The organism is Fictibacillus sp. NRS-1165, assembly GCF_050468105.1.
In the GTDB taxonomy this organism is placed as follows: domain Bacteria; phylum Bacillota; class Bacilli; order Bacillales; family Fictibacillaceae; genus Fictibacillus_C; species Fictibacillus_C terrinigri.
This window is the reverse complement of sequence record NZ_JBDPNU010000019.1, coordinates 1-57,671: the sequence shown is the minus strand read 5'-3', so window position 1 is coordinate 57,671 and position 57,671 is coordinate 1. Positions and strand designations below refer to the sequence as shown.

Sequence of the window (57,671 nt, the reverse complement as noted above, 5' to 3'; positions counted from 1 at the left end):
CCTCCTCCAGGAGGAGCAACGTAAGAGATCAATCCAGGGAATCGCAGCCCGCGGGTATCCACGCCAAATTTGTGGTAGTAATAATCACAAAGCAGTTCACCGGACACTTTGTTGACTCCGTACATGGTCGTTGGGCGCTGGATTGTGTCCTGTGGAGTCTGGTCTTTCGGTGTTGAAGGACCGAACGCTCCAATGGAACTTGGTGTAAAGAACCGGCAGTTCAGCTCTCTTGCTACCTCCAGCGCGTTCACGAGGCCACCCATGTTCAAATTCCACGCCAATAAAGGCTTCGCTTCTGCGGTTGCAGAAAGAAGGGCAGCAAGATGGATCACCGTATCCGCATTATATTTTTTGGCGATGCCGGCCATCGACTGCGCATCGGTTACATCAAGAATTTCAAAAGGTCCTGATTGAACGACCGGGCTGTCTGCCTTACGGATATCGGTCGCAATGACATGATCCGCTCCATATATATCACGAGCTTTCATGACCAACTCTGAACCAATCTGCCCGAGCGCTCCAGTAATTAATATCTTTTTCATGCTACATCCTCCAAATCTATACCGGCTCCATTATTAAGAGATGATTCCCATTTCCTTGCCGACCTTCTCGTAGATGGCAAGAGCCTGATCAAGCATTTCCTTTGTATGGGCCGCTGTCGGCATGTTTCTCACACGGCCGGTGCCTCTTGGTACCGTTGGGAAGACGATGGATTTTGCATAAACGCCTTCTTCATTCAGCTTTTTGCTGAACTCCTGGGTTTTTACTTCATCACCTACGATAACAGGTGTAATTGGTGTTTCACTGTTTCCGATATCATAGCCCAGCTTCTCCAAGCCTTGTTTCAAATACTTGCTGTTGTCCCATAGTTTTTCCTGAAGCTCTGTGCTTGATGTTAAGATTTCAATGGCCTTCGTACAAGCCGCTACATCTCCTGGAGTCAGTGAAGTAGAGAACAAGAATGGACGGCTTCTGACTTTGAGCCAATCGATCAAGTCTTTTTTGCCGGCCACATAGCCGCCGACCACACCAATCGCTTTAGAAAGCGTACCGATTTGGAAATCCACTTTATCAGATAAACCAAAATGCTTCACAGTTCCAGCACCGTTGCCGAGTACGCCAGAGCCGTGTGCATCGTCAACGTAAGTGATAAGGTCGAACTCTTCTGCGATTTCTACGATCTCCGGAAGCTTGGCAATGTCTCCGTCCATGGAGAAAACACCATCTGTGATGACCATGATCTTGTTATAAAGTCCAGATTCCTTCGCTTCCTTCGCTTTTGCACGAAGGTCTTCCATGTCAGAGTGGTTGACACGGATAATTTTCGCTTTGGAAAGTCTGCAGCCGTCAATGATGGACGCATGGTTCAGCTCATCCGAAAGAATCGCATCGTTTTTATCCATGACAGCCGAGATGGCAGCCATGTTGCAGTTAAAACCAGATTGATAGGCGATTGCTGCCTCTGTATGTTTGAACTCCGCTAATTTTTCTTCAAGTCTTACATGGAGGTCAAGCGTTCCGTTTATGGTACGCACAGCCCCTGCACCAACACCATATTCATCAATCGCCTGTTTGGCAGCTTGCTTCAGGCGCTCATCTGTTGCTAGACCAAGATAGTTGTTGGAAGAAAGGTTGATCAATTCCTTGCCGCTTACTTTGATCTTCGGACCGTTCGCACTTTGCAGCGGGTCAATCACGTTATACAGACCTTTTTCTATTAAATCACCCAAATTTTCTTGCAAAAAGCGATCCAGTACATTACTTGACATACAAACTCTCCTTTCAATTTTCAAAATGTTATGTGAGTCTGAACAAATGTACGCGTGAAAAAAACACAAAAATTCAGAAATAATTCAATGTTAATAAGTATCTAGCACTAAAAATATTTTATCATATTTCTGATTTGTTTACATCATATGGACAAAATTCTTACTACTCTGTCTAGTATTTCTTTCCCGTTTCACAGTGATTTCATTCTAAAATAAAAAAGCCGCCCGTCATTGAGAGGGCGGCAGATCGGTTTCGGGATGCTACTTGACCAGTGAATGCTTAAAGGCATAGATAACGGCCTGGGTTCTATCCTGAACATCAAGCTTGTTTAAAATATTGCTCACATGTACTTTAACGGTTTTTTGTGCGATAAATAACTGGTCGGCAATCTCCTGATTGGATTTTCCTTCTGTCATTAAGAGGAGAACCTCCAGTTCGCGGCTCGTGAGCTCTTCATGGGGCTTCTGATGATTTTTTTGGCGCATACGGTTCATCATCTTGCCTGTCACCTCGGGTTCAAGAACAGACTGGCCGTGATATGTAGCTCTTACCGCTTCAGCGATCTCACTCGCTTTTGAAGTCTTGAGCATATAGCTTACTGCTCCTGCTTCAATCGCGGGGTACACTTTTTCATCATCGAGGAAACTGGTCACAATGATGATCTTCGCTTCCGGCCATTGCTCAATAATTTTTTTCGTCGCTTCTATTCCGTCCATTTCATTCATGACCAGGTCCATTAAAATAACATCAGGACGGAGCTCCAATGCCTGTTCAACCGCTTTCTTCCCATTCTCGGCCTCACCGACCACCTCAAGATCTGGCTGCGCTGAAAGATAGGATGAAACACCGATTCTTACCATTTCATGATCGTCCGCAAACAATACTTTAATCATTTTTACCATCCTCCACCGAAATCACTGGAACTTTTACTTCCAGCCGAGTCCCTTTGTCGGGCAGACTTACCACTTTCATCGCGCCGCCGATCTCCAGCGCTCTTTCCTGCATGTTTTGAAGCCCGTAGGACCCGGCTTTATCCTCATCCAAAGCAAATCCTACCCCATTGTCAGCCACGCGAAGAATGATTAATCCCTCACGTTCGATCAGGAGGATTTCAAGAGAGGTAGCTTTCGCATGCCTCAGTGTGTTCGAAACAGATTCCTGCAGAATTCTGAACAGGTGGTCCTCCACCCCCTTGTCGAGCGGCATTTCTTCTATTTTTGTATGAATCTCTATCGGCACTTTTTGAACGAGCTCCGCTAGCAGTTCTTTAATTCCTTCCTGCAATGACTTTCCTTTTAGAGCGGCAGGGCGGAGGTGGAGCAGCAGGGCTCTCATCTCGAGCTGTGACTGGTGGATCATTTGTTCCACCAGTTTCAGCTGTCTGTTCTCAGGGACTTCTTCAGATTCCCTTGGCTCGTTTATGGCTGACATCAGCATGGACGCGGCAAAAAGCTGCTGGCTTACGGAATCATGCAGTTCACGGGCTAAGCGATGCCTCTCCCTCGAGATCATCTCTTGAATGATTTTCTCCTGATCTTCAGCTTTTTCGTTCGCCAGCTTTTGTGAGGCTCTGGCCTGATCCGTAACCTGGCGCTGAACATTTTTCATTCTTTTCCACAGCGCATCCATTTCTGTCCCCTGTGCTTGCAGAGGAAGATGAAAGGACCTGCCGTTCTCCATCTCACGAAGGGCTTCTTCCACTTGTTTGAGCTGCCTGCGGACAGCAGACCCATGCAGCAAACCGAAAAACACCCCAAGAACCAAACTGGCAGCTGGCACGACCAGAACAAATGGGAGACCGAACAGCTGCCGATCCCATAGGTAAGCCCAATTCGGGAAAGGATTCACCCTATACACAGCAATGAAAACCAGTATGGCGGTCAACAGAGATACGGCGATGGACAGGAGGACACTTCTCAACAAGATACTCATGTCCGCTTCACCTCTAGATCTCCGACCACCATGGATGTAACAATCTTAATTCTTTGCTGGGCCTGATGGTAGTTCTCCGTTTGAAAATGAAAGAGCTGATTGAAAATTTTTGATTCATGAAGCTGAAAAACCGTTGTGCTGCCTGCCAGCACAGAATGATGAACACTTACAGCTGCTTCATAAGGCACAAGAATTTTAATGTTTCCGGCAACATTGCGTATAGCAATGACTGATTCTCCATCCGGCAAAACAGTATTGCTCAGGTCGATGATGCTGTCTCCGATCCCGCACTGAATGTTGATATCACTCCATTCGTACACATGGTCCGGGGTTTGCTGCCTGCCGTAAAGTATATTTTTAAACAGCGGCTGTTTCGTTAAAAGTGACTCGGACAGCCGGGAATCCTCCTCTTTTTGGACCACCGGTTCAATCACTGACGGACTTTTTTTAGACTGATAGAACTGGATGACCAGATAAACAAGGACCGCGACCATAACAAACTTGAAGGCGATCATGTTAAGCACTGTGATGATCAATCCAAACCATCCGCCCCAATACAGCACTTTCCCGAATGTCCGAGGCATTTTTTTTCTGCCAATATAGATGCAGCCAGCCATGAGAGCAAAGATGAAAATCAATTCGCCTCCACGAAATGAAAGTTCAAGCAGAACAAGCAGTACACCAATCAAACCAAGCCAGCTGATCATTTCTGTTTTTTTACCGTTAAACATGGCGCACCCCTTCTATCTCTCTCATTTTGACTGTTCATGGTACACGTCCTAAAAGGCGCAGTGCCCTACGCCTTTTAGAATACCATTTTCAAATTATGAAATCGTAGATTTTTCTTCTTTTTTCCATTGTTTTTCAAGCCGGGCAAACCGATCATCGATGGTATTGAAGTGATAATCCGTATTCACCTGATGCTCCAGCCGCTCTAAATAGCGTTCCATCCCGTCGAATCTGAGGCCTGGCTTCGAACCTGTTCCCGCATCCAGAATTTTGTTCATTCCTCGATGGGCACGGGCGATATTTTCACGTCCCATCAGCTCCATACGCTTTACATACATATCTTTCAGCTTATGCTTCATCTGTTCAAACTTTTGCTCCAGTGTTTCCAGTTCACGCTTCGCTTCTAATTTAGCTTCATGCAGTCGGGCTGCACGCTCATCATACCGCTGCTGTTCGTTCACTGCAAACTCATGCAGGTCGCTCTCTCCAGCCTGAAGAGCCAAATCCGCCTGCTTCTTTCTTTTCTCAGCATACACCTTAGCTTCTCTGTACTCTTTTGTAAATTCTTCGGTAAGTATAAATTGGCGTTCCACCAGTTTACGTACACGGTCCGTTTCTTGTTCACATTGGCGCAAATATTGGTTTAGCAGCGAGAGGGGATTCTTCTGCTCCTTCTGATCGAGCATCTCGTGAAAATCAGCCGCTATGGAATTTTTGATTCTAGTAAAAAGTGTACTCATGTTCATTCTCTCCTTTTATTGGTTTCTGTTCATTTCTGCCCATTGTTTTTCGAAGTTTACGAATGGGTCGTCAGTTGCCTCTGTTACACTTTTCTTGCTGTTCCATCCTTTATACACCAGGTACAGCACATAGAGGGCGAGGACACCTAAAAGGGCAGGCACATTGGAGATGGCTGCACATGCTGCAATCACGCTGACAGCCCCCCACAAAATTTTCTTGGACGTTGTTTCGGCCTTCATAAAGCCCTTAACCGCAAAATATAAAATCACCAATCCGATCGCGAGTCCAATCATGGGACCGATGTTCGCCAGCAGGGTGACCGCTGCAATTCCTCCGAGTACAAACAAACCAAATTTCTTCATTTGTTGTTACCTCCTTTCTTATCTCTAGCTTACCTGCGTTCCTGTTTTCCTATAATGTACCCCGGCTATATTTTCCACTACGACCAGAGGCGTATTTTAATAGGGAAGGCGGGAGATCGGGCATCAAATTGTTCTGTTGGGGCCACTTTTCTATGCCGCCAGCGCAAAAAAGCCGGCTCAGAGTAAATCTCTGAAACCGGCTTTCTTATATGGAATCTATTATCGGTTATGTCCAGGACTCGATATCCTCCTCATCGATCTCTTCTTCATCGATGACATCTTCATACTCTGGAGAATGTTTCGGTCCTTCCTGATAACTGTTGCCCTGTCCGCCTGCAGCATCCTCTAACGAGAATCCGCGGTCGGCGGGAACATGCTGCTGCAGATTACGGACTCCGTTCGCTTTGATCTCGTTCTCGACCAAATAACGGATCGAGTCCATCAGGTTCGTTTGCGAGTTGATCCAGTCAATAATGGCGGGGGATTCATTCTTCTTCGTCTTTAACGAAATATTGTCGCCTGGCTTTTTTTGTTTCTTCATCATCACACCCCCTTACCATTTAAATGAGAGACTTAAACTGGCTGTTTCGCACGATCCTTGATCGCACCGTAGATTTTTCCGCGTACGAATGCATTCAATCCGTTTGCATTCATCGTCACTGCGTATTTTGCAGGAATATACAGAAGCTGAATCTCGCGCTCATCACAAAGCTCCTTAAGCATTGGAGAAAGAATAGGGTTCATTAAGATGCTTCCGCCTCCATAAACACAAATCAAATCGATTTCATTTCTCGCTTTAGTAAGCTGCTTGCGGATGTTGTTAATAATTTGGCGAGCCTGCCCTTCAAGCGGTCTTTTCAATGTTTTCATCGCACGCGCATGGTATTTATGGTTCGGGTTCTTGATCACGTCACTGAAAAATTGACGCGGGCTGTCAGGAAGGTGAATCAGTCTGTTGAACTCACTGAGTGCTTCCTCGATCGCATACCCTGCACCATGGTTGGATCCATGAACGAACTGGCGCAAAAATTTGTTTCCTTCTGTGATCGGGTACTCAGTAGAACCGTCACCGATATCTGTATGAAGGATTTTTTTGTTTTTAAAGAAGCTGCCGTTGAAGTTCTTCGGCATATCGTATGCTTCAATAAATTGGTCAAAAATATCGCCTTTTCTCCAGTTTCCGTCTTCATCCTTTTGAAGAGAGAAGGTAACTGGCGTTGCTTCAGGAATAACTTTTACAAATTCAAATTCTACTTTTACTGCAACACGCTGTTTTCCAACATGGACCGTCACGTGGTGAGGGCCGTTCATGAAACGCTTCTCAAATTTTGCTGCGGATTCATCAGAATGCTGTGTGATGGGAAGTGCGGTCGCCATATCCACCATGACTTCAATCGATGCGGGAAGCTTTTTCTCTTCTGCAAAACCTTTTTGTACCGCTACTGCTGCGATTTGAGCGAGCGTGTTGACGATCGGCAGATCAATTTCATACTTGTAATCTACGCCGACCTGAATGTTTTCGATGAGCTCACCGCTTTCAAGCGCAAACTTTCCTACATAATACATACCCGCCCGTGCAGCCGGGGAATCAATGGTTACGATCAGGTTATCCTGAAGATTACGGACAATCGCTTCAGGGGCCTGTTCTTCACTCCATGGCAGCTGGTCCACTGCACAGTTTACGTTCGGCTGCTGAAACAAGCGGCCATCAATGTAAATATCATGCTCACTGTTTCCGTTATCGTTGCCTACTAAAAATTGATATTGCATAGTATCTATTCCTCCTATTATTTTATCTAAAACTACCTGGTGGCACAAGGTATTACTCAGCCATATACTGCTTTATGTATTGATATTTCCTGAAAAATAGTGGCACTGGAATATACATGGCTGAAGTTCTACTATATAGAACTTCGAACGATTTTGGTAGATTCCGACACTCCTATGCTTAATAATATTTGACAATTCTAGAATAACACCTCCTATTTTTTTAAGAAATTCCTCCAGACTGAACCTTTTGAATCTAATTTTGGAAAAACTTCCTGCAGCCGCCCGAGGCCGTTTTATGGTAAAGTAACTACGATCATCGCGACCGTCATCGGTACATTATGCATGGCTTTTTTCGCAAACTATCGGTTCCTCAGCTTCCTGAAGGAGTACTTGTCTCAAACCCTGTTCAATCGGTCGCCGATGTCATACATTTCGGACTGTACAGCGTTGTGTTCTCCTTCCTGCTTGTTATGCTTTGCTTGGTGCTGTAATCGCTGGTACAGAGGATACGGCGCTCACGAGCGGGCTGAAGAATGCCGTAATCAAGAACAAGACGACAACGGTGACCCCTGTTAATCCGGTCTTCCCTCCAGAACCAACTCCAGCGGATGATTCAACGGATGCTGCGCTCACTTCAAGTATCGCGAACGGGATCGCCCTTGGATTCATCTCCTACCCGATCATGAAATTTGCGAGAGGAAAGATCCGCGAGGTCCATCCGCTCGTCTACGTATTTGCGATTCTATTTTTATACCAGCTCGTCTTTTTGGCGTCGAAATAACGAAGCACCGGAAAACTCTGGTGCTTTTTTTCATATTAACGCTAAAAATGTTTAAATGCAGCTTCCTTTTTGCATTCTTTGAAAGATTCATGCCGGGTCATTTATATTATCGAAAATCGCGATTTTATTATCGAACTGGATAAGCTCCACTGAATTCGACCAAATCTGACACATTCATTTAATTTTATCAAGACTCGCAAGCTAAAAGTATACAATCCGGCGTTCCCGTTCATATTAAGGGCGAAAAGGAGGTTTTTACGATGAACAAACAACGTGCTCAGGAAATCGCATCATCCCCGGTGATGGCCAACGTTACATATGATGGCGTTCCGATTTATATCCAGCATGTCGACGAGCAGGGAGAAACGGCCAGGATCTATCCGCTCGGACAGCCAGAAAATGAACAGCAGGTTTCTCTCAACAGTTTAGTGGAAGAATAAATGCCCCTTTTACAGGGGTATTTTCTTTGTCAGAGAGAAACACGATTAAGCTGGGAATATGAACGGGAATAGTACATAATGTTGAAATAAAAACTATTTACCTTTGCTTGGGGTGATTGTCAGCATGCTTAGTTTAAATAAGGATCATAATCCGCTAACCAACAAAGAGCTCATTGGTTCATTTTCAGAGTATAAGGATGGTTTACAAAACCTGCTCGCCGAGACAGATACCCTTTTCCAGAAACTGAACCCTTTGCCTGAGCCGGCCCATACTTCTTCTTTTTCATTAAAAAACGTGCTCCATGGCCTGCCTAAATTTCTGCTGTCCACTTCATCCCATAAAAATCAAGACCCGCTGCCTCAAATAGAAGCAGATGAGGAGGGAGGCATTTATCCCGATTGGAAAAAGAAGCTCGATCAGGCACTGATCCACCTTGAGCAGGAGATCGAACAAGAGGTAAATGTTCGGGATTTCGGAGCAGCTGGAGACGGCATTACTGATGATACAGAAGCTTTCAGAAAGGCCATCGGGCACGGCAGAGCAAAGGTGCTTATTCCTGCAGGTGTGTATATCACACGTGGAATTCGGCTGCCGTCATGGACGATGTTGATCGGTGCCGGTAAAGGACTAACAACCATCAAGCTGCATGATAAGGCACCTAGAGGCCGGCAGCTCGTAACGAACTCCAGCCACTGGAGGGGCAACCATCATATTTATGTACAGGGGATGAGCCTGGATTGGAATGTCGAACGTTTGGATCCTTACAAAAAGACAGCATCAGGAAATAACCAGTCCAGCTGTCTGACGTATGCTCATGTTACATTCGGCTGGGTAAAAGAGGTAGAAGGCATCAATCCCGGTCTGCATTGTTTTGATGTTTCATCTGCCATATATACTTATTTCGGGGATGCGACCCGCGCCCGCAGGAGCAGCCGCTATATCTGGCTCGACCAGCTGAACGGCTATGGGTTTGGTGATGACGGAATCACGACTCATCACAGCGTTAATATTCTCATTTCAAACTGCCATCTGTGTGATCCAAGCGGACGATCCCATAAGGAAGGATTCTCGAATTCCAACGGCATCGAAGTGGACGATGGCTCCCGAAATGTGATGCTTCTTAACAATTCGACTACCCGGTGCTTCGGCGGTGTTGAAATTAAAGCGCACCATAACTCTGCAGCCGCCAGCAACACTCAGATCGTCGGGCATATCTCGATTAATGACAACCGTGCCTACAATTTTCGCCATATCGGCCATCACATTGAAACGGACCCCGAATCGAAGACAGCTTTTAATATTAAAGCGAGCCATATCGTGGCGGTTTCACCTATCCGGACTCCTTTATACAAGGACTCAACACCCCGGGCAATGGTGATCTCTGCTTATAAAAACGTGGCCATCAACCATTTTACCGTCATTGGCGACCCTGAGTATGATTACCGGGGGGAGCCAATCATCGCCGTCCAGTACCGATCGAGGAACATTATTTTGCATGATCTGAAGATCAGGGATTTTAAAACAGCCGGTGCGGATATTAAAGTATTTGGCGGCCCTCACGGAGCAGACTCGGTCGAAATCCGGAAGGTAAAGATACGAAACTCTGCACCAACTGCGGTTCATATCGGGCCTGATATACAGTCCATTAAAATCAGTGATGTTCAAGCGGTGTGCGAAAAGGGGAACAAGGGACTCGTCGTTGATCAGTCGAACGCTAAAATTGAAGATTTTCATTCACTCGGCTATAAAACTCCGATTTCTATCGCTAATACGCAACAGGCGTAAATACCATGCCAAAAGGGCATCGGGACCCTGCTAACACAGGGGTCTGGCATCTGAAAAAAAGAACGCCCCACCCCGCAAGCGGGATGGGGCGTTAGGTTTATTGTTAGGGACCCTGCTCTTCTATCATCTTTTTACAGACTTGATAGCATTCCTCGACATGAGAGTTGCCGAGGTATTTCATCGCCGCGAAGCTGATTCCCGCCGCTACAGCCTGTCCCACTAACGGCACAAACTTCGTGACTTGTTTAACGGCGATGCGTTTACCGGCCTTTTTTAATAAAAGAGAAATCATCCGTTTCGTTACGACTTTCCCCGCAAACTGGCTGCCCGCTGAAGTAAGAAGAACGATGATTTTTCCTTTTAACGTCGCATCCAACTTCTCAATCTGCCCGGGTGCCAATCCGAACTTTTCATTGATCGTCGGCAGCAGCTCCATCATGATGGTGATGTCCGCACCCACGTCCATTCCGGGAATGGGAATGACAGCGGCCGCTGCCGAAGCAGAAGCACGCTTATTCACCAACGCCTTGCATTCCGTACGGATCGCTTCCAGTTCTTCTATCGTTTTAGGAATCATGGTTATCTCCTTTAATAACCTTTGCTTAGATTATACCCAAAATGAAATGATGAATAACTAGTATTGTGTTCCAATAAAAAAGGAGATCAGAACGCTTCTGATCTCCTTTATCGTGTTTATTGCGCTTTTTCTTTTTTAATCTGCTTGCTTCTAAGCTGTCCGCATGCCGCGTCAATGTCTGTACCGTGCTCCTGGCGAATTTTGCAGTTGATGCCGCGTTTTTTCAGCGTGTCATAAAACGCCAGGACGGAATCCTGCTCACTTCTTTGGTACTGGGCATGTTCGTCCACCGGATTATACGGAATCAAGTTGACATAGACCCTCTGCTTTTTATCCTGGAATAGATCGGCCAGTTGTTCTGCTTCTTCCGTGTGATCGTTCACATCCCTTAACAGAATGTATTCGATCGTAATTCTGCGGTTTGTGGTCTCCACATAATAATCGACCGCTTCCATCAACGGTTCAAGCGGAATCGCCTTGTTAATCTTCATGATTCTTGTACGAAGTTCATTGTTCGGTGCATGAAGTGAAAGCGCCAGGTTGACGTTTAAGCCCGTATCCGCAAACTCACGGATCTTGCTGGCCAAACCGCTCGTAGAAACCGTGATGCGCCTTGATCCGATCGCAAGGCCTTTTTGATCGGTAACCACTTTAATGAAATCGATCATGTTCTCGAAGTTATCGAACGGTTCACCAATACCCATGACCACGATGTGGCTGACTCTCTCATCCTGGTGGCGTTGATCCAGATGAAGCTGGACGTTCATGATCTGCTCAACAATCTCGCCGCTCGACAAGTCACGGCTTTTTGCCAATAAACCGCTCGCGCAGAAACTGCAGCCGATATTGCATCCCACTTGGGTCGTTACACAGACCGACAAGCCGTATTTATGCTTCATTAAGACGGTTTCGATCAGGTTGCCATCCCGAAGCTTGAATAAGAACTTGATAGTGCCGTCTTCTGATTCTTGTTTGACGTGCTGCTGCATCGTCTGGAACTCGAAGCGATCTGACAGCAAACTGATGATTTCTTTTTTAACATCAGTCATTTCGGAAAAAGACGTGACGCGCTTTCTGTATAGATACTCCCAAACAAGGGAGGCATGATACGGTCTATGGCCGCGTTCCAATAGCCAGGCAGCCAGCTGTTCAAATGTCAATCCATAAATGGATTCCTTAACCATTTTGTTACCCTCTTTTCAACACATATATTGAACTGCCTCTCATGACAGTATACTTTTTCATAATCAACTGTTATCTTACCATAAAAAGTCCTTTGGAACATTTTGACCATCCACTATCCTTCTTAATCTTAAAATAGAATGAGAGTTATTCTTGTGTTTCCAATTTTATGTATACTAACATTAGGAACCGTGCTAGGAGGGATAGGATGGAATCCCCAAATTACGTTCTGCATGCTGAAAAAAGGGATCCAGTCTGTAAGCGAACCTCATCTGATCGCCAAAATGGATAAAACTGAAACGTGGATGGCTTTCTTTACCGATACAGAAGGAAATACACATCCCTTGATGAGTGAGGAAGAAGTTTAAAAAGAGGCAGGGATACTTTCCTTTCAAACAATAGAAAGCGAGAGGCCATGTTATAAGCCTCTCGCTTTTCTTGTTCCGCTCTCTTGTTAATCGATAAACGCCTCGTTCAGACGGTTTAGAAGCGTGCCAAACAGCTCCTTTTCTTCGCCTGTCCATTCTTTAAGCATGCTTTGATATCGTTCAAGCCTCATCCTCTTATCCTTTTTTAATTTCTGTTTCCCTAGTTCTGTAATGGAAAAAAGGCTTACTCGGCCATCAGCGGGATCAGAGGAACGGACGATAAGTCCTTTCTCTTCTAAAGCAGCCGCTTGCCTCGAGAGAGTAGAAATGTCTAGCTTAAACGACTCCGCCAACGCTTTTACACGAGCTGGCCCAAACTCATCCAGTTCTCTTAATAATAAATAAGTAGCTCTTTCCAAGTTCCCTATCTTATTTTCTGAGCTGTCTTTATAAGCTGCTCGCCTGATAAAAGTGGTAAGTTCATATTCAATCCGTTCAATGGCATCCTGCTTTTTCATCACCCATCACTCCTCGCTCAAAGGATCAGTTCCAATCGGTTGACATCCCTTAATATGCTTGTATAATACAAATATATAATTGTATCGTACAAGTAAATGTGCGCAATGTAAAGAGCAAGGAAGGGTGAAGTTGTGAAAGCCATCCGGATTATTTTGCAAATTGTTATTTTATCCGCTTTTTCAATGCTTGGAGAAGCGGTTCATCATTTTTTTCATCTGCCGATTCCAGGCAGTATCATCGGTTTAATTCTGCTGCTGACCGGTTTAAGCATTAAAATGGTTCCTGTCAAATTGATCGAAGACGGAGCCGGTTTTTTGTTATCGTTTCTCCCGCTGTTATTTATACCCGCCATGGCAGGAGTGATCAATTATCCCTCTCTTTTCTCCGGCAATGGGGCACTTTTAATGCTGATTGTGGTCCTGAGCACCATCGTAACGATGGTGGCTGCAGGGATCGCCAGCCAGTGGCTGGAGCAAAAAGCCGCAAAACGAAAGGAGAAAAAGAAGTGCAACAGCCATTTATCGCAATCCTTATAATTTTACTTACGATTGCCGCTTATTTAGCCATGGTGAAGGTATATCAGCGTTTTACTTATCCCATCTTAATCCCCGTTCTGACAACTACGGTAATCGTCATACTGGGGCTTTTGGCATTTCATATTTCCTATTCAGACTATATGGTCGGGGGAAAATGGATCAATGCACTGCTGGGGCCAGCTGTAGTAGCTTTAGCCTATCCGCTCTATAACCAGCGCCACATCATTATGAAATACAGCTTTCCCATCATCGGGGGTGTTTTCGCCGGCTTGTTTACAGGCATGATCAGCGGCCTTTTGTTCGCAGAGGTGTTTGGGATCAAACGGGACCTGATCCTTTCCATTCTTCCAAAGTCCATTACCACTCCCGTCGCCATTCAAATTGCCGCAGGACTGGGCGGTGTACCATCAATGACCGTTGTGTTTGTTATGATTGCAGGGTTTTCAGGAGTCATCCTCGGACCTCGGATCATGAAATGGGTTCGTATCCGCAGCCATCTGGGTAAAGGTATCGCCTTTGGCAGCGCCTCTCACGCTCTGGGCACCTCTAAAGCGTTCGAATATGGAGAATTAACGGTATCCATGAGTTCGGTATCCATGACGCTCTGTGCACTGCTTGGCTCCGTTTTCGGACCGGTTGTCGTATGGATTTTTCAAGTGTAGCCACAAAAAGCTCAGCAGTGTTCTGCTGAGCTTTTTCATACCCTTTTGTCTCTCTTTAATTATCCTTTTAATAAAAATTCATTATCATCCTCGTCATGAAACTGAGCATATGTACCCCATTGCATTGGGCTCTTCTTTAAATTCAACTCCATTAATCTTCATCATGTTATACGTTTCCATTACATTATCACATTCAAATACAATGGACGCTTTCATACTTTCTGAACCCTTCATCATAGCTTTGGGATAGAGCACTAGACGAGTTTGACTATTACTGGGGGCCACCTCAAGCCAAAACGCGTTTGGCCCCATTGGGTGTTCAGCAACTACTTCAAATCCAGCCTTTTTTGTCCAGAACTCCTTTGCTTTTTGCTGGTCTTCAACATAAACAGCGATTGTTCCTATATTGGTTATCATTTTAATTTTCCTATCTCCTTATTTGTGGTACGGTTCCCCGCGATTAATCCGAAACGCCCGATAGATCTGTTCCACCAATACAAGCTTCATCAGCTGGTGCGGATAGGTGATCCTGCCGAACGAAATCTTTTCATTTGCCCGCTTCATGACCTCTTCACTCAGCCCCAAAGACCCTCCAATGACAAAGGCCACTTTGCTTTTACCGTAGGTCGCGAGCTCGTCCAGGTTCTTCGCAAGATCCTCTGATGAGACCAGCTTCCCCTCAATTGCCATCGCAACCACATGTGCGTCCTGAGGAATTTTGGCAAGGATCCGATCGCCTTCTGCTTTTTTCACCATCTGCATCTCCTGATCACTCAAATTTTCAGGCGCTTTTTCGTCAGCTACTTCAATGATTTCTATTTTTGCATAGGGCCCCAGCCGCTTTACATATTCATCAATTCCCATTTTTAAATACTTTTCTTTCAGTTTGCCAACAGTTACTACCAAGATATTCACAAGGGAAAACTCCTTTTATAAACAACTTATTCACAAAAGTTATCCACATATACACAGAAACTATCCACATTTAGTATAGGATCACTCGTTCGATACTTTATATATGGCCTTTTTCTCGCAATAAGTGCATGTTGTTGATAACTTCTCTGATTCTGTTAATAACTCCAGATTCGGATAGATTTCCAATTCATCAACGATCTCATCGATCCCGATATCCACATGTTCATCACAGCAATATTTTTTCAACAGACATTCTCCTTTATTATCCACATGATGATCTCTTCGTATTTTAACACAAATCAAGGTCACACTATTCTGCTTGCAGACCTTTACTTATGTGGTTTGGCGTTTTACTTGCGAAACAGCTTCAATTACTTGCGGTTCGACATGATTTACTTGCAGAACACATTATTTTCATCACCTTAATCTCAATACAGCCACCGACAAACAAAAAAAATCAGGAGATTTCTCTCCTGATTCTCTTATGAAGACTTCTGAAGGCCGAGTTTTACGGTCGTTGTTTTCTTTTTGCCCTTGCTGTAATACGTAATCTCCATCTTATCGTTTACTCGTTTTTTAGAGTATAAGTGTTTGCGAAGGTCGAGCGGAGAAGCGATTTTCTTGCCATCAAGTGCGACGATAACGTCCATCTCCTTGATTCCTGCACGGTCCGCTGGTGATAACGGATCAACATCCATAACCACCACACCTGATTTAACACTTGGCGGCAGCTTTAACGTCGTTTGACGGTGATAGCTGCTGACTTGTGATAATGGAATAGGGCCGACACCCAGGAATGGGCGTTTTACTTCTCCATAGCGCTCAAGGTCAGCGATAATGGGCCTCGCTGTATCGGCAGGGATCGCAAATCCGATGCCTTCTACTTCCTCCTGAGCGATCTTACTGGAGTTGATCCCGATGACCTGTCCGCCGATGTTCAGAAGGGCGCCCCCGCTGTTACCAGGGTTGATCGCCGCATCTGTTTGGATAACTTCGGCCTGCCAGTCTGGATTGCCGTCTTCATCGCTGTCGACCGGCATCGTCCGGTCAGCACTTGATACAACACCCTCGGTTACGGAACCAGGGAACGTTCCAAGCGGGTTACCGATGGCGATCGCCGGTTCACCCGGTTTCAACGCACTAGAGGATCCGAATTGAGCCACCTTTTTCACCTTGCTCCCATTCACTTCAACGACTGCCAGGTCCATGAGTGGGTCCGTTCCGCGAAGAGTGCCTTTCAGCTTGGTGCCGTTGCTAAGCGTAATCTCAAGGCGGCTGGCCCCTTTGACGACGTGGTTGTTCGTCACGATGTAGGCTTTTCCGCCCTCTTTTTTATAGATGACGCCTGAACCCGATCCCGCTGCCTGCTGGCCCTGATTCCAGAACTCGCCTTGCTGGATGTTCAGCACTTCCACGACGGCAGGGCGCACCTTGCTTACCGCATCCGTGACGTTGCTTGTAACGTTCACATTCACGTTTTTATTGATGCCGTTTTCCTCATTAACACCGCCGTTATCTTCGTTGCTTGAGTAGTTGTCAGGCAAAAGCCCCATGCCTCCGAGGGCAGGAATTGAAAATAATATAAGCAGGCCGCCTAATATAGCGCCTACAAGAGCGGCCAGCAAAAATCCGCCGCGGTTGCCTTTTTGCCTTCTTGGACTAGATTCATAATCGTCATCATAATAGCCCATTTCCTGCTTCACCGTTCCTTTCGACAATAAAATAAATGCTGTGATGATTTTTTATTTATTATAAAAAATCAATCCCCCTACTTAAAAAATGTGGGTTATTTTTCACACTTTTTCACATTTATTGTTATTTCCTTAAACGGTGTCCGTTAAACAGTGAGCCGTCAAACAAGCACCAATTCCGTCGGTTCTGCCGCGTCCGTATGGTACAGCTGCAGATCCTCGCCGACCACAAAGCCTTTGTTTTCAAGCGTCTGCTTCACCGCAAGATGGGCAATATCTTTCATATTGTTATCTTTGCTCAGATGGGCGAGATAGATCCGCTTGGTCTGGTCACCGATCAGATCGGCAAGTGCAAAGCCGCAGTCTTCATTGGATATATGGCCATGATCCCCAAGTATCCGCCTTTTGATGTTCCACGGATAGCGCCCCATCATCAGCATGTTGATGTCATGGTTGGATTCGATCACAAACGCATCACTGTGCTTCGTGATTCCTTTCATCCTGTCACTGACATAGCCGGTGTCGGTCATGAGTGTCAGCTTCTTTCCCTCGTGGTGGAACACATAAAACATCGGCTCGGCCGCATCATGGGACACACCGAAGGATTCCACCTCCAGGTCACCGAACGTACGGACGGTCTCCATTTCAAAGTCAAACTTTTGTTCCGTATCCACTTCACCGATCAGTCCGTTCATCGCCTTCCATGTTTTAGCGTTCGCATAGACTGGGAGTTTATATTTTCGTGCCAAAACGCCAAGCCCTTTAATATGATCGCTGTGTTCATGGGTGACGAGAATTCCGTCCAGCTGATCCAGTTCACAGCAGCTTGCTTTTTCAAATAAGAGTTTCATCTGCTTTGCGCTCAGGCCGGCATCGACCAGCAGGCGGGTATTGCCCGCCTCCACATAGATCGCGTTTCCAGTACTGCCGCTCGCCAGCACGCTGAATTGCAAACTCATATTCCAATCCCCTCTATTGTTCTCTATCAATCTCCTGTATGGAACTGTCAATGGCATTCACGAGAAAATGGGCATCCTCTGTTTCAATGGACCATGTCGGTGCGTACACCTGCACATCCTCTACGTTTGCCAGACTATAATAACCGAGAACAATTTTATTAATTTTGTCACCGCTTGATAGGTGGTTCGTCGTAAATATTTTTTCCAAAGCTTTCATAGGTGAAATGATTTCCTGCTTCGTACCCTGTCTGTAGACAGAGATAAAGGTTTGTGTATAGCGGGTGAGCTGCCCTTTGTTATTCCATTCGAACATGACCATTCCGCTCGGCCGGTTCATGCCATTATCCGTATCAAAGAAAAGCGGCTGTCCTTGATAGATTTGTGTGAACCAGATCTTATGGCTCTTCGTGTCTTTTTTATAGAATCGATATTCATCGCCCCGGTAGACTTCATCTTTCAGAAACTGAGTCACATCTTTCACAAGATCCTCTTTATCCAGATCCTGAGGCTTCTTTAAGTTAAACACGAGCGTTGTATCTGTACTGCTGCTGTCCAGCCGGCTCACTTTTGATTTGATTTCATCCGCCGAAAAAGGGGCCCGCTGGCCGCTGATCAGCGTTTGGCGGTCGTTATAGCTTTGCGGAAGTTTATCTTTATAGTCGATGTTGTTGTCTGCCAGCCTTTTTTCGATCGGCTGGTCGGCCACCGCCTCAAGCTTGCTCTTGTCCATTTTCTGTGAGAGCTGGTAGCCGAGGAAGATATTCAGAATCAGGAACGTCAGAATAAAAATTGTCTTTGTTTTTTTCCAGTCCATTAAAGTTCTCCCCCAGGCCTTTGACTGTCTCGGAATAACGGCTGCCAATCGTGGTTCGGCCCGTAATTGACAAACCATCTCGGCTGGAGATTATATACGTTTTCCTGTCCCTTGGCATGAGTCATCTCATAGCCGACAGCCAGTTTATTGACCATGGTCAAGTCATATTCCTTAAGAGCAGCTTTTACTTCAGCTGCAGACTGAAGCTTTACCTTTTTGGGTTTAAACGAATAATCCCCATCCATGTCGAGCTCGACCATCGAACGCTGATATTCATTCAGTTCATTGTTCGTCCAGCCGAGTTTCATTTCCATATCACTCTTGATGACGGGTAAGCCTCTGACAAAAAGCAGAAATTCAACGGTACTGCTCGCAGGATCCAGGTTATAAAAATAATACGGATTTCCCCAGCCCGCATGGTTGTTGATAAAGTCCACACTGTTAAAGAGAGGGCTTCTCGTCTGTTCGGTCGTATTTTCATCTGGGCCTTGCGTGAAATTCGTGTATTTAATTCTGTTCGAGTTGCGGTTTACGTCAAGTGCTGAGCTTTCATCCGTATAATAATCACCCGTATTGCCGCTCTTGACGTTTCCAGGATCTCGGAACAGCGCATTCTTATAACGTTCGATCGTGTCATCGTTAATGGTGCGGGAAAGATAGCTGTAAGAATTAAGCATGAATCGTTCTTTCGGGAAGTAGAAGCGTTTTGAAACCTCCGCGCCCTGGTCTGTATCGCGCTCCACATCAAATGGTTCATATTGAAGTACGCCGCTTTTTGCGTTATTGATAATGTTCTTTAAAGAATCAAACGGGAAGGTGGTGCTCGCTGTAATCATCTTCCGCTGGGTATAGGAGATAATATGGGCCTCCACTTCGTTTGTATCTTTTTTATAAAAAATAACACGGTCAGCAGACGGAATCGTAAATGTGCCGCCTGATGAAGTCAGGTTGAAGATCTGGCTGTAAATGTCCGCCGTCATATCGGTTGGATAGATGACCTCGATGTATTCCTTGTTCTTCAGCTGTTCATCGATGTTTGTTGACGGGCGGTTCTTGCTGTCATAAAACTTCGTGTTCGCAAGCACCTGGTTTACCCGATCGATAAGTTTTTCGTTGGCGGGCATGCCTCTGTATGAATTCTTGTCATAATAAATGATTTGGCTCGGCCGGATGACATCCGTGATTTTCTTTAAATCCTTTACTTCTTCCTTTTTCAGTGTCCTTGTCTCTTCCAAATTGCTGTAGTTCGGCTTAAGGGTCCATAAGCTCCATGTTAAAATAAGGCTCAGCATGATCAAAAAGATGAGGAAGACAGACTTGATCATCTCATAATTCCGGTACACTGATTTAGCTATAAATTTAAGAATGCTGTAAATTCTGCTCCACGTCATCGGTTACTCCCCCCTTACTTTTTTTAAAGGAAGGGTGAAATGTATAGTTGTTCCCTGGCCCCATTCACTTTCAGCCCATATATCTCCGCCATGGGCAAGCACGATTTCTTTCGTGATCGCTAATCCAAGCCCCGTACCGCCTAAGTTCCTCGAACGGGCACGATCCACCCGGAAGAAGCGGTCGAAGATTTTTGAAACGTTGTTTTTCGGGATACCGACACCCTGGTCAGACACGCTCACTTTAATCTTTCTGCCGTGAAGGGAAGCGGAAACCGCAATCGTTCCCCCCTCAGGAGAATACTTAATCGCGTTCGATATAATGTTATCCACGACCTGAGTCATCTTGTCGGTATCAATCTGTCCCATGATCGATCGGTCAGGCAAATTGCGCACAAAGCGAAGGTGCTCATGCTGCAGCATCTCGAACCGGTCGATGATATCCTGCAAAAATTGAACAAGATCGGTCTGTATAAAGTTAAACCGGTAGTCTTTGCTGTCCATTTTGGAGAGCTGAAGAAGATCGTTCACCAGGCGGATCATCCGCTCGGTTTCATTCTGTGTGACTTCCAAAAAGCGGGGAGCGATGTTCTTATCCTGCCATGCTCCTTCAGCGAGCGCCTCCAGGTAGCTTCGCATCGTCGTAAGCGGTGTTCTGAGTTCATGGGAAACGTTAAATACAAACTCTCGCCGCTCATTCTCGATCTGCTCCTGCTCTGTGACGTCATGCAGAACGGCGATCAATCCGTTAACCGGGCCGCCTTCTTTTTGGATGATCGAAAAGTTAGCCCGCAGTACGTAATGCACCTTGTCTGTACTGAAATCGAGCAGCATGCTCTCATACTCGTTATACAGCTCGTCCCACGTATACTGGTCGTTCAGCCTCAGGAGCTCAAGCAGAGAGTTTCCGAGCGCATGCTGCCGTGAGATATTGAGCATTTCTTCGGCCCTGTCGTTCATCAGAATAATGCAGCCATCCCGGTCTGTGGCGATTACACCGTCCGTCATATAGGTGAGGACAGAGCGCAGCTTTCTTCTCTCGCTTTCGGTAATGGCAGTCGCTTCCTGCAGCTTTCGTGTCAGATCATTGAAGGTCATCGACAGCTGGCCGATCTCATCATCCCCATAAACCTGCACTTTTCGGGAAAAATCGCCCCTTGCCATTACGAGTGCCTGTTTACGCATATCCGCCATCGGCCGTGTGATCGTACGGGCAAGAAAAATACCGAGTATCGCTGTTATTCCCAGGGCAATAACCGTACCGGTCGTCAAAATTTTATTAATATCACTGATTTGCTGGTACACACTCTCGATAGAAGATTCGACATAAATCGCTCCGAGAATCTGTTTGTTCTTGTCGGCCTGCTTGTCCTTTCCGGCAATGATAGGTTTCGCCAAGACAATGACCCGCTGTTTTGAGTCGGGATCATACATTTCTGTCTGGGCCTCCGTGCCGTTAAGAGCCAGTTTGATCTTACTGTTCGTGCTTATCTGTCCGATCAGATTCCGTTTATCACTGCCAAGAACAACACCGTCCTTGTTAAGGACTTGAACCTCCTTGATGTTCTGATCCTTCGTTTCGTTGATGAGCTGGGCAATGTCATCTCTCAGTGTACTGTTCTTATCCTCTGTTGCTTCCTTCATCTGCTGGGCGTCCAGGATCTTCTGCTCAGCATTAAACTCGAAGAAGTCCAGATTATTTTTCAGTGCGTTGTCATAGTTGTTCCGGAGATTGGCTTCCAGGTTATTGATGAAATACACACTGATGACCTGCATGGCGATTAAAATGAGCAAAACATAGATCAATACAAACTTAACGTGTATTGATCTGAAAAAACCTACCTTATCCATTTGTCTACTCCTGATCAGGATTTCGTAAATAGTAGCCTACTCCTCGTCTGGTGATGATCCAGAGCGGATGGCTTGGATTGTCTTCCACTTTCTCGCGGAGACGCCGGACGGTCACGTCAACAGTACGGACGTCGCCAAAGTAATCATAGCCCCATACGGTCTGCAGCAAATGCTCGCGTGTCATCACCTGGCCGATATGCTTGGCCAAATAATACAACAGTTCAAACTCCCGATGGGTCAGCTCAATGGACTCCCCGCGTTTCGTTACGAGATAAGCATCTGGATGGATGGTTAAAGAGCCGATCACGATTTCGTTGTTCTCTTCATCTTCACGATCCGTTTCTTGCTGATGGCGGCGTAAATTCGCTTTTACGCGTGCGATCAGTTCACGGGTGCTGAAAGGCTTCGTAACGTAATCATCTGCACCCAGCTCAAGGCCAAGGACCTTATCAATCTCAGAATCTTTGGCTGTAAGCATTATAATCGGAGTATCGTATTTTTTCCGGACTTCACGGCAAACTTCCATTCCATCTTTCATTGGAAGCATGATATCCAAAAGGATCATGTCCGGTTTTTCGTTTTCTATTTTTTCAATTGCCGATACACCGTCATAGGCACATGTGACCTGGAATCCTTCTTTCTCCAGATTGAACTGTAAAATATCCGCAATCGGCCTCTCATCATCTACTACAAGAATCTTTTTGTCCATCCGGTAGTCGCTCCTTTTTGGAAACCGTAATTTCAAGTCTCTATTATATGAATTAGTTGAATGAAGTAGTTTGTCTACCCTTTATTTTACCACAATATCTAAATTCTCCATAACATAAGAAAAGCGGAACGGCCTCGCTAAAGTTCGACAACCGCTGCCACGCCTTCTGTTGCGCTGAAAGGCAAGAATGAAGACGAACTAACAATGAAAATAAGTTTACTTTTCAACGATCAAGTGTATGTAAAATTTTTAAAATGATAAAAAACAGCTATTCATGATTTCCTTTTCAGCCGCAGCGCTAAGTCCTCTATTTGAACATATACGACAAGAGCAGAAATAAAAAGAAGGAGGAAGGCGGACGGAAGCATCTGATAAAAAGCGTAATGAAGGACCGGTACGGTGAGGAACGTAATGAGCCCCGCAACGGTGAGGCTTTTCCTGACGGCAAAAAGAAGCAGGAACAACACAGCTGCCGCCGCAGCGATTCTCCACTCAAAAACAAGGATTCCCCCAATGAAGGATGCCACTCCTTTACCGCCATGAAAATTAAGGGCGACCGGCCATAAGTGTCCTGCTATGACCATGATAAAGGCGGCCAGCTGCCATGAAGGAGAGAGGCCAAAATAAAACTTTGCCAGCTGCACAGCGAGCGCAGCCTTAAGCAGGTCCCCTGCGAGCGTCAGGACAAATCCCCAGGACCCGATCACACGCCCGGCATTTCTAGCCCCGATATTTCCAGTCCCTTCACGCCTAAGATCGACGCCTTTCAACCATTTGGCCACAAGATATCCTGTCATAATGTTTCCGATGAAGTAACACCCGATCAAAAAGAGAATCAGCTGAATTGTGCCCATATCTTTCTTCCTTCCAATATCTTTGTTTGTTTTTACTATATGGGCACTGCCCGCAGTTGGTGCCACGTTTAAGAATGTATTAAAAAGGCATGCAGAATGGTAGCTGCATGCCTCTTGTCATGATCGATCAGGTATAGTAATTGTAAGTAAAATGGTGGCTCGAGACGGAATCGAACCGCCGACACGAGGATTTTCAGTCCTCTGCTCTACCGACTGAGCTATCGAGCCAAGATTTAGTATTTTCTGTCCGTCGGTCCCTGTCTCTTCCTCTACATGTGAAGACTGACGATGGATATCCGTCCAGACAACTCGCTGCCTATTCACGATGTGCTGCTCGTGACTGAGCTGTCGAGCCAAGTGTTTCTGTAAAAGCAATAAAAGAATGGCGGACCCGACCGGGGTCGAACCGGCGATCTCCTGCGTGACAGGCAGGCATGTTAACCACTACACCACGAGTCCAAAAACAACTATGAAAATGGTGACCCGTACGGGATTCGAACCCGTGTTACCGCCGTGAAAGGGCGGTGTCTTAACCGCTTGACCAACGGGCCACTTTATAAGAAGAATGGTGAGCCATGAAGGACTCGAACCTTCGACCCTCTGATTAAAAGTCAGATGCTCTACCAACTGAGCTAATGGCTCTTACTTGTGAAATTATCGTCCGTCGGTCCCTGTCTCTTCCTCTGCATGCTGAAGCTGACGATGGAGATCCGTCGAGACAACTCGCCGCTCGCTCACGATGTGTTGCTCGTGACTGGGCTAATGGCTCTTACTGTGAAAAGTCGTTTTAACACGACAAGAGTTATCATACCATCGTTGTAGCAATTTTGGCAAGCAGTTTTTTAAAAAAATTGTAGAAAAACGTTTTTTCTTGGATTTTCATCCATGTTCATCAATAAAAAAACGGCTCTGCGCTAAAGCTAACAGAGCCGTCTCTCAACCCATACTTTATTGATATTAAACAAACACACCGCGAACCATGTTCGTTTGGTTACGGTCAGGTCCTACAGAGAAGATGGTCAACGGAATACCAGTCAGCTGTGATACACGTTCTACGTAGTGACGGGCGTTTTCCGGAAGGTCACTTAACGTTTTAGCGCCAGTGATGTCTTCTGTCCAGCCTGGAAGCTCTTCATAGACAGGCTCACATTCACTAAGAACTTTAAGGCTTGCAGGGAATTCATTGATGATTTCACCTCTGTATTTATAAGCGACACAGATTTTCAATTTCTCAATGCCAGTAAGCACATCGATGGAGTTCAGGGAAAGGTCAGTCAAACCGCTCACACGGCGTGCATGGCGGACAACGACAGAATCAAACCAGCCGACACGGCGCGGACGTCCAGTTGTCGTTCCATACTCACGCCCAACTTCACGAATTTGGTTTCCGATCTCATTGTTCAGCTCAGTTGGGAACGGGCCGTCACCAACACGCGTCGTATACGATTTGCAAACACCGACAACATGGTGGATTTTAGATGGTCCGACACCAGAACCGATTGTTACTCCCCCTGCGATTGGGTTGGATGAGGTAACGAACGGATAAGTACCTTGGTCGATATCAAGCATGACACCTTGTGCACCTTCAAAAAGAACACGGCGTCCTTCATCAAGCGCATCATTAAGTACAACAGAAGTATCGCATACATACTTTGCAAACTGCTGGCCATATGCGTAATATTCATCAAGGATTTCTTCTTTCGTGAATCCTTCTGATTCGTAGATTTTTTCAAACAGGCGATTCTTTTCAGCCAGGTTTCTTTCAAGCTTCTCTTCGAAAACTTCTTTGTCCAAAAGGTCTGCAATACGGATACCGATTCGTGCCGCTTTGTCCATGTATGCAGGTCCGATCCCTTTTTTCGTTGTTCCGATTTTGTTGGCTCCCTTGCTTTCCTCATCCAGGACATCAAGGCGAAGATGGTAAGGAAGGATCACATGCGCGCGGTTGGAAATTCTTAGGTTTTCTGTGTGAACACCAAGATCGTGCAAATACTTCAGCTCTTCTACAAGCGCTTTTGGATCGATAACCATACCGTTTCCGATCACACAGATCTTATCGCTATAAAAAATCCCTGATGGAATTAAATGAAGCTTATACTTCTTTCCGTTAAACACGATCGTATGCCCTGCATTGTTACCACCTTGATAACGGGCTACCACTTCTGCTTTTTCAGAAAGATAATCGGTAATTTTCCCTTTACCTTCATCTCCCCATTGCGTTCCGACAACAACTACGGATGACATTACACCAGCACCTCCAAGTGAACTTTAAACTCTGTTATAGATTCTATCATTATTACTAGTAATTTAAAAAACCATGCTTAGTTTATCAATATTCGAGGTGAAAGTCAACAAAACCCGAACATTATAAAATATTTACAGTTTTTCCGTTCGTGTTTGTGTTGGAAGAGCGCCGGACGGGGCTTTGCCCCATCCATCCGCTCCGCGATGATGATCTACTTTCGAGGGTTCCTTTCAAGCTTCAGTATGATTATGCGCCGCCCGATGGATGGCTACATCATAAAAAACAGGCATCCTCACGTTAGAGAATACCTGTTTTGGGTCTATTTTATGCGCCGGATGGAATGCTGTTTTCGTCATGTCTCCGGTCAAGGTTTACGAATTTGTTGTATTCTTTGACGAAGGCAAGTTCGACCGTGCCGGTTGGGCCGTTACGCTGCTTGGCGATGATGATTTCGATGATGTTCTTGCTTTCTGATTCTTTATCATAATAATCATCACGATAAAGGAAGGCTACGATATCGGCATCCTGCTCGATACTTCCGGATTCACGAATGTCGGACATCATAGGGCGCTTGTCCTGACGGGATTCTACGCCACGGGAGAGCTGGGAGAGCGCGATGACCGGAACTTGAAGCTCACGGGCAAGGGCCTTGAGTGAACGGGAAATTTCAGAAACTTCCTGCTGCCTGTTCTCGCCTGCTCTGCCGTTCCCCTGAATAAGCTGCAAGTAGTCGATCAGGATCATTCCAAGGCCTTTTTCCTGTTTAAGGCGACGGCATTTAGAGCGGATATCACCGATACGCACACCCGGTGTATCATCAATATAAATACCGGCGGCAGAAAGGCTCCCCATTGCCATCGTCAGCTTTTGCCAGTCTTCAGGGATCAGAGAACCTGTACGCAGCCTCTGTGCGTCTATGTTCCCCTCCGCACAAAGCATACGCATGACAAGCTGCTCAGCACCCATCTCCAGAGAGAAGATGGCCACATTTTCATCGGTTTTCGTTGCCACGTTCTGCGCAATGTTCAGTGCAAATGCTGTTTTACCAACGGAAGGACGCGCCGCTACAATGATCAGATCGTTTCGCTGGAAGCCGGCGGTCATGCGGTCCAAATCAGCAAATCCGGTCGGGATTCCGGTGATGTCACCTTTGCGGTTGTGAAGCTGTTCGATGTTGTCATAGGCAGCAACAAGCACATCTTTGATGGAGATGAAGGCTCCTCCGTTTTTACGGTTCGCCACTTCAAGAATGGCCTTTTCCGCTTCATTCAAAACGGCTTCTACCTCTTCTTCGCGTGCATAACCGTTAGCCGCGATTTCCGTGGCAGCACGAATAAGCCTGCGGAGCAAAGATTTTTCTTCCACAATCTTGCTGTAGTAATCAATATTGGCCGCGGTCGGCGAGCTGTTTGCCAGATCACTTAAATAGGAGACGCCGCCGATTTCGTCGAGCAGCTTCCTGTCTGCGAGATCGGATGTGACGGTTACAAGATCAACAGGCTCTCCTTTTTCTGACAGGTCAATCATCACCTGATAGATGCGCTGATGTGAGGCGCGGTAGAAGTCCTCTGGAATCAAGATTTCCGAAGCGGTGACCAATGCCTCCGGCTCAAGGAAAATGGCTCCCAGAACGGCTTGCTCTGCCTCTATATTCTGTGGTGGAATGCGATCAACAAAAAGATCACTCATATGACTTCCTCCTGAAAGATAGCCTGCTTTGTTCAGCAGGGAATATCCTGTTTACAGCAGATGAGACCGGTTGGTTAATCCCGGTCCCAGTCAGTCTGCTTATTCTTCAACTACATGTACTTTGATCGTACCCGTCACTTCAGGGTGAAGTTTAACAGGCACATTTGTATATCCTAAAGATCGGATTGGATTCGTTAAATCAATTTTTCGTTTATCGATCGTAACATTCATTTTCTTTAAGCCATCCGCGATTTGCTTGCTTGTGACGGATCCGAAGACACGGCCGCCTTCTCCTGACTTGGTTTTGATCTCAACTTCCATTTTACTAAGCTTCTCTTTTAACTGTTTCGCTTCTTCTAAAACGGCAGCAGCTTTTTTCTCTTCGCTTTTCTTTTGGCCTTCTACGACAGATAATGCCCCTTTTGTCGCTTCTGTCGCCAGTTTGTTGGGCAATAAATAGTTGCGGGCATAGCCCTCTGAAACATTTTTTACTTCCCCTTTTTTTCCTTTACCTTTAACATCCTGAAGAAAAACTACCTTCATTCTTCTTCTCCCCCTTCGAAATACTCGTCTATTACAGCTTTAAGTCTTCTCTCGGCGCCATCCAAAGTCTCGTTCTCAAGCTGGCAGGCTGCGTTGGTTAAGTGCCCCCCGCCTCCCAGTGCTTCCATGATCATCTGCACGTTCACATCACCGAGCGACCGCCCGCTGATACTGATCTTTTGATCATGTCTTTTGGCAATGACAAAGGACGCGCTCACATCGTTCATGGAAAGCAAAATATCGGCAGCCTGTGCGATCAGCACCTGGCCGCATTCTTCACTTGGCTCAGCTTTGGATATGACAATCCCATTTTTATAGGCCTTCGCATTTTCAATCAGTTTTGAACGCCGGTTGTACGTTTCAAGATCTTCTTTCAAGAACTTCTGGACAAGAATGGTGTCCGCTCCATGGGCCCTTAAATAGGAGGCTGCGTCAAATGTACGTGAACCTGTGCGAAGCGTAAAGCTCTTCGTATCCACAATGATCCCCGCAAGCAGGGCTGTGGCTTCAAGCATGCGCATTTTAAGCCGTTTCGGCTGATATTCCAGAAGCTCGGTCACCAGTTCTGCCGTAGACGACGCGTAGGGCTCCATGTAAACGAGAACCGGATCTCCTATAAATTCCTCTGCACGGCGGTGATGATCGATCACGACCACATGGTCAAGCTTGGAAAGGAGACGCTCTTCCATCACCATGGAAGGTTTATGAGTATCCACTACTACAAGCAGCGTGCCGGCCGTTGAAATCTCGAGCGCTTCCTCCGGCGTGATGAAATGCTTCCAAAGCGAATCTGTGCCTTTGATTTCGTTCATCAAACGCTGGACACCGGTATCGAGGTCAGACGTATCGAGCACAATATAACCATCTTTTCCATTGACCTGAGCCACTTTCAATATTCCCATCGCAGATCCCATGGAATCCATGTCAGGGCTTTTATGACCCATGATGATCACTTTATCGCTGTCGAGAACGAGCTCGCTTAATGCATGGGAAATAACGCGTGCACGCACTCTCGTTCTTTTTTCTACAGGATTGGTCTTTCCGCCGTAAAAGCGGACTTTTCCATTCTGCTGTTTGATCGCAACCTGGTCTCCTCCGCGTCCGAGTGCCAGATCCAGGCTTGATTGCGCCAGCTGTCCCAGTTCTGGCAAGGATGACGGCCCCGAGGCAACACCGACACTTAAGGTAAGCGGAACATTTTCTTTTGTCGTCGAATCCCTGACCTCATCCAGCACAGAAAAGCGGTTTTTTTCAAGCTCACCTAAGATCCTCTGATTGAAAACAGCCAAAAACCGCTCGGAGGACGTGCGTTTTAAGAAGATTCCATTGTCATTGGCCCATTTGTTCAAAATGGAAGTGACTTTGGAGTTGATGCTTGAACGGAACTGATCATCCAGTCCCTGTGTGACCTCTTCATAGTTATCGAGGTAAATGATTCCGATGCACGTTTGTTCTTCTTCATACAGCCGCTCGACTTCAATCTGCTCGGTTACATCAAAGAAATAAAGAAGGCGCTCCTCTTTTTTAAAATGCACTTCAAATTTCCTTGATTTTAAAATTACGATTTCCTCACGCGCGTCGCTTTTTATGAATGGAACCAAATCCTCGGAAACGAGATTAAGTGAGTGGCCGATAAAAGCCTCCTCTTCAACCCAAGCCCCCATATAGGGATTCGCCCATTCAATCTTATAATCCTCGTCATATAGGATGATCCCGATCGGCATTTCCATCAGCGCTTCTTCTCCGACCTTTTTGATGCGGTGGGAGAGGGTGGAGATATAATCACCCAAGTCTTCCTGGAAAGAGGTTTCAGCCCGCATTACGAAATAGAAGAGCAGCCCTAATAAAAGAAAGCCAACTGCTCCAATTACCCATTGGTAGTACGTAATGATGCTTACAAACAGGACCGATATGACGAACAAGGCTATCACGGGATAACCATGCCACCGTTTTAATAAAAACTTAGGCATACTTTCAGCTCCTACTGTCTGGTATTTATCCGTTTCTTTAATTCGAACCCTAAATCAATTATACCTAAGAATTTAACAACTTCCAGAAGAATTGGCAGAAAGGAGGAAGTAAATATTACTAGAACAGCTATAAAAATGTGAAGGGCTTTGGGCCATTGCTTTTTCTCGGCATAACTAAAGATAACGGTAAGCCCTTGTACAACAAGTACGAGGGACAGAATGATATATAGATTAATGGTAAGAATGTAGAGTCCAGACCCCTGTTCCGGCCCTGTGAAGGTCAAAATAAGGGCTAAAATATAATACCACAAAAATGATTTTGGAAACGACCAGTCCCTAAATGGCGGAAACGTCCTGTATTCCATCCTCATTCTTTTTAATACGAGGCCAACCAGCCACTGCGTCAAAAGGCTTGAGAGCACGGCTCCTATAATGATAGACATGGGAAGCATGTAGGGAATCATCGCTACCTGCTCACGCAAGAGATCCAGACGCGCTGCTTCCGGACCGCCCTCTTTATAGAACTTTGCCGCCTGATCAATCATTTGGTTAAATCGGCTCTCCGTCTCTTTTACGAGATTAAAATGAAGCAAATACTTAGCAAAGACAAGCAATATTAGGAGATTTAAGATTCCAACAAGGCTTCCGCCAAGCAAAACACCAAAGGCGGATGATTTTCGCTTGTAGAGTTCCCCCATCACGATACCCGCAAATCCTGAAAGAAATGCGTAGATGATGCCGCTCATCCCCCCGATTACTCCGGACAATACGAAAGTCACTGCCCAAACAAGCAGCCCTGGTCTCCACCCGTGTCTGATGATGAACAGAATAATGGGCAATGGCAGCAAAAAGAAAGTAAATGTGCCGATCAACGGCACGTTTAAATTGATAAGCATTAAAATAATGTAGATGCCGGACATGACCGCTCCGTCTACAATTGTTGATGTTTTACGCATGGTTCACCTCTGGCTTTATTGCCTACGGTCTTTATTGTAGTAAATTATGCGCTTTAAATCCAATGATATTCATTAGCTTAACCCCATCGTGCCAAATAAAACATGGACAACAGTATCTACCTTATCATGTTGGACGTTATAATGGAACCAGCGTACTCGATTACACGCAGAAGCAATACGGTAGTAATAGAGGAGGAGATAGCATGGAATTGACAGTTTACTTGGCAGGACAGATTCACGATGATTGGCGTGAACAGATCAAATCACAGGCAAAAGAAATGAACCTTCCTTTATCGTTTGTTGGTCCGATGGAAGACCATGAACGATCGGACAACATAGGGGAAGAGATTCTCGGAAAACAGCCGAACGCGATTTTTAAAGATGAAGCAGCATCAAGCATCAATAACCTGCGCACCGATATCTTGATCAATAAGGCGGATGTGGTGGTCGCTCTGTTCGGTGAAAAATACAAGCAATGGAACACAGCCATGGATGCCGCCAGAGCAGCAGCCCTAAATAAGCCGCTGATTTTGATCCGGCCCGAAACCCTTCACCATCCTTTAAAAGAACTTTCCAACAAAGCCAGCCTTGTGGTAGAGACCCCGATGCAGGCACTGCAGGCACTTTCCTATATCTTTGAGAGTTAAAAGTAAAATCAAAAGCGGCTAAATCCTTCGATTTGGCCGCTTTTTTGATAGGTTTCTGAAACCAAAAAAACACAGCAAAGAGTAATCTTTACCGTGCTTTTAAGACTGAATACTATTCAGTTACGTATGGTAATAGCGCCATGAAACGAGCACGTTTGATTGCACGAGTCAATTGACGTTGGTATTTCGCAGATGTTCCTGTCACACGACGAGGAAGAATCTTTCCGCGTTCAGATACGAAACGCTTAAGAAGATCTACATCTTTGTAGTCGATGTAAGTGATTTTGTTTACAGTGAAGAAACAAACCTTACGACGCTTTTGGCGTCCACCGCGACGTCCAGCCATGGTTATTTCCCTCCTTCTTTTTGGAATTTTATATTTAGCCGATCACATATGTGGGTCCTAGAATGGCAAATCGTCATCAGAGATGTCGATCGGAGTACCGTCGTTGGCAAATGGATCATCATTAAAGTTACTGCGCTTCTGGTTCTGCTGCTGTCCATAACCGCGGTCACCTGATGGCCCGCCAAAGTTGTTTCCGCTCTGGCTTTGGTACTGCTGTCCGCCGCCTGCGTTCGCATTCCTTGGCTCCAAGAACTGAACACTCTCTGCCATTACTTCAGTCACGTATACACGCTGACCTTGATTATTATCGTAAGAGCGTGTCTGGATGCGCCCGTCTACTCCGGCAAGCGACCCCTTTTTTAAGAAGTTCGCCACATTCTCAGCCGGTTTGCGCCAGATGACACAGTTAATGAAATCTGCTTCACGTTCACCCTGCTGATTGGTAAATGTACGATTTACTGCCAAAGTAAAGTTTGCAACCGCCACACCGCTTGGAGTATAGCGTAATTCCGGGTCCTTCGTTAAACGTCCAACAAGGATTACACGATTTAGCATTAGAACCTCTCCTCAAAGTTAAAAATTATCTCTCGTCTGCAATAGTCATGAAACGAAGAACATTTTCATTGATCTTCATAAGACGGTCGAATTCATTGATCGCTTCTACAGGAGCATTAACGTTCAATAGCGTGTAATATCCATCACGGAAGTCGTTGATTTCATATGCTAGACGCTTTTTACCCATTTCTTTCTCATTAGCGATTTCCGCACCATTATCAGTAAGGATAGTCTTCGCTCTTTCTTTAACAGCTGCAAGAGCATCCTCTTCAAGATTTGGACGGACGATGTACATGATTTCGTACTTTTTCATTCCGGTCACCTCCTTTTGGTCTAAACGGCCCAACAATAGGGCAAGGAGTAAACTATCAATAATTCATAAAAAATCGATAATTACTCACAATAAAGAATTATAGCAAAAACTATAGCTAAACACAAGGCCTATCGGACAAGGAATAAAAACAGGGAAAAAGCAGGTCTGCTTTTTCCCTGTTTGATCCTGTCTATTAAACGTTAAAGCGGAAGTGAACAACATCTCCGTCTTTCATTTCGTACTCTTTTCCTTCCAGCCTTACTTTTCCTTTTTCCTTTGCTGCTGTCATATTTCCCGCAGCCATCAGATCATCATAAGCGACGACTTCCGCACGGATAAATCCGCGTTCAAAGTCTGTATGGATGATCCCCGCACATTGCGGAGCTTTCATGCCCTTTCGGAACGTCCATGCACGAACTTCTTGAACACCCGCTGTAAAGTACGTAGCCAGTCCAAGTAGAGAGTAAGAAGCACGGATGAGCTGATCAAGACCTGCTTCCTGAATGCCGAGCTCTTCCAGGAACGCTTTTTTCTCATCGCCGTCAAGCTCTGCAATTTCTTCTTCAATCTTTGCACAGATTACAATAACTTCCGCATGTTCACGTGCCGCATATTCTCTTACCTTCACAACATGCTCATTTCCGCCCTCAAGCAAATCTTCTTCATTTACATTCGCCGCATAAAGAATCGGTTTCATGGTCAGAAGGTGCAAACCATAAACAATCTTTTTCTCTTCCGGAGTCAGTTCAACACTTCTTGCAGGCAATTCATTCAATAATGCCTCCTTAACCTTCACAAGAACGCTGAACTCAGCTACTGCATCTTTATCTTTCGACTTGGCCAGCTTCTCCACTCGGGCAATCCGCTTCTCAACCGTCTCCATGTCGGCAAAAATCAATTCCAGGTTGATCACTTCAATGTCATCGATCGGATCAACTTTTCCGGAAACGTGGGTGATGTTTTCATCCTCAAAACAGCGGACAACCTGAAGAATCGCGTCCACCTGGCGGATATGTGACAAGAACTTGTTTCCAAGCCCTTCTCCTTTACTGGCACCTTTCACAATCCCTGCGATATCCGTAAATTCAAAGGCTGTCGGCACTACTTTTTTCGGCTGAACCATTTCAGTCAGCTTGTGAAGGCGCTCATCCGGCACCTCAACAATTCCTACGTTCGGGTCAATCGTACAAAACGGATAGTTGGCCGATTCAGCCCCGGCTTGCGTGATGGCATTAAAAAGCGTCGATTTCCCTACGTTGGGAAGACCGACTATCCCAGTTGTTAAAGCCATATATTCCACTCCTCATTAATCTCATCATTTTGATTATAATTTTGTCGTTCCATACTTGTTTGCACATCCTTCATAATTATAGGGTTTCAGCAGCCAAAAGACAAGCCGAACCGGCTAAAGTAAAAAAGGTTCATGATGACGTAAATTCCATTTAAAAAACAGAACCCGAAAAGCCAGGCTCTGTTCTCCTCATTCTTTATGTTCCACGTGGAACGCTATGTCCGTCTCTTACTCTTGGTGTGAAACGAGCACTTTTTTCAGCTTTTTAACAAAATCTTTTCTGGGGATTAAAACACTGTGCTGGCATCCGGTACATTTGATTCGGATATCAGCACCCATACGGATGACCTTCCAGCGGTTCGTTCCGCATGGATGAGGTTTTTTCATTTCTACTTCATCGTTTAAAAAGAATTCTTTACCTTCCAAGTCTTCCACTCCCCCGATCATTAGCTTTTTTTCTATTCTATAAAGAAACTCGCCGGGAGACAACGGATTTTATCCATCAGCTCTCGGAAACGGTTTTATGGTAAGAAATCAGCTTCTGGTAAGGCAGTTCGATGCCTTCTTCATCCAATCTGATTTTTATGGCTTTCTTGAGCTCCCTGGCCACTTTAAAATGTGTCATCGGAAGCACTTCCGCTGTTACCCTGATCACGATCTCGGCAGCAGCGACAGCCTGGATGCCAAGAACTTCAGGCTCTGCGACCATCTCGGGATATTTCGGGGTCTCTTCTCTTACGACTTCTTCAATGATCGCCTGCGCCCTGTCGATATCCTCTTCATAAGCAATACTTACATCAACGACAGCAATACTGTTATGGATGGAAAAGTTGGTCACTTCGGTTATCGACGAGTTTGGGAGAATGTGCAGCTCTCCTGTCCATTGTTTTAATTTGGTGGTGCGCAGCCCAATTTCCTCCACCGTTCCTTCAAAATTATTGATCCTTACAAAATCGCCTACTGCGAACTGCTGTTCAAAAATGATAAAGAATCCTGTAATGACGTCTTTCACCAGGTTCTGCGCGCCAAAACCGATGGCCAGTCCAACCACCCCGGCACCAGCCAATAAAGCCTTCACATCAATACTGAATTCACTGAGGATCATAAGCAAAGCAATAAAATAAATAAGATAGGCAGCAACGTTGTCCAATAGCCGAATAAGCGTGTTTTCTCGACGCTCAGACATTCGAAGCGGGCTTTTCATCCGTATCTTAAAGATATTGGCTATAGCAGCCCGAACGATTTTAACGACAATCACCGAACCGAAAATAATGGCCGCAATCTTCAGCACTTTCATGCCTAGATTAATCCATAGATCCCCATTCCCTACCTGCTTATAGATTTCATCTGCCTGCTGGATCACACTGAGTACCTCCACTCGTTTCCAACCTCCATAAAATACTTAACTATGGATTAATGTACCCAATTTCGGTTGAACTTTCAACGAATAAAAACGAAATCTTTCTTGCTGGCTTTGGTTAAAAAGGAAGCGAAGGGGGTATAAAACCCTTAACCCCGAAATAAGTGAACAAGCGGCCATGAATCTTCAGCTTGTCCTTCCTGCATTTTTACTGAAAAAACAGCTGCCCGGCCTTGCTGTTTTCATAAAAAGCCTCCTGTATACCGCTTCACAATGTATAGTATTGCTATTTAGTCCGTATACTGGTAGTAACATTTTAAAGGAGTGGATTCTATGTTCCTTAAAAGGAAGCGCGTTCCCGACAAGCCTTTTCAATACAAAATGCACCACGAGGAAAAAGATGCATGCATGGTCATCACAGAAAACATTGGGAACCTTCTTCCTAACACGCAAACGACACCCGTTGTGGTGGTTTGCATTGGGACAGATCGATCCACCGGCGATGCTTTGGGCCCTCTTGTCGGAACAAAACTTCATGCGATCAAAGCCTTTCCTTTTCATGTATATGGAACCCTGGATGAACCCGTTCATGCTGTAAATCTCTCGGAAAAACTTAAAATGATTGAAAAAAAACATCCTAACGCATTTATCATCGGCATTGATGCCTGCCTCGGAAAGCTGAATCATGTTGGAATGATTTCCATTGGCGATGGACCGGTAAAGCCGGGGGCTGGCGTTAATAAAGAACTTCCTCCGGTAGGAGATATGCATATGACGGGAATTGTTAATGTCAGTGGATTTATGGAATATTTCGTGCTGCAGAACACCCGTCTGAGCGTTGTTATGAAAATGGCTGAACTCATTGCAGACTCCCTTTATTTCGCCTCCATGAGCCAGCGGGTGAAGAAGAATATTACACCTCTTCCGCTGCAATTAGACGATTTGTATAATATTCAATGAAAAAAGCTGTTCAGGAAATCCTGAACAGCTTTTTTAGATTAAACTCCCGGCAAAGCCGGACAGCCTGTCCCAATAATAGACGATACACACGATGATGATCGTAAAGAGAAGCGCGGGGAGGAGGTTGGCTACCCGTATTTTCGTTATCCCCAGAATATTTAACCCGATCGCAAGAATCATGATTCCGCCTGTACCTGTAATTTCGACGATCATCTGCTTCATAAGATCCGCTGGAACGACGCGGTCAATCTGGGTGGCAAACAAGGCGATCACTCCTTGATACAATAGAACGGGAACAGCTGAAAAGATCACCCCTACTCCTAAAGCTGATGTGAAAAAGATCGCGCAGAACCCGTCAATTAAGGCTTTTGTATAAAGCACAGCATGATCATGCCTTAAGCCGCTGTCCAGCGCACCAACTATAGACATCGCTCCAATGACAAAGACGAGGGTTGCCGTAACAAAAGCATTGGCGATCCCGCCTTTTTCCTTTCCTCCCAGCTTTTTTTCAAGGAAGAAGCCGAGCTGGGAAAGCTTGCCTTCCAGATCCAGCCTTTCACCAAGAACTCCTCCAATGGCCAGACTGGCAATGACGATTAAAAACTGTTTGCTTTTGAGTCCCATGCCGATTCCAAGAATCATAACTGCAAGTCCCATCGCCTGCATGATGGTTGTTTTTGTTTTCTCGGGTATATTCCGCCAGAACAAGCCAAGCAGACTTCCGATTACAATTGCAAGGCCGTTCACCAATGTTCCTAATAATGCCAATGTCTTTCCCGCCTTTTCATCTGATATACCTAAAAGATCTAAAAAAAAGTAAAACCACCGATTCGATGGTTTTACTGCTTTCCAATCAGATCCAGTATCCGTTCTAAATCTTCATCGGAGAAAAACTCAATTTCTATCTTGCCCTTCCGCTTTGTTCGTTTAATGGAAACGGAAGTTCCAAAATGATCCCGGAGGGTCGATTCTTTTTCAATCAGGAAGATGTTTTTTTCCTGGCCTTTTTTCGTTGTTTCACGTGAAACATTCTGATTGACCTGCTGGATCAGTTTCTCAAGCTGTCGGACGTTCAACTTGTCATTCACACATTTTTCAACGACAGCCTGCATCTTTGCTTTCTTTTTCAATCCAAGCAATGCTCTTCCATGGCCCATGGATAAAGCGCCTTTAGACAGCATTTCCTGAACGGGCTCCGGAAGCTGCAGCAAACGGACAAAGTTGGCAATATGAGGCCTGCTTTTTCCTACCCTGCCAGCCAGTTCTTCCTGTGTAAGCTTAAGGTGCTCCATCAGTTTTTGATAAGCCTGCGCTTCTTCGATCGGATTCAGATCTTGGCGCTGCAGATTCTCGATGAGGGCGATCTCCATCATCTTTTGTTCCGTAAAATCACGGATGATGACAGGCATTGTTTTCAGCCCTGCTTCTTTCGCTGCCCTGAAACGGCGTTCACCTACTACAATCTCATAGCCTTTTATGCTTTTTCTTGCGATTATAGGCTGAAGAACTCCGTGCTCCTTAATAGAGTCCCTCAATTCTGCAATGGCAGATTCATTAAACACTTTCCTCGGTTGATAGGGGTTGGGGCGTAAATCCTTTACGTTAATTTCAGTAACAGCATCCTCTTTATCAAGTTCTGTACCCGGAAAGAATGCATTAATTCCTTTACCTAACCCTTTCGCCACTGCCAATCACTTCCTTCGCTAATTCTAAATAAACCTCTGCACCTCTGGATTTAGGGTCGTAAATAATAATCGGTTTTCCATGGCTTGGCGCTTCAGAAAGACGAACGTTCCTTGGGATAATGGTGGTATAGACTTTATCCTGAAAGTATTTTTTCACTTCTTCAATAACCTGGATTCCTAAATTAGTTCTGGCATCAAGCATCGTCAAAAGCACACCGTCAATCGTAAGGTCCGTGTTCAAATGCTTCTGCACAAGCCGGACGGTGTTTAACAGCTGGCTCAGACCTTCCAGTGCATAGTATTCACATTGCACTGGGATGAGCACTGCATCCGCTGCTGTAAGTGAGTTAATCGTCAGCAATCCCAATGAGGGAGGACAGTCGATGATGATGAAATCATATTGGCTGCTGACCGAAGAAAGAGCTCTTTTCAGTCTTACTTCCCTTGATATCGTAGGCACCAGCTCAATTTCTGCACCGGCCAGCTGTATCGTAGAGGGTAATATATGTAATCCTTCACAAATCGTTTCTAAAATGATGTCCTTCACTTCTGCATCGTCAACAAGCACGTTATAAATACATTGATCAATATCGCCTTTGTCAACTCCCACACCGCTCGTAGCATTTCCCTGCGGGTCTATATCAACAAGTAAAACCTTTTTGCCGAAATAAGCCAGACATGCTCCGAGGTTCACGGATGTAGTTGTTTTTCCAACACCACCCTTTTGATTGGCAATTGCAATGGTTTTAGCCACGATGACACCTACCTCAATTCTTTACGAGAGTTCATTTCCTTTATCATATCATGAAATTCTTCTTTTTCTTACGGAAATCTATGAAAAATGACAGAAAAGATTTTTCATAGAGAACATAATAAAAAGCCCTTTTCACATGATGGAAAAGGGCTTTTTATGCTATTTTTTCGGAATCCGAATCGTGAACTGATAAAATTCCTCATGATCCTCTTCTTCTGTGTTGATCGTGAGTCCGCTCTTTAGAACCATATCTACCGATTGACGGACGGTATTAATGGCAAGCCGAGTATCCTTACTGAATGATTTCCTCTTTGCAGCAGGTTTCTTCTCGGCCATCTCTCCTTCAATCATCCGTTTAACACGTTCTTCTGTTTGTTTGACGTTCAGATGCTTTTCTATGATTTCCTGAAGAATTGCTTCCTGTTTATCTGGAGATTTTAGAATGATGAGAGCTCGTGCATGTCTCTCTGTGATCTGCTTCAGCAATAATGCATCCTGGATTGGCTGGGGAAGTTTAAGCAGACGGAGCTTGTTGGCGACCGTAGATTGCCCTTTTCCAAGTTTTTGAGCAAGGCTCTCCTGGGTAAGGCCATGGATCTCAAGAAGCTTCGCATAGGCCATAGCTTCCTCAATAGCGGTAAGCTCTTCTCTCTGTAGATTCTCGATCAGTGCGACCGAGGCTGTCTGCGAGTCATCAAATTCCTTTATAATAGCCGGAATGGTCTCCCAGCCCAGTTTTTGTACTGCTCTCCACCGCCGCTCTCCGGCGATGATTTCATAGGATCGTTCCCCCGATGGCCGGACAACAATCGGCTGGATGATTCCATGGGTCTCAATAGTTTGTGATAACTCTTCAATTCTTTCATCTATGAAAACGGTACGAGGCTGAAATTGATTCGGATGGATATCTTTTACCTGGAGTTGCAGTATTTCTTCATTTTCGTTTTTCTCTTCAGCTTCAGCTGTCTGATTTTTTTCACCGATGCCGAATAAGCGTGAAAAAGGATGTTTCATATGAATGACACCACCTTTTGTTATCTATCTTAGATTTTCGCTCTGTCCATCAGTATTCCTGCCAGATTTTGAAATTTCTTTGCCTCGCCGGCATATGTAGGCCAGATGTTTCACGTGAAACATTTGGCTCATGTTCAGGAAAGAGGATTCTTATTTGGCGTCCCAGGCTTCCTCGGATATTTTTTGGGAGTGTTCTTTTGTTTATCAACAAGCACGATGTATCGGTCACTGTTCTCTTCAGGGAGCTTAAAGGAATAAACATCCTTTACGCTTCCTCCGAGCATTTGAACAGCTTTTTTGCTGTCCTTCATTTCATCCGGCAGCTGTGAGCCTTTCATGGCTAAGAAATGGCCGCCCTTTTTAACAAGAGGAAGGCATAACTCACTGAGGACCGACATCCTGGCTACCGCACGGGCCATAACAAGATCATAGACCTCTCTTGTCTCAGGACGGTGTCCGAACGTCTCTGCACGGTCATGATAGAGTGAAACGTCCGTTAACTCCAATTTTGTTGAAAGATGCTCTAAGAATGTGATTCTCTTTTGCAATGAATCGCAGATAGAAAGCTTGATCTGAGGGAAACAGATTTTTAGCGGAATACCCGGGAAACCAGCTCCGGCACCGACATCACATACAGAGATTTCCTGATTAAAATCGAAATAGAAAGCGGCTGATAACGAATCATAAAAGTGCTTTAAGTATACTTCTTCCTTATCCGTAATGGCCGTTAAGTTCATTTTTTCATTCCATTCGACCAGGATACGAAAATAATCTTCAAACTGCTGGAGCTGGCGGGGGGAAAGGTTGATTCCCTTCTCTGCCAGCTTCTCTTGAAAGGTTGTAATATTCATTTCTTCCTCCAAAACTTAACGTGCAAGCTTAGCTAGTTTTCCTTGCTCCAGGTAAACAAGCAAGATCGAAATATCCGCAGGGTTTACTCCTGACACCCTTGATGCCTGTCCTACAGAGAGGGGACGGACTTCCAGCAGCTTTTGTTTGGCTTCGGTTGCCAATCCGTTGATTGCTCCGTAATCAAGGTCAGCCGGCAGCTTTTTATTCTCCATCTTTCTCATTCGGTCAACCTGTGCAAGCTGTTTATCGATATAGCCAGCATATTTTACCTGGATTTCTACCTGCTCCGCGATCACTTCATCTACAGGAGTTTCAGATGGATGGATTTGAGCAATGACATCATACGTAATCTCCGGTCTTTTAAGGAGAGTCGCTGCAGTCATCGGTTCTTTAAGAGGGGAACTTTTTGCCCCTTCAAGAATATCCTGAACTTCAGGAGACGGTTTGACTGTGACATGCTCCAAACGCTCAATTTCCTGTTTGATCTTTTCTTTCTTTTCTACAAAACGGTCATAACGCTCTTGAGGAATTAATCCAATCTCATATCCTTTTTCCGTCAATCTTAAATCTGCATTATCATGACGGAGAAGCAAACGGTATTCAGCACGTGAGGTAAGGAGACGGTAAGGCTCGTTCGTCCCTTTAGTGATCAGGTCATCAATGAGTACACCGATGTAAGCTTCGGATCGATCAAGAACAAGCGGTTCTTTGTTTTGCACTTTTAGAGCAGCATTGATCCCAGCCATAACACCTTGCCCGGCAGCTTCTTCATAGCCGCTCGTTCCGTTTAGCTGACCGGCAGTGAAAAGCCCTTCGACGTTCTTTGTTTCCAGTGTTGGCCACAGCTGAGTCGGTACGATGGCATCATATTCAATCGCATAGCCTGCACGCATTAATTCGGCTTTTTCCAATCCTGGAATGGTGGAAAGAATTTTGCGCTGAACATCCTCAGGCAAGCTTGTAGAAAGCCCCTGTACATACACTTCTTCCGTATTTCTTCCCTCAGGCTCTAAAAAGATCTGATGGCGTGGCTTGTCATTAAAGCGCACGATCTTATCTTCAATAGACGGACAATAGCGTGGTCCGGTACCTTCAATCATCCCTGAATACATCGGAGACCGATGAAGGTTGCCATTGATGAGCTCATGTGTCTCTGGACTTGTATAGGTCAGCCAGCACGGAAGCTGGTCTGTAATATACTTCGTTGTCTCATAAGAAAAAGCACGGGGTACTTCATCACCAGGTTGAATTTCCGTCACGGAATAATCGATGGTATTGCTGTTCACACGCGGAGGAGTCCCCGTTTTGAATCTCACCATTTGAAAACCGAGCTCTTGAAGATGGTAAGACAGATTAACCGATGGCTGCATGTTATTCGGTCCGCTCTCATAGGACAACTCACCGATAATAATCTTTCCTCTTAAGTAGGTTCCAGTAGTCAGAACAACAGCAGAAGCATGATATTCTGCTCCGGTTTTCGTAACGACTCCCTTGCAAACGCCGTCCTCGATCAAAAGGCGTTCCACCATACCTTGCCTTAAAGTAAGATTCTCCGTGTTTTCCATCGTTTTTTTCATTTCATTCTGATACATGAATTTGTCGGCCTGCGCGCGCAAAGCACGGACAGCCGGGCCTTTGCCTGTATTCAGCATCCTCATTTGAATGTGTGTTTTATCAATATTTCTGGCCATTTCTCCGCCAAGAGCATCGAGCTCACGGACGACGATCCCTTTGGCAGGTCCGCCGACTGAAGGATTGCATGGCATATAGGCAATGGTGTCTAAGTTAAGGGTTAAACAAAGAGTTTCTGCCCCCATCCTTGCTGAAGCAAGTGCGGCTTCCACTCCTGCGTGGCCTGCTCCGACAACAATGACATCGAATCGGCCTGCATCATATCCCATTTTTCTTCCTCCTTTATTTCCCTAAACAGAACTGGGAGAACAATTGGTCAATTAAACTTTCGGAGACCGTATCTCCGATGATCTCACCGAGGATCTCCCAAGCCCGTGTAATATCAATCTGAACCATATCGACCGGCAGGTTAAGTTCAATTCCGTTTAACGCTTCATTTATATGGTGTATGGTTTGCTGCAGCAGGGCGATGTGCCTTGAATTGGACACGTATGTTATATCCTGTGACTCTATGCCCCCTTGGAAGAACAATTGAGCGATGCCTTCTTCAAGCAAATCAATCCCTTCTTCGTGAAGAAGAGACGTGGTGATCACAGGGTGCCGTCCTGCCAATTCTTTCACGCGGTTCATATCTATTTCTTGTTCAAGGTCTGTTTTGTTGACGATCACAATCACATCTAGCCCTTTAACGGCTTCAAACAGATTCTCATCTTCCTGAGACAAAGGTTCGTTATTATTGACAACAAGTAAAATAAGATCTGATTCCTTAAGGACTTTGCGTGATTTTTCAACGCCGATTCGTTCGACGATATCTTCTGTTTCACGAATTCCTGCGGTATCAACGAGTCGAAGGGGAACTCCTCTTACATTCACGTATTCCTCTATGACATCACGGGTCGTTCCTGCAACATCAGTCACGATCGCTTTGTTTTCATGAACGAGCGCATTCATCAGTGACGATTTTCCAACATTGGGCCGCCCGATAATCGCGGTAGAAAGGCCTTCACGCAAAATTTTCCCTTGCTGCGCCGTAGTCAGTATCTTATCTACTTCCCGTTTGACATACGTCAATTTTTCGTTCAGAAGGGAATGAGTCATTTCCTCTGCATCATATTCGGGATAGTCAATGTTCACTTCCACATGTGCAATGGTCTCAAGCAGCGTCTGTCTGAGCTTGCCGACCAGCTTGGACAAGCGCCCTTCCATTTGATTAAGCGCCACGTTCATCGCCCGATCTGTTTTTGCACGGATTAAATCCATTACCGCTTCTGCCTGTGACAGGTCGATCCTGCCGTTTAAAAAAGCGCGCTTTGTAAATTCGCCGGGTTCAGCCAATCTCGCTCCATTGTTAAGCACGAGCTGAAGTACACGGTTTACGGAGACGATCCCCCCGTGGCAGTTAATTTCAACCACATCTTCCCTCGTAAACGTCCGGGGACCTTTCATGATTGACACCATCACTTCCTCGACAGCTTCTCCCGTCTTTGGTTCGATCAGCTTGCCGTAATGAATCGTATGTGACTCCACTTCCTTGAGACTCTTTTTCCCTATATAAATGGAATCGGCAATCTGAATTGCCTCACTGCCGCTCAATCGCACAATAGCGATCGCTCCTTCACCCATTGGTGTGGAAATCGCCGTGATTGTATCGTATTCCATCCTTCTCACCTCTCTTTGAAACCAAAACATATTGTATCTATAGTATTATTTCCTTTATTTGCGTTTCTAACATATCCACAGTGGATAACTCTTCTGAAATAACAGGCATAATTATCCACAATACCTTTTAGTTTAACCCAGCTGGGATATAAAAGGCAATGAAAAAAGCCGGGGGTCATTGTTAAATTTGCGTGGTGTTTTTCCTATTTAACCCGGGATCCAGCTACCAGAGCCTCGAGGCTGTTTCGCCTTCGAGCAGAAAACAAGTACGTTTTATGCTTAAAGCCTCCAACGCTTGTCGGCTCTAAACGGTCATTTCAGCTTTTCCAACTAAAAAACCCCGGGCAGCAGCCCGGAGCATTCATTTACTTCTTGGCGGGGCGGATGATGACCTTGCGGAATGGCTCTGCCCCTTCAGAAGTGGTTTCTATTTTTTTATTATTTCGAAGTGCCATATGTATGGCCTTTCTTTCGTTGGAAGGCATTGGTTCGAGTGCTACGCCTTTCCCTGTCGCCGCCACTTTCTGGGCCATATGGAGAGCCAGGCGTTCGAGAGATTCCCGGCGGCGTTCTCTGTAATTTTCGGCATCAATAATGATACGAAGATAGCGGCTCGAATGGTTGTTGGCTACTAGATTAGTCAAATATTGAAGAGAGTTGAGGGTCTGTCCCCTTTTTCCGATCAAAATGGCAATCTTTTCGCCCGATAATTCCAGGATGATTTCTTCCCGCGTTTCTTTCAGTGAAATGGTAACAGGCACACCCATTTTCTCGGTGACTTCCTGTAAAAAAGCAACAGCCAGCTTTACCGGATCTGGTTTAAGAGAAACTTCTACTAAAGCCGGTTTTCCGCCAAAACCTAAAAATCCTTTTTTAGATTCTTCAAGAACTTTTACCTCAACCTGTTCTTTAGAAGCCTGAAGCTCGGCCAATGCTGTTGAAACTGCTTCTTCTACTGTTTTTCCCGTTACCTTAATCTGTTTCACTTTTTAGCTCCCCTATCAATTTCTTTTTTCTTATTCTTGTTCGGGGCTGTAATAAAATAAGTCTGTACAATCATAAATAAGTTACCAATTACCCAATACAGAGATAACGCTGCAGGGAAATTGATCGCAAATACAACAATCATGACCGGCATGATATAAAGAAGCATTTTCATTTGCGGGTTCGGGTTATCTGTGCCGCCCATCATAATCTTTTGCTGAAGGAACGTTGTAATTCCCGCTACAACAGGCAAAATGTAATAAGGATCGTGCACTCCCAGATCGAACCATAGGAAGCTGTGATTCTTAATTTCCTGAGTACGCATGATCGCATGGTAGAAACCAAGCAGGATCGGCATCTGGATCAGCAATGGAAGACAGCCTGCCAGCGGATTCACTCCCTGGGATTGGAACAGCTGCATGGTTTCCTGCTGAAGTTTTTGCTGTGTGTTTGCATCCTTGGAGCTATACTTCTCGCGCAATTTTTGAAGCTCCGGCTGGATCGCTTGCATCGCTTTTGAACTTCTTGTCTGCTGAATCATTAACGGCAGTAAAGCCAATCGAATAAGAATCGTTACAACGACAATGGACAGTCCATAATTGTTACCCATCATCTCAGCGAAGGTTGTGATCACCCATGACAGCGGATAAACAAAGTACTCGTCCCAAAATCCCGTACTTTTTGAGGTAATTGGCGTATTTGTCGAGCTACAGCCAGCTAACAATACCATTAAACTGACCAGGGCAAACGTAATTCCTAATTTCTTTCGCACTCCTCATCCTCCTTAAAGCGTTGTTTCTTTATTTTCGGCGATTCTTTCTTTCAGGCACAGGGTCAATTCCGCCTGGATGGAAAGGATGGCATTTTAATATACGTTTAAAAGTCAGCCAGGTTCCTTTAATTGCACCAAATCGCTGAATTGCTTCAATTCCATAAGTCGAACATGTGGGGTAAAACCGGCAAGCAGGCGGCGTCATTGGGGAAATAAATCGCTGGTAAAAACGGATGATCAAAACGAAGAGCCGTTTCATTTACGCCTTCCCTTAGACTGTCTGATCGAACCGGCTCGCTGCAATACGTGCAGAAGGCTTTTTTCCATCTCAGAAAAATCCATGTCTGCTGTTGGATTTCTGGCAATAATGATGTAATCCCTTCCGGATAGGATCTCTCCTTCATGTTTCATGAAGATCTCCTTGACCACACGTTTTATCCTGTTCCGGGTCACCGCATTACCGACCCGCTTGCTGACAGATAATCCAAGCCGCAAATGGGACTGATCGCTTTTTTCCAGCGCATATATAACAAATTGGCGATTGGCAGACGATTTTCCTCTTTTAAATACTTCTTGAAATTCTTCGTTTTTCTTAATGCGCTTTTTCTTTTCCATCCGGCAACACTCCACCTGGATCTGATACGACTAATTTATTTTTTAAAAACGTTTAACTATAACAGTATGAGTTACTTATTCTAATCTAAACCGATTTCTGCTATTCCTATATCAGAAAAAAGACCACTGATGTCAGTGGCCTATGCAGATAATACTTTTCTTCCTTTTTGGCGGCGGCGAGCAAGAACTTTACGGCCGTTCTTAGTTGCCATACGCGCACGAAAACCATGTACTTTCTTACGTTTACGGTTATTTGGTTGGAACGTTGGTTTCATAATATATTACACCTCCCTGAGGATATCTCTAAAAAAGACAGTCTAAGTAAGTATAAGGATGCTTACCTTGATTTGTCAAGTCTTCATCAAATTTATTTAAAAAAACACCAGAACGGCAAAATGAAACACTTCCTCTGATCCGAACCGCAATTTTCGTTTTCTTCCCCCTTGTGGATACTTTTTTCGACACGATTTTCATTATCCACACCCTTTATCGACAAGTTTTACACAAAATCTAGTGCTGTGGACAACGTTGATACACAAGTTGTAGGGGTTGTGGATAAGTACGAAAAACACATTGCAATCATGGGCTTTATTTGTTATGATTGTTGTGTTTTAACTCGTTGATAACTTCATGTGACAATGTTTTTATCCACAGTGTGTGGATAAAGTTGTGGACAGTTTAAAATTGATGTTTATAAGGTGGTCCACATCCTCTGCATGACTTACCTTATACTGATTTTCTACTATATTAATAGATTGTGTGCTTTTGCTGTGAATAGTATATTTATTCGATTATATACATATCGCTGTACAAGCCTTAAACAGCATCGAGCGATTTGTAAAAAGTACACCTATAAGCCTCAAGATGAACCTTATCCTCGACGGCCATTTTATGATTCGAACATCCATTCCGATTTGATTCATGAAAATTGCTTTCGATTATCTTGAGGTTTTCTTTCGCGCTGTCTTTAAGATGCAAGCAGGAAGTAAGCAAGGAAGAAGGAGCTTCGTTTATATAAATTTACTTAGGAGGGACAGTTGGTGGAGAATATTAATGACCTATGGAACAAAGCACTAGCTGCCATGGAAAAGAAGGTCAGCAAGCCCAGCTTTGAGACATGGTTGAAATCCACAGCGGCACATGCACTGCAAAATGATACGCTTGTCATTACTGCGCCGAACGAGTTTGCCCGTGACTGGCTGGAATCCCGTTATTCCACCCTGATCTCGGAAACTCTTCAGGACGTAACCGGTGCTGCCCTGGATGTCAAATTCATTATTCCTCAAAATCAGATGGAAGAAGAAGTTGACTTTGAAAAAGTGTTAAAGAAAACACAAAAAGTAAACGTGGACCAGCACGAAGAAGTAGCACAAAGCATGCTGAACCCAAAGTATACATTTGACCGATTCGTTATCGGATCTGGGAACAGATTTGCTCATGCCGCTTCTCTTGCAGTAGCCGAAGCGCCTGCCAAAGCCTATAATCCACTATTCATCTATGGAGGCGTCGGTTTGGGAAAAACCCACTTGATGCATGCGATCGGACATTATGTGATCGACCATAAACCAAATGCCAAAGTGGCTTATTTATCATCCGAAAAGTTTACAAATGAATTCATTAACTCGATCCGTGACAATAAAACTGTCGAATTTAGAAATAAATTCAGGAGTGTTGACGTTCTATTGATTGATGATATTCAATTTTTGGCGGGAAAAGAACAGACGCAGGAAGAATTTTTCCATACGTTCAATGCTCTTCATGAGGAAAGCAAGCAAATTGTGATTTCCAGTGACCGTCCTCCAAAAGAGATTCCGACATTAGAGGATAGGCTTCGTTCCCGTTTCGAATGGGGGCTGATTACCGATATTACCCCGCCGGATCTTGAAACGAGGATTGCGATTCTGCGTAAAAAAGCGAAGGCTGAAGGATTGGACATTCCAAACGAGGTCATGCTTTATATCGCCAACCAGATTGACACCAACATTCGTGAGCTGGAAGGTGCTTTGATCCGCGTGGTCGCCTATTCTTCTCTCATAAATCAGGATATGAATGCCGACCTGGCGGCAGAAGCATTGAAGGACATCATTCCTTCCTCTAAACCGCGGATGATCACCATCCATCACATCCAAGAGATTGTAGGCAGGCATTACAATGTAAAACTCGAAGATTTCACAGCCAAAAAGCGGACGAAATCTGTTGCCTTTCCTCGTCAGATCGCCATGTATCTAGCCAGGGAGCTTACTGACAATTCGCTGCCCAAGATCGGCGAAGAATTTGGTGGAAGAGACCATACGACGGTCCTGCATGCCCATGAGAAAATTTCGAACTTAATGGTTTCTGACCAGCAGCTGCAAAAGAATATCAAGGAAATTCACGATCAGTTAAAATCGTAGTACAGCTTCTCGCGCTGTGAATCCTGTGAATAACCGGTACTTGCTTATACACAGTCTGTCCACATGTGGATAGGCTGTTATTCCTTTAACTTTTCGCAGTTATCCACAATTTCACAGGCCCTACTATTACTACGACGATTTTTTATTTAAAAAAATAAATAATATAACTCAATTCCAAAAAATTAAATGTTCAGGGGGATGATCATGAGATTTCAAATTAACCGAAGCCAGCTTATTGAAGGTGTTCAAGACGTAATGAAAGCCGTTTCTTCACGAACTACGATTCCAATTTTGACAGGGATTAAAATGGTCGTACATAGTGAAGGAATGACATTAACCGGCAGTGATTCCGATATTTCCATTGAACGACTGATTCCTATGGAAGAGAACGGTGAAGTGAATCTGGAAGTACAAACACCTGGAAGTATCGTGCTGCAAGCGAGATACTTCTCTGAAATCGTTAAAAAACTGCCGAACGATACGGTCGAGATTGAAGTGGGAGAACGTTTCGAAACAAAACTTCGTTCAGGAGCATCCGAGTTCAGCCTGGTCGGCCTGGATCCTGAAGAATATCCGCGCCTACCTCAGATCGAAGAACAAAATGTATTCAGTATTCAAGGAGATCTGCTTCGCCAAATTATCCGTCAAACTGTCTTTGCGGTGTCCACGTCAGAAACACGTCCTATATTAACCGGGGTGAACATCAAACTGGAGGATGGTGTTCTGACCTGCGTGGCAACAGACAGCCACCGCCTTGCACAACGCACAGCAAAAATCGAGAGCAACACGGAAGAGTTATCGTTCCGGAATGTAGTCATCCCAGGGAAAAGCCTCAATGAACTTTCTAAGATCGTCGAAGAATCCAGTGAGCTCGTTCAAATCGTTGTGACAGATAATCAAGTCCTATTTAAAACGAAGAATACACTGTTCTTCTCCCGTCTGCTTGACGGCAATTATCCGGATACAAGCAAGCTTCTTCCTAGTGAGAGCAAAACTACATTGGGATTATCCACAAAAGAGTTTCTTCAAGCGATCGACCGTGCTTCTCTTTTGGCGAGAGAAGGAAGAAACAATGTAGTCAAGCTCGCCACCCTGGATAACCAGACGGTCGAGATCTCTTCCAACTCGCCGGAAATCGGTAAGGTTTATGAGAACGTCATCACCGAATCTATGGAGGGAGAAGAGCTTAAAATTTCGTTCAACGCGAAATATATGATCGACGCCCTTAAAGCGATGGACTGTACAGAGATTAAAGTATTGTTTACCGGGGCGATGCGGCCGTTCCTGATCACACCGGTAGAAAACGAAACGGTTAAACAGCTCATCCTTCCTGTCAGAACGTATTAAGAACTAAAATAACGAATAAAAAAAGCTGCTGGTTTTGATCCGGCAGCTTTTATGCCTTTTCATAAAGAGGTTGAAATTGAAAATACTAGTGATAAAAGGGGTGTTAAGATGGAGACTGTAAAAATAACAACCGAATATATAACTTTGCAGCAGCTTTTAAAACACGTAGATGCCATCTCCAGCGGCGGAATGGTAAAATGGTATTTAGCAGAGAATGAAGTGCTGGTGAATGGAGAACCTGAAAACCGACGGGGAAGAAAGCTTTATGAAGGCGATGCGGTCACGGTTCCCGACTTAGGAGAATTCACTGTAGCGAGATAGATGGGGGTATCCCGTTGTATATTGAACAATTAAACGTTAGGAACTACCGAAATTATTCGTCCCAGGAGATTAACTTTGAAAATAAGGTAAACGTGTTTCTTGGTGAAAACGCACAGGGGAAAACGAATGTGATGGAGGCCATCTACGTGCTGGCAATGGCAAAATCCCACAGAACTCCCCGTGATAAAGAATTAATCTATTGGGACGAAGAATATGCTAAAATAGAAGGACGGGTTCAAAAAAGGACCGGACCATTCAGTTTAAGCCTGGTCATTTCGCAAAAAGGAAAAAAGGCAAAAGTCAATGGACTTGAACAGCGGAGGCTGACCGATTATATAGGGGCATTAAATGTCGTCATGTTTGCACCTGAGGATCTGAATCTTGTAAAAGGGAGTCCCCAGGTGCGACGTCGTTTTATTGATATGGAGATTGGGCAGGTCAACCCTGTTTACCTCCATTATCTGACCCAGTATCAAAAAGTCCTCGCTCAGCGCAACTCGCTGCTTCGGGATATGCAGCGAAGCCGTTCAAAGGAAAACGGAGTCATGCTGGACATTCTGACTGAACAAATGATTCAGTCGGCTGCAAGGGTAACGGAAAAACGCATGAGCTATATGAAACTGCTGCAAAGCTGGGCGGATCCGATCCATCACGGGATCAGCCGCGGGCTTGAAAAGCTGGAAGTTTTATATAAACCGACCATTGACGTATGTGAAGAGCAAGATTTGTCGAAAATGATAGAAGCTTATGAACAAAAGTTTGTTAAAATAAAAGATAGAGAAATAGAGCGAGGGACCTCTCTTTTCGGGCCGCACCGTGACGACCTGCTTTTCCATGTGAACGGAAAAGATGTACAGACGTTCGGTTCACAGGGCCAGCAGAGGACGACTGCGCTTTCGATTAAACTTGCAGAGATCGATCTTATTCATTCAGAAGTCGGCGAATATCCGCTGCTCCTGCTGGATGACGTTTTATCAGAGCTCGATGATTACCGGCAGTCTCATCTGCTGAACACGATTCAAGGCAAAGTACAGACGTTTGTAACAACTACGAGTGTGGAAGGTATTCATCATGAAACGCTGGAAAAGGCGGCAACGTACCATGTCGAACAAGGTGCGATTGAACGGATAAGGTGAGGTGAAACATGTTACTTCATATTGGCGAAGAAGCGGTGATCCAGCAAAGCGAGATTGTAGCGATTCTGGATTACCATGCACTTGAAAGCTCGGAATTAATGAACGCCTTTTTAAGGCATCACAAAGAAAAGAAAAGCATGGTCAATCTATGCGACACAAACCCAAAATCCGTCATCATCACAAAGGAACATGTTTATCTCTCCCCTTTATCCTCGGTTACACTGAAAAAACGGGCAGGAGAACGTATTGATTTTGCCCATAGCTGGTATTTAAAGTAACAGGCTTTATTTTTGAAATTGTTCCCGAAACCGAAATGTAGGTGAAGAAAAAATGACTACTGATCAAAAATTAGAACAGCATTATGATGAAAGCGATATTCAAGTATTAGAAGGCCTTGAGGCTGTCCGTAAACGTCCCGGAATGTACATCGGTTCCACGAACGTAAAAGGGCTGCACCACCTGGTGTGGGAAATCGTCGATAACGCGATCGATGAAGCATTGGCTGGCTACTGTGATGAGATTACAGTCACAGTGGAAAAAGATAACAGCATTACCGTCACCGATAATGGACGCGGTATTCCAGTCGGAATCCAAGAAAAAATGGGTCGTCCTGCTGTAGAGGTCATCATGACGGTGCTCCATGCCGGCGGTAAATTCGGCGGCGGCGGATATAAAGTATCCGGCGGGCTTCACGGGGTTGGTGCGTCCGTTGTTAACGCCCTTTCCAGTGAGATGGATGTTACCGTCCACCGAGACGGAAAAATTCATTATCAGCAGTATCACCGCGGTGTGCCGGCAGCCGACCTGGCTGTCATTGGAGAAACCGACAAACGCGGAACGATCATTCATTTCGTTCCGGACAAAGAAATATTTACGGAAACGACAGTTTATGATTTCGCGACCCTTTCTCAAAGAATCCGGGAGCTTGCCTACCTAAACCGCGGGATTAAAATCATCGCAAGGGATAAACGCGAGGAAGAACCGGTCGAACAGGAATACCATTATGAAGGCGGGATTAAATCCTATGTTGAACATATTAATCGTTCACGCGAACCCCTTCATGAGCCGATCTTCATCGAGGGAGAGAAAGAAGGCATCTCACTAGAAATCGCACTGCAGTATAACGACAGCTATACGAGCAACATCTATTCTTTTGCCAACAACATTAATACGCATGAAGGCGGAACGCACGAATCCGGTTTTAAAACCGCATTAACCCGCGTAATCAACGATTATGGGCGCCGAAACAACATGTTTAAAGACAGTGACACGAACTTGTCCGGTGATGATGTCCGTGAAGGCTTGACCGCCATCATCTCCATCAAGCATCCAGATCCCCAGTTCGAAGGGCAGACGAAAACGAAGCTTGGAAACTCCGAGGCGAGGACGATTACTGAATCTCTATTCTCTGAGCAGTTCTCCACCTTTATGCTGGAGAATCCGAACGTCGCCAAGCGTGTAGTGGAAAAAGGGATGATGGCGCTTCGCGCACGTGTCGCTGCCAAAAAAGCCCGCGAATTGACACGAAGGAAAAGCGCACTTGATGTTTCCTCTCTTCCTGGTAAATTGGCCGACTGTTCTTCAAAAGACGCCAGCGTATCCGAGCTTTACATCGTTGAGGGTGACTCAGCAGGCGGATCAGCCAAACAGGGACGTGACCGCCATTTCCAGGCGATTCTGCCATTGCGCGGTAAGATCATCAACGTTGAAAAAGCTCGCCTTGATAAAATCCTGTCGAACAACGAGATCAGAGCCATCATTACGGCACTGGGCACAGGAATTGGCGAAGATTTTGATATTTCAAAAGCAAGATACCATAAAATTATCATCATGACGGATGCCGATGTCGACGGCGCTCATATCCGCACCTTGCTATTAACGTTCTTCTACCGTTACATGAGGCCGATCATTGAGAATGGCTATATTTATATCGCTCAGCCTCCGCTCTATAAGATCCAGCAGGGCAAACGGATTGAGTACGCTTATAACGATAAAGAAATGGAAAGAATAATGAGTGAGATCCCGCAGACCCCGAAACCGGGCGTTCAGCGCTATAAAGGTCTCGGAGAAATGAACCCTGCCCAGCTTTGGGAGACGACCATGGATCCGGATACCCGCACGCTGCTGCAGGTAGAACTGAAAGATGCGATGGAAGCGGATGAAACCTTCGAAATTTTAATGGGGGATAAGGTAGAACCGCGCCGCGATTTCATTCAGGAAAACGCCCATTACGTCAAAAACTTGGATATTTAACAACAGTGGAAACAGGGCGCACCCCTGTTTCTCTTACCGTTTTTATAGATGTTATTTTTAAAGAAATGAGTGCCCCTTAAAAGAATTTCTTATGGATCATGCAGTAAATGGAGGTTAGAACTAATGTCTGAAGCAGATCAATCCCGGGTGAAGGAAATAAATATCAGCTCGGAAATGCGTACATCATTTATGGATTATGCCATGAGCGTTATTGTGAGCCGTGCTCTTCCCGATGTCCGTGACGGGCTGAAGCCTGTTCATAGACGGATTCTTTATGCGATGAACGATCTGGGCATGACCGCTGATAAAGCGTACAAAAAGTCAGCACGTATCGTAGGAGAGGTTATCGGTAAGTATCATCCGCACGGTGACTCTGCCGTTTATGAAACAATGGTTCGAATGGCGCAGGATTTCAACTATCGGCACATGCTGATCGACGGCCACGGAAACTTTGGATCCGTGGATGGGGATGCCGCTGCGGCTATGCGTTATACCGAAGCCAGAATGTCAAAAATCGCGATGGAACTCGTTCGTGATATCAACAAAGATACAATCGATTATAAGGATAACTACGACGGCTCCGAGCGTGAACCCGTCGTTATGCCTTCCCGTTTCCCGAACCTGCTGGTAAACGGTACTTCCGGGATTGCTGTAGGGATGGCAACCAATATCCCTCCTCATCATCTCGGTGAAGTCATCGATGGTATTCTTGAACTCAGCCGCAATCCTGACATCACTATTCCTGAGCTTATGGAATTCATTCCAGGTCCGGATTTCCCGACTGCTGGTGAAATTTTAGGGCGTGAAGGGATTCGAAAAGCTTATCAGACAGGCAGAGGCTCCATTATTATCCGTGCTAAAGCAGAAATTGAAGAACAACCAAACGGAAAAAGCACCATCATTGTTAATGAGATCCCATATCAGGTCAATAAAGCCCGCCTGATTGAAAAGATCGCGGAATTAGTCAGAGATAAAAAGATCGACGGCATCACCGATCTGCGCGACGAGTCAGACCGCAACGGAATGCGTATTGTAATCGAAGTGCGCCGTGATGCGAATGCCAATGTTCTTTTAAATAACTTATATAAACAGACCGCACTGCAAACCAGCTTTGGTATAAATATGCTGGCATTGGTGGACGGCCAGCCGAAAGTGTTGAACCTTAAAGAATGTCTGCATTATTACTTGAAACATCAGCAGGTCATCATCCGCAGAAGAACCGAGTTCGATCTTCGCAAGGCAGAAGCCCGTGCTCACATCCTCGAAGGATTAAGAATTGCGCTGGATCATCTTGATGAAGTCATCGCCCTTATCCGTTCTTCAAGAACAACAGAAATTGCGAGAGACGGCTTGATGGAGAAATTCTCTCTAAGCTACGAGCAGGCTCAAGCGATCCTGGAAATGAGACTGCAGCGTTTGACCGGCCTGGAGCGGGACAAGATTGAAAATGAGTATAAAGAACTCGTCGCTCTTATCGCCGAGCTGAAAGCCATCTTGGCAGATGAGGAAAAGATTCTCGAAATCATTCGTGAAGAGCTCATCGAGATTAAAGATCGCTTCAGCGATGAACGCCGTACGAACATTACGGTCGGCTTTGACATGATCGAGGATGAAGACCTCATTCCAAGAACAAACGTCGTCATTACATTGACGAACAAAGGATACATCAAGCGGCTTCCTATCTCTACCTATCGTTCACAGCGGCGCGGTGGCCGCGGGATACAAGGGATGGGAACAGGTGAAGATGATTTCGTGGAACATCTCTTTACGACAAACTCTCATAACACGATCCTCTTCTTTACGAATAAAGGGAAGGTATACCGTCTGAAAGGTTATGAGATTCCTGAGATGAGCAGAACGGCGAAAGGAATTCCAATCGTCAATATGCTTCAAGTTGAACGTGAAGAGACGATTTCTGCTGTCATTCCTGTGGAAGAATTCGAGGATACATGGTACCTCAACTTTATGACAAGACATGGGATCACTAAGCGTTCTCCGCTTTCTCAGTTTGCGAATATCCGAAAAGGCGGACTGTTTGCCATCACCTTGCGTGAAGATGATGAGCTGATGGGCGTTAAACTGACAGACGGCAGCAAGGATATTATCGTCGGAACGAGCCAGGGAATGGCGATTCGCTATAAAGAGGACGATGTACGGTCCATGGGCCGTACAGCTGCAGGGGTAAAAGCGGTAACTCTCGGCGAAGATGATTATGTCGTCGGTATGGAAGTGCTTGATGAAACACAGGATGTACTGATTGTTACGAAAAAAGGGTACGGCAAACGTACTCCAATGGAAGAATACCGACTGCAGTCACGCGGCGGTAAAGGAATCAAGACATGTAACATCACCGACCGGAACGGTGCGATCATCGCTCTTAAAACGGTAACGGATGAGGAAGATCTCATGATTATTACCGCGGACGGTATCTTGATCCGTATGAACGTGTCCGGAATATCATCCATGGGAAGAAATACTCAAGGTGTGAAATTAATCTCTATGCATGAAGGCAACCATGTAGCCACGGTAGCCGTTGTAGAAAAAGAGATCGAAGAAGATCTGGAAGAAGGTTCAGAAGATGAAACAGATGCCCCGGAAGCCACTGAGGCACCTGAAGAATCTTCAAATGAAAACGACACAGAAGAATAGGTTTGATAAAAAGAGGAAAATAATCATATATTTTCCTCTTTTTTATATGTAAAATGAAAGGGATTTCAGTTTAAATGAAGTGGGGAACCATGATGATCATTCATTCTTCGGCGGCTCGAGCCGGCCAAGTCCTGGCTGCCGATCTATTCGGCCGCACCAATCATCCTATGATTAGAAAGAACACCGTCCTGACTGCTGAGCACCTGGACATTTTATCTTTATTCATAATCAAAGAGATCGAAATTCTCTCTGACACATCCGATAAAAAACAGGCAGCCGATCCAAATTCTCAAAAAAGCCAGTTAACACCAGATAACCCATCAAAGATGCACAGCCATTTTCTAACGCTGTATAAGGAAGCTGTAAAGCAGTATAAAGTACTGTTTACCAACTGGGAAGCCGGCGCTCCAATCGATGCGCTTTCTTTAAGGAAAGCTATCGTCCACGTTGTGGAAAAAGGGATGGATCACCCGGGAGAAATATCAAACATGCAGCAAATAACAAACAGAGACGATTACCTGGCGTATCATGCTGTGTCTTTGGCTGTATTCAGTGCTTTCATCGCCAGAAGACTTGGATATCCAAGGGGAGAATGCCTCCAGATCGGTATGGCCGGTGCGCTGTGCGACTGCGGCATGTCCAGAATATCTCCGGCGATCTTAAAGAAAAAAGGTCCATTAAATCCTCAAGAGCTTAAAGAAATGAAGCAGCATTCCATTCATGGTTATAACTTGCTTAAAAAATTGCCTGCGATAAAAGAAGGTGTTCTTCTCGGGGTCCTGCAGCATCATGAACGTGAGGACGGTAGCGGCTATCCGCTCAAGGTCCCAGGTAGCAAGCTTCATCCCTACAGCCGCATCCTTGCCGTGGCGGATGTCTATATTGCCATGACCTCGGAAAGATCTTATCGGACAAAACTAAGCCCATTCAAAGTTATCGAATTAATGATGAAAGACCAATTCGGCCAGTTTGATCCTGGTATTATTCGGGTGATTACTGATGGACTCACTATATTTTCAGCCGGCAGCAAAGTAAGACTGTCGAACGGCCAGATTGGATTAATCGTTTTTAAGGAGGATTCATATCCTACAAGACCAATCGTTCAGCTTCATCAATCGGAGGATATTATCTCCTTAATGGAACGTAAGGATCTTTATATTGAAGAAACGCTTTATTATTAAAGGAATACAAGGGCATTCTGCGAGGGCAGAAGGTCTTTTTTTATGTTTACACTTTTTTATCAAAAAAATACTTGCAAAACACATATTATAATGGTATATTTATTTAGCTTCTTGTTTCGCCTGTTTTATCGGCAAACTCCTAAAAAAACTTTTTCAGGAAAATGGTTGACTTAATAGATACTAGTATGGTATTCTAATAAAGTCGCCAAAACG

59 protein-coding genes, 4 tRNA genes and 2 pseudogenes (1 of these 65 running past the window's edge) are annotated in these 57,671 nt (G+C 45.1%); 16 read left to right on the top strand and 49 right to left on the bottom strand.

Annotation, left to right across the window (positions count from 1 at the left end):
* The 9 genes from ABHN01_RS07360 to ABHN01_RS07320 form a co-directional block, all read right to left on the bottom strand.
* On the bottom strand, positions 1-542 hold the 5' portion of the coding sequence (locus ABHN01_RS07360; protein ID WP_429874988.1) for an L-threonine 3-dehydrogenase. It extends 421 nt beyond the left edge of the window; the window shows 542 of its 963 coding nt (coding positions 1-542); the start codon lies at positions 540-542; its stop codon lies off the left edge, out of view.
* Positions 543-575: 33 nt separating this feature from the next.
* Entirely contained in the window at positions 576-1,769 is a 1,194-nt protein-coding gene (locus tag ABHN01_RS07355; protein ID WP_290397649.1) for a glycine C-acetyltransferase, read from the bottom strand.
* Positions 1,770-2,030: 261 nt separating this feature from the next.
* Positions 2,031-2,663: a response regulator transcription factor gene (locus ABHN01_RS07350; RefSeq protein WP_290397648.1), complete on the bottom strand. Its 633-nt coding sequence runs from the start codon at positions 2,661-2,663 to the stop codon at positions 2,031-2,033.
* Positions 2,656-3,702, bottom strand: a complete 1,047-nt coding sequence (locus ABHN01_RS07345) for a sensor histidine kinase (protein ID WP_429874987.1) — start codon at positions 3,700-3,702, stop codon at positions 2,656-2,658. Before ABHN01_RS07345 ends, ABHN01_RS07350 begins: the two co-directional genes overlap by 8 nt.
* A complete protein-coding gene (gene liaF, locus ABHN01_RS07340) occupies positions 3,699-4,433 on the bottom strand; it encodes a cell wall-active antibiotics response protein LiaF (protein ID WP_429874986.1) in 735 nt (244 codons plus the stop codon). Before liaF ends, ABHN01_RS07345 begins: the two co-directional genes overlap by 4 nt.
* A 93-nt stretch (positions 4,434-4,526) precedes the next feature.
* Positions 4,527-5,171: a PspA/IM30 family protein gene (locus tag ABHN01_RS07335; protein ID WP_429874985.1), complete on the bottom strand. Its 645-nt coding sequence runs from the start codon at positions 5,169-5,171 to the stop codon at positions 4,527-4,529.
* A gap of 15 nt (positions 5,172-5,186) precedes the next feature.
* Positions 5,187-5,534, bottom strand: coding sequence for a flagellar basal body rod protein (locus ABHN01_RS07330; protein ID WP_429874984.1), 348 nt, complete (start codon positions 5,532-5,534; stop codon positions 5,187-5,189).
* A 226-nt stretch (positions 5,535-5,760) separates the two neighbouring features.
* On the bottom strand, positions 5,761-6,075 hold the full coding sequence (locus tag ABHN01_RS07325) for a hypothetical protein (RefSeq protein WP_429874983.1): 315 nt from the start codon (positions 6,073-6,075) through the stop codon (positions 5,761-5,763).
* A gap of 32 nt (positions 6,076-6,107) precedes the next feature.
* A complete protein-coding gene (locus ABHN01_RS07320; RefSeq protein WP_290397642.1) occupies positions 6,108-7,304 on the bottom strand; it encodes a ParM/StbA family protein in 1,197 nt (398 codons plus the stop codon).
* Positions 7,305-7,684: 380 nt separating this feature from the next.
* Here ABHN01_RS07320 and ABHN01_RS07315 point away from each other — a divergent pair.
* From ABHN01_RS07315 to ABHN01_RS07305, 3 genes and pseudogenes are all read left to right on the top strand, one after another.
* Positions 7,685-8,085 (top strand): annotated as a pseudogene (locus tag ABHN01_RS07315) (hypothetical protein); the annotation flags it as partial.
* A gap of 260 nt (positions 8,086-8,345) precedes the next feature.
* Complete coding sequence (locus ABHN01_RS07310; RefSeq protein ID WP_429874982.1) at positions 8,346-8,525, top strand: small acid-soluble spore protein H; 180 nt, start codon at positions 8,346-8,348, stop codon at positions 8,523-8,525.
* Between the two features lie 124 nt (positions 8,526-8,649).
* Positions 8,650-10,311 (top strand): glycosyl hydrolase family 28-related protein, encoded by a 1,662-nt coding sequence (locus tag ABHN01_RS07305; RefSeq protein WP_429874981.1) that lies wholly within the window; start codon positions 8,650-8,652, stop codon positions 10,309-10,311.
* Between the two features lie 103 nt (positions 10,312-10,414).
* On the opposite strand, the gene ABHN01_RS07300 is transcribed toward ABHN01_RS07305, so the two are convergent.
* Together ABHN01_RS07300 and rlmN are read right to left on the bottom strand one after the other, a co-directional pair.
* Positions 10,415-10,888: a hypothetical protein gene (locus ABHN01_RS07300; RefSeq protein WP_429874980.1), complete on the bottom strand. Its 474-nt coding sequence runs from the start codon at positions 10,886-10,888 to the stop codon at positions 10,415-10,417.
* Positions 10,889-11,004: 116 nt separating this feature from the next.
* Positions 11,005-12,072 carry a 23S rRNA (adenine(2503)-C(2))-methyltransferase RlmN gene (rlmN, locus tag ABHN01_RS07295; RefSeq protein WP_429874979.1) on the bottom strand — a complete coding sequence of 356 codons (1,068 nt, stop codon included), beginning with the start codon at positions 12,070-12,072 and terminating at the stop codon, positions 11,005-11,007.
* A gap of 153 nt (positions 12,073-12,225) precedes the next feature.
* Here rlmN and ABHN01_RS07290 point away from each other — a divergent pair, with 153 nt between their 5' ends.
* Complete coding sequence (locus tag ABHN01_RS07290; protein WP_429874978.1) at positions 12,226-12,438, top strand: hypothetical protein; 213 nt, start codon at positions 12,226-12,228, stop codon at positions 12,436-12,438.
* An 86-nt stretch (positions 12,439-12,524) separates the two neighbouring features.
* On the opposite strand, the gene ABHN01_RS07285 is transcribed toward ABHN01_RS07290, so the two are convergent.
* The gene (locus ABHN01_RS07285; RefSeq protein WP_429874977.1) at positions 12,525-12,956 is read right to left on the bottom strand and encodes a MarR family winged helix-turn-helix transcriptional regulator; all 432 of its coding nucleotides are present in this window, start codon (positions 12,954-12,956) and stop codon (positions 12,525-12,527) included.
* 132 nt (positions 12,957-13,088) lie between these two features.
* Between ABHN01_RS07285 and ABHN01_RS07280 the strand changes: the two genes are divergently transcribed.
* Complete coding sequence (locus ABHN01_RS07280) at positions 13,089-13,493, top strand: CidA/LrgA family holin-like protein (RefSeq protein WP_429874976.1); 405 nt, start codon at positions 13,089-13,091, stop codon at positions 13,491-13,493.
* Complete coding sequence (locus tag ABHN01_RS07275; RefSeq protein WP_290397635.1) at positions 13,463-14,155, top strand: LrgB family protein; 693 nt, start codon at positions 13,463-13,465, stop codon at positions 14,153-14,155. Before ABHN01_RS07280 ends, ABHN01_RS07275 begins: the two co-directional genes overlap by 31 nt.
* Positions 14,156-14,214: 59 nt before the next feature.
* Here the strand turns inward: ABHN01_RS07275 and ABHN01_RS07270 are convergent.
* The 19 genes and pseudogenes from ABHN01_RS07270 to ABHN01_RS07180 form a co-directional block, all read right to left on the bottom strand.
* Positions 14,215-14,572, bottom strand: a pseudogene (locus ABHN01_RS07270) (VOC family protein).
* Positions 14,573-14,590: 18 nt separating this feature from the next.
* Positions 14,591-15,070 carry a 23S rRNA (pseudouridine(1915)-N(3))-methyltransferase RlmH gene (gene rlmH / locus ABHN01_RS07265; RefSeq protein ID WP_429874975.1) on the bottom strand — a complete coding sequence of 160 codons (480 nt, stop codon included), beginning with the start codon at positions 15,068-15,070 and terminating at the stop codon, positions 14,591-14,593.
* Positions 15,071-15,151: 81 nt separating this feature from the next.
* Positions 15,152-15,316 (bottom strand): CxxH/CxxC protein, encoded by a 165-nt coding sequence (locus tag ABHN01_RS07260; protein ID WP_429874974.1) that lies wholly within the window; start codon positions 15,314-15,316, stop codon positions 15,152-15,154.
* Between the two features lie 236 nt (positions 15,317-15,552).
* The gene (locus ABHN01_RS07255; RefSeq protein ID WP_290397631.1) at positions 15,553-16,761 is read right to left on the bottom strand and encodes a S1C family serine protease; all 1,209 of its coding nucleotides are present in this window, start codon (positions 16,759-16,761) and stop codon (positions 15,553-15,555) included.
* A gap of 161 nt (positions 16,762-16,922) precedes the next feature.
* Positions 16,923-17,720, bottom strand: coding sequence for an MBL fold metallo-hydrolase (locus ABHN01_RS07250; protein ID WP_429874973.1), 798 nt, complete (start codon positions 17,718-17,720; stop codon positions 16,923-16,925).
* Positions 17,721-17,733: 13 nt separating this feature from the next.
* The gene (locus ABHN01_RS07245) at positions 17,734-18,534 is read right to left on the bottom strand and encodes a two-component system regulatory protein YycI (RefSeq protein WP_429874972.1); all 801 of its coding nucleotides are present in this window, start codon (positions 18,532-18,534) and stop codon (positions 17,734-17,736) included.
* Complete coding sequence (locus tag ABHN01_RS07240; RefSeq protein WP_429874971.1) at positions 18,534-19,925, bottom strand: YycH family regulatory protein; 1,392 nt, start codon at positions 19,923-19,925, stop codon at positions 18,534-18,536. The genes ABHN01_RS07245 and ABHN01_RS07240 overlap by 1 nt, the downstream gene beginning before the upstream one ends.
* A 3-nt stretch (positions 19,926-19,928) precedes the next feature.
* Complete coding sequence (gene walK / locus ABHN01_RS07235) at positions 19,929-21,773, bottom strand: cell wall metabolism sensor histidine kinase WalK (RefSeq protein WP_429874970.1); 1,845 nt, start codon at positions 21,771-21,773, stop codon at positions 19,929-19,931.
* A 4-nt stretch (positions 21,774-21,777) separates the two neighbouring features.
* Positions 21,778-22,482: a response regulator YycF gene (yycF, locus tag ABHN01_RS07230; RefSeq protein ID WP_429874969.1), complete on the bottom strand. Its 705-nt coding sequence runs from the start codon at positions 22,480-22,482 to the stop codon at positions 21,778-21,780.
* A 272-nt stretch (positions 22,483-22,754) separates the two neighbouring features.
* Positions 22,755-23,336: a glycerol-3-phosphate acyltransferase gene (locus ABHN01_RS07225; protein WP_429874968.1), complete on the bottom strand. Its 582-nt coding sequence runs from the start codon at positions 23,334-23,336 to the stop codon at positions 22,755-22,757.
* A 152-nt stretch (positions 23,337-23,488) separates the two neighbouring features.
* Positions 23,489-23,564, bottom strand: a tRNA-Phe gene (locus ABHN01_RS07220).
* Positions 23,565-23,719: 155 nt separating this feature from the next.
* Positions 23,720-23,795, bottom strand: a tRNA-Asp gene (locus ABHN01_RS07215).
* 17 nt (positions 23,796-23,812) lie between these two features.
* Positions 23,813-23,887: transfer RNA gene (locus ABHN01_RS07210), tRNA-Glu, on the bottom strand.
* 15 nt (positions 23,888-23,902) lie between these two features.
* Positions 23,903-23,978: transfer RNA gene (locus tag ABHN01_RS07205), tRNA-Lys, on the bottom strand.
* A gap of 315 nt (positions 23,979-24,293) precedes the next feature.
* Positions 24,294-25,580, bottom strand: a complete 1,287-nt coding sequence (locus ABHN01_RS07200) for an adenylosuccinate synthase (RefSeq protein ID WP_429874967.1) — start codon at positions 25,578-25,580, stop codon at positions 24,294-24,296.
* 325 nt (positions 25,581-25,905) lie between these two features.
* The gene (dnaB, locus tag ABHN01_RS07195; RefSeq protein ID WP_429874966.1) at positions 25,906-27,270 is read right to left on the bottom strand and encodes a replicative DNA helicase; all 1,365 of its coding nucleotides are present in this window, start codon (positions 27,268-27,270) and stop codon (positions 25,906-25,908) included.
* 99 nt (positions 27,271-27,369) lie between these two features.
* Complete coding sequence (rplI, locus tag ABHN01_RS07190; RefSeq protein WP_290397622.1) at positions 27,370-27,813, bottom strand: 50S ribosomal protein L9; 444 nt, start codon at positions 27,811-27,813, stop codon at positions 27,370-27,372.
* Positions 27,810-29,783, bottom strand: coding sequence for a DHH family phosphoesterase (locus ABHN01_RS07185; protein ID WP_290397621.1), 1,974 nt, complete (start codon positions 29,781-29,783; stop codon positions 27,810-27,812). The genes rplI and ABHN01_RS07185 overlap by 4 nt, the downstream gene beginning before the upstream one ends.
* A gap of 11 nt (positions 29,784-29,794) precedes the next feature.
* The gene (locus ABHN01_RS07180) at positions 29,795-30,739 is read right to left on the bottom strand and encodes a YybS family protein (RefSeq protein ID WP_429874965.1); all 945 of its coding nucleotides are present in this window, start codon (positions 30,737-30,739) and stop codon (positions 29,795-29,797) included.
* Between the two features lie 203 nt (positions 30,740-30,942).
* On the opposite strand from ABHN01_RS07180, the gene ABHN01_RS07175 reads away from it, so the two are divergent.
* Positions 30,943-31,386, top strand: a complete 444-nt coding sequence (locus ABHN01_RS07175) for a YtoQ family protein (RefSeq protein WP_429874964.1) — start codon at positions 30,943-30,945, stop codon at positions 31,384-31,386.
* A gap of 112 nt (positions 31,387-31,498) precedes the next feature.
* On the opposite strand, the gene rpsR is transcribed toward ABHN01_RS07175, so the two are convergent.
* From rpsR to ABHN01_RS07145, 6 genes are all read right to left on the bottom strand, one after another.
* Positions 31,499-31,732 carry a 30S ribosomal protein S18 gene (gene rpsR, locus ABHN01_RS07170; protein WP_053356327.1) on the bottom strand — a complete coding sequence of 78 codons (234 nt, stop codon included), beginning with the start codon at positions 31,730-31,732 and terminating at the stop codon, positions 31,499-31,501.
* Between the two features lie 57 nt (positions 31,733-31,789).
* Positions 31,790-32,287 (bottom strand): single-stranded DNA-binding protein, encoded by a 498-nt coding sequence (gene ssb, locus ABHN01_RS07165; RefSeq protein WP_290397618.1) that lies wholly within the window; start codon positions 32,285-32,287, stop codon positions 31,790-31,792.
* A 25-nt stretch (positions 32,288-32,312) separates the two neighbouring features.
* A complete protein-coding gene (gene rpsF, locus ABHN01_RS07160) occupies positions 32,313-32,600 on the bottom strand; it encodes a 30S ribosomal protein S6 (RefSeq protein ID WP_290397617.1) in 288 nt (95 codons plus the stop codon).
* A 193-nt stretch (positions 32,601-32,793) separates the two neighbouring features.
* Positions 32,794-33,891: a redox-regulated ATPase YchF gene (ychF, locus tag ABHN01_RS07155; protein ID WP_429874963.1), complete on the bottom strand. Its 1,098-nt coding sequence runs from the start codon at positions 33,889-33,891 to the stop codon at positions 32,794-32,796.
* A gap of 228 nt (positions 33,892-34,119) precedes the next feature.
* Positions 34,120-34,317: a DUF951 domain-containing protein gene (locus ABHN01_RS07150; protein WP_290397615.1), complete on the bottom strand. Its 198-nt coding sequence runs from the start codon at positions 34,315-34,317 to the stop codon at positions 34,120-34,122.
* A gap of 76 nt (positions 34,318-34,393) precedes the next feature.
* Positions 34,394-35,188, bottom strand: a complete 795-nt coding sequence (locus ABHN01_RS07145) for a mechanosensitive ion channel family protein (protein WP_290399002.1) — start codon at positions 35,186-35,188, stop codon at positions 34,394-34,396.
* Positions 35,189-35,584: 396 nt separating this feature from the next.
* Between ABHN01_RS07145 and yyaC the strand changes: the two genes are divergently transcribed.
* Entirely contained in the window at positions 35,585-36,211 is a 627-nt protein-coding gene (gene yyaC / locus ABHN01_RS07140; protein WP_429874962.1) for a spore protease YyaC, read from the top strand.
* 33 nt (positions 36,212-36,244) lie between these two features.
* Here the strand turns inward: yyaC and ABHN01_RS07135 are convergent, their stop codons facing one another.
* The 12 genes from ABHN01_RS07135 to rpmH form a co-directional block, all read right to left on the bottom strand.
* Complete coding sequence (locus tag ABHN01_RS07135; protein ID WP_290397613.1) at positions 36,245-36,979, bottom strand: DUF554 domain-containing protein; 735 nt, start codon at positions 36,977-36,979, stop codon at positions 36,245-36,247.
* A 71-nt stretch (positions 36,980-37,050) separates the two neighbouring features.
* Positions 37,051-37,896, bottom strand: a complete 846-nt coding sequence (locus ABHN01_RS07130; RefSeq protein ID WP_429874961.1) for a ParB/RepB/Spo0J family partition protein — start codon at positions 37,894-37,896, stop codon at positions 37,051-37,053.
* Complete coding sequence (locus ABHN01_RS07125; RefSeq protein WP_290397611.1) at positions 37,877-38,650, bottom strand: ParA family protein; 774 nt, start codon at positions 38,648-38,650, stop codon at positions 37,877-37,879. Before ABHN01_RS07125 ends, ABHN01_RS07130 begins: the two co-directional genes overlap by 20 nt.
* A 159-nt stretch (positions 38,651-38,809) precedes the next feature.
* Positions 38,810-39,664 (bottom strand): nucleoid occlusion protein, encoded by an 855-nt coding sequence (gene noc / locus ABHN01_RS07120; protein ID WP_290397610.1) that lies wholly within the window; start codon positions 39,662-39,664, stop codon positions 38,810-38,812.
* A gap of 134 nt (positions 39,665-39,798) precedes the next feature.
* Positions 39,799-40,515: a 16S rRNA (guanine(527)-N(7))-methyltransferase RsmG gene (gene rsmG, locus ABHN01_RS07115; RefSeq protein WP_429874960.1), complete on the bottom strand. Its 717-nt coding sequence runs from the start codon at positions 40,513-40,515 to the stop codon at positions 39,799-39,801.
* 15 nt (positions 40,516-40,530) lie between these two features.
* Complete coding sequence (gene mnmG / locus ABHN01_RS07110) at positions 40,531-42,417, bottom strand: tRNA uridine-5-carboxymethylaminomethyl(34) synthesis enzyme MnmG (RefSeq protein WP_429874959.1); 1,887 nt, start codon at positions 42,415-42,417, stop codon at positions 40,531-40,533.
* Positions 42,418-42,430: 13 nt separating this feature from the next.
* Positions 42,431-43,807, bottom strand: a complete 1,377-nt coding sequence (gene mnmE / locus ABHN01_RS07105; RefSeq protein WP_429874958.1) for a tRNA uridine-5-carboxymethylaminomethyl(34) synthesis GTPase MnmE — start codon at positions 43,805-43,807, stop codon at positions 42,431-42,433.
* Between the two features lie 365 nt (positions 43,808-44,172).
* The gene (gene jag / locus ABHN01_RS07100; protein ID WP_429874957.1) at positions 44,173-44,793 is read right to left on the bottom strand and encodes an RNA-binding cell elongation regulator Jag/EloR; all 621 of its coding nucleotides are present in this window, start codon (positions 44,791-44,793) and stop codon (positions 44,173-44,175) included.
* Positions 44,790-45,563: a YidC family membrane integrase SpoIIIJ gene (gene spoIIIJ, locus ABHN01_RS07095; RefSeq protein ID WP_429874956.1), complete on the bottom strand. Its 774-nt coding sequence runs from the start codon at positions 45,561-45,563 to the stop codon at positions 44,790-44,792. Before spoIIIJ ends, jag begins: the two co-directional genes overlap by 4 nt.
* Positions 45,564-45,591: 28 nt before the next feature.
* Positions 45,592-45,822: a membrane protein insertion efficiency factor YidD gene (gene yidD, locus ABHN01_RS07090; protein ID WP_290397604.1), complete on the bottom strand. Its 231-nt coding sequence runs from the start codon at positions 45,820-45,822 to the stop codon at positions 45,592-45,594.
* Complete coding sequence (gene rnpA / locus ABHN01_RS07085; protein WP_290397603.1) at positions 45,819-46,178, bottom strand: ribonuclease P protein component; 360 nt, start codon at positions 46,176-46,178, stop codon at positions 45,819-45,821. Before rnpA ends, yidD begins: the two co-directional genes overlap by 4 nt.
* A 140-nt stretch (positions 46,179-46,318) precedes the next feature.
* Positions 46,319-46,453 carry a 50S ribosomal protein L34 gene (gene rpmH / locus ABHN01_RS07080; protein WP_007201576.1) on the bottom strand — a complete coding sequence of 45 codons (135 nt, stop codon included), beginning with the start codon at positions 46,451-46,453 and terminating at the stop codon, positions 46,319-46,321.
* 765 nt (positions 46,454-47,218) lie between these two features.
* Here rpmH and dnaA point away from each other — a divergent pair.
* The 8 genes from dnaA (at position 47,219) to ABHN01_RS07040 (ending at position 57,458) form a co-directional block, all read left to right on the top strand.
* On the top strand, positions 47,219-48,571 hold the full coding sequence (gene dnaA / locus ABHN01_RS07075) for a chromosomal replication initiator protein DnaA (RefSeq protein ID WP_290397602.1): 1,353 nt from the start codon (positions 47,219-47,221) through the stop codon (positions 48,569-48,571).
* A 204-nt stretch (positions 48,572-48,775) separates the two neighbouring features.
* Entirely contained in the window at positions 48,776-49,918 is a 1,143-nt protein-coding gene (dnaN, locus tag ABHN01_RS07070; protein WP_429874955.1) for a DNA polymerase III subunit beta, read from the top strand.
* A gap of 108 nt (positions 49,919-50,026) precedes the next feature.
* Positions 50,027-50,239 carry a S4 domain-containing protein YaaA gene (yaaA, locus tag ABHN01_RS07065; RefSeq protein WP_290397600.1) on the top strand — a complete coding sequence of 71 codons (213 nt, stop codon included), beginning with the start codon at positions 50,027-50,029 and terminating at the stop codon, positions 50,237-50,239.
* A 14-nt stretch (positions 50,240-50,253) separates the two neighbouring features.
* Positions 50,254-51,375, top strand: coding sequence for a DNA replication/repair protein RecF (gene recF / locus ABHN01_RS07060; RefSeq protein WP_290397599.1), 1,122 nt, complete (start codon positions 50,254-50,256; stop codon positions 51,373-51,375).
* A gap of 8 nt (positions 51,376-51,383) precedes the next feature.
* Positions 51,384-51,653, top strand: coding sequence for an extracellular matrix regulator RemB (remB, locus tag ABHN01_RS07055; protein ID WP_290397598.1), 270 nt, complete (start codon positions 51,384-51,386; stop codon positions 51,651-51,653).
* A 52-nt stretch (positions 51,654-51,705) separates the two neighbouring features.
* Positions 51,706-53,628, top strand: a complete 1,923-nt coding sequence (gene gyrB, locus ABHN01_RS07050; RefSeq protein WP_429874954.1) for a DNA topoisomerase (ATP-hydrolyzing) subunit B — start codon at positions 51,706-51,708, stop codon at positions 53,626-53,628.
* A 123-nt stretch (positions 53,629-53,751) separates the two neighbouring features.
* On the top strand, positions 53,752-56,277 hold the full coding sequence (gyrA, locus tag ABHN01_RS07045; protein WP_290397596.1) for a DNA gyrase subunit A: 2,526 nt from the start codon (positions 53,752-53,754) through the stop codon (positions 56,275-56,277).
* Between the two features lie 74 nt (positions 56,278-56,351).
* Positions 56,352-57,458: an HD-GYP domain-containing protein gene (locus ABHN01_RS07040; RefSeq protein WP_429874953.1), complete on the top strand. Its 1,107-nt coding sequence runs from the start codon at positions 56,352-56,354 to the stop codon at positions 57,456-57,458.
* Positions 57,459-57,671 lie beyond the last annotated feature (213 nt).

Coding starts and splice junctions, on each gene's coding strand:
- ABHN01_RS07355 (WP_290397649.1), bottom strand. CDS start 1,769: ATGTCAAGTAATGTACTGGATCGCTTTTTGCAAGAAAATTTGGGTGAT.
- ABHN01_RS07350 (WP_290397648.1), bottom strand. CDS start 2,663: ATGATTAAAGTATTGTTTGCGGACGATCATGAAATGGTAAGAATCGGT.
- ABHN01_RS07345 (WP_429874987.1), bottom strand. CDS start 3,702: ATGAGTATCTTGTTGAGAAGTGTCCTCCTGTCCATCGCCGTATCTCTG.
- liaF (WP_429874986.1), bottom strand. CDS start 4,433: ATGTTTAACGGTAAAAAAACAGAAATGATCAGCTGGCTTGGTTTGATT.
- ABHN01_RS07335 (WP_429874985.1), bottom strand. CDS start 5,171: ATGAGTACACTTTTTACTAGAATCAAAAATTCCATAGCGGCTGATTTT.
- ABHN01_RS07330 (WP_429874984.1), bottom strand. CDS start 5,534: ATGAAGAAATTTGGTTTGTTTGTACTCGGAGGAATTGCAGCGGTCACC.
- ABHN01_RS07325 (WP_429874983.1), bottom strand. CDS start 6,075: ATGAAGAAACAAAAAAAGCCAGGCGACAATATTTCGTTAAAGACGAAG.
- ABHN01_RS07320 (WP_290397642.1), bottom strand. CDS start 7,304: ATGCAATATCAATTTTTAGTAGGCAACGATAACGGAAACAGTGAGCAT.
- ABHN01_RS07310 (WP_429874982.1), top strand. CDS start 8,346: ATGAACAAACAACGTGCTCAGGAAATCGCATCATCCCCGGTGATGGCC.
- ABHN01_RS07305 (WP_429874981.1), top strand. CDS start 8,650: ATGCTTAGTTTAAATAAGGATCATAATCCGCTAACCAACAAAGAGCTC.
- ABHN01_RS07300 (WP_429874980.1), bottom strand. CDS start 10,888: ATGATTCCTAAAACGATAGAAGAACTGGAAGCGATCCGTACGGAATGC.
- rlmN (WP_429874979.1), bottom strand. CDS start 12,072: ATGGTTAAGGAATCCATTTATGGATTGACATTTGAACAGCTGGCTGCC.
- ABHN01_RS07285 (WP_429874977.1), bottom strand. CDS start 12,956: ATGAAAAAGCAGGATGCCATTGAACGGATTGAATATGAACTTACCACT.
- ABHN01_RS07255 (WP_290397631.1), bottom strand. CDS start 16,761: ATGGGCTATTATGATGACGATTATGAATCTAGTCCAAGAAGGCAAAAA.
- ABHN01_RS07250 (WP_429874973.1), bottom strand. CDS start 17,720: ATGAGTTTGCAATTCAGCGTGCTGGCGAGCGGCAGTACTGGAAACGCG.
- ABHN01_RS07245 (WP_429874972.1), bottom strand. CDS start 18,534: ATGGACTGGAAAAAAACAAAGACAATTTTTATTCTGACGTTCCTGATT.
- ABHN01_RS07240 (WP_429874971.1), bottom strand. CDS start 19,925: ATGACGTGGAGCAGAATTTACAGCATTCTTAAATTTATAGCTAAATCA.
- walK (WP_429874970.1), bottom strand. CDS start 21,773: ATGGATAAGGTAGGTTTTTTCAGATCAATACACGTTAAGTTTGTATTG.
- yycF (WP_429874969.1), bottom strand. CDS start 22,482: ATGGACAAAAAGATTCTTGTAGTAGATGATGAGAGGCCGATTGCGGAT.
- ABHN01_RS07225 (WP_429874968.1), bottom strand. CDS start 23,336: ATGGGCACAATTCAGCTGATTCTCTTTTTGATCGGGTGTTACTTCATC.
- ABHN01_RS07200 (WP_429874967.1), bottom strand. CDS start 25,580: ATGTCATCCGTAGTTGTTGTCGGAACGCAATGGGGAGATGAAGGTAAA.
- dnaB (WP_429874966.1), bottom strand. CDS start 27,270: ATGAGTGATCTTTTTGTTGATCGCATTCCACCACAGAATATAGAGGCA.
- rplI (WP_290397622.1), bottom strand. CDS start 27,813: ATGAAGGTAGTTTTTCTTCAGGATGTTAAAGGTAAAGGAAAAAAAGGG.
- ABHN01_RS07185 (WP_290397621.1), bottom strand. CDS start 29,783: ATGCCTAAGTTTTTATTAAAACGGTGGCATGGTTATCCCGTGATAGCC.
- ABHN01_RS07180 (WP_429874965.1), bottom strand. CDS start 30,739: ATGCGTAAAACATCAACAATTGTAGACGGAGCGGTCATGTCCGGCATC.
- ABHN01_RS07175 (WP_429874964.1), top strand. CDS start 30,943: ATGGAATTGACAGTTTACTTGGCAGGACAGATTCACGATGATTGGCGT.
- rpsR (WP_053356327.1), bottom strand. CDS start 31,732: ATGGCTGGACGTCGCGGTGGACGCCAAAAGCGTCGTAAGGTTTGTTTC.
- ssb (WP_290397618.1), bottom strand. CDS start 32,287: ATGCTAAATCGTGTAATCCTTGTTGGACGTTTAACGAAGGACCCGGAA.
- rpsF (WP_290397617.1), bottom strand. CDS start 32,600: ATGAAAAAGTACGAAATCATGTACATCGTCCGTCCAAATCTTGAAGAG.
- ychF (WP_429874963.1), bottom strand. CDS start 33,891: ATGGCTTTAACAACTGGGATAGTCGGTCTTCCCAACGTAGGGAAATCG.
- ABHN01_RS07145 (WP_290399002.1), bottom strand. CDS start 35,188: ATGAAAGTGCTGAAGATTGCGGCCATTATTTTCGGTTCGGTGATTGTC.
- yyaC (WP_429874962.1), top strand. CDS start 35,585: ATGTTCCTTAAAAGGAAGCGCGTTCCCGACAAGCCTTTTCAATACAAA.
- noc (WP_290397610.1), bottom strand. CDS start 39,664: ATGAAACATCCTTTTTCACGCTTATTCGGCATCGGTGAAAAAAATCAG.
- rsmG (WP_429874960.1), bottom strand. CDS start 40,515: ATGAATATTACAACCTTTCAAGAGAAGCTGGCAGAGAAGGGAATCAAC.
- mnmG (WP_429874959.1), bottom strand. CDS start 42,417: ATGGGATATGATGCAGGCCGATTCGATGTCATTGTTGTCGGAGCAGGC.
- mnmE (WP_429874958.1), bottom strand. CDS start 43,807: ATGGAATACGATACAATCACGGCGATTTCCACACCAATGGGTGAAGGA.
- yidD (WP_290397604.1), bottom strand. CDS start 45,822: ATGAAACGGCTCTTCGTTTTGATCATCCGTTTTTACCAGCGATTTATT.
- rnpA (WP_290397603.1), bottom strand. CDS start 46,178: ATGGAAAAGAAAAAGCGCATTAAGAAAAACGAAGAATTTCAAGAAGTA.
- rpmH (WP_007201576.1), bottom strand. CDS start 46,453: ATGAAACCAACGTTCCAACCAAATAACCGTAAACGTAAGAAAGTACAT.
- dnaN (WP_429874955.1), top strand. CDS start 48,776: ATGAGATTTCAAATTAACCGAAGCCAGCTTATTGAAGGTGTTCAAGAC.
- yaaA (WP_290397600.1), top strand. CDS start 50,027: ATGGAGACTGTAAAAATAACAACCGAATATATAACTTTGCAGCAGCTT.
- remB (WP_290397598.1), top strand. CDS start 51,384: ATGTTACTTCATATTGGCGAAGAAGCGGTGATCCAGCAAAGCGAGATT.
- gyrB (WP_429874954.1), top strand. CDS start 51,706: ATGACTACTGATCAAAAATTAGAACAGCATTATGATGAAAGCGATATT.
- gyrA (WP_290397596.1), top strand. CDS start 53,752: ATGTCTGAAGCAGATCAATCCCGGGTGAAGGAAATAAATATCAGCTCG.
- ABHN01_RS07040 (WP_429874953.1), top strand. CDS start 56,352: ATGAAGTGGGGAACCATGATGATCATTCATTCTTCGGCGGCTCGAGCC.